The sequence below is a fragment of the uncultured Maribacter sp. genome, from assembly GCF_963977385.1.
GTDB lineage: Bacteria > Bacteroidota > Bacteroidia > Flavobacteriales > Flavobacteriaceae > Maribacter.
Map to the genome: position 1 here is coordinate 1 of NZ_CAXBOU010000019.1, position 57,671 is coordinate 57,671.

Below are 57,671 nucleotides of genomic sequence, written 5' to 3' on the forward strand. Positions count from 1 at the left end.
TAGTGGTCGTTCCGTCTCCATTGTCACCAACAGTTGTAATCTCGTTTCTTGGGTCATTGTCCGCATCGTCAGCATTAATTGTTACTTGGCCACCATCTACCAATGAAATTATTTTACCTGTTGGATCAATGGATAAATCTTGTGTGTCAGTATTTACCAAAGATGATAAGTCAATATCCGTAGCAGTTGGATTATTGGTAATATTTAAAATCTGTGTACTAGGATTATATGTTAAGTCCTGTATCTCATTTTGGTCATCCTTGTCTCCATCTGCAAGTTCACTAGCCGTAATGGCATCGCTCAATTCTAGATCTGTAGCAAACGTATTACTTAAATCTACACCGGTTGATCCCGGAGCAGGATTGGTCAATTCTAAAAGTGTTCCTGTAATTATTACATCAGATAATTCGTTCTCTGGATCAGGGTCGGCATCTGGTATTGCACTACCACCAACCTGTTGCCAAGTTGTTCCATCCCATGCATATAATTGTCCATTATCAGTATCAACATAAGTATCTCCAGAATTTACCCCATTTGTACTTGGAGCTCCTGAAGCTAATACCGCTAATTCGTTGGTTTCATCTTCATCTGTATCAGTAGAGTTAACCGTATAATTTCCGTTACCATCATCATCTACAGTTACTGCTCCTGTACCAGCTAGTACAGTTTCACTTAATGTTGATAAATCAGCCGTAGTAGACGCACCATTTTCAATATCAATTTGAAGTTGATTCGATCCATTTAAATTAGCCCCCGTTAAGTTCTGATTATCACTACTACTATTCGCTAAATCTGCAATAGCTTCCTCAACTGTAGTTTCATTAACTAAATCACCATCAACATCAATTGGGGTGGCTAAGTTAACTTCAGATGCATTCTGGTCATCTGTACCAACAAAGGACACAGGAGCGCTATCTCCATTATTAAATGTAAACGTACCATCTAAGTTATCGGAAAGTTGAGATTTAGAAATTGTTTGTGTGCTATTATCTTCACGTGTAAATGTTACTGTACCATCATTATTATCAGCTATACTAGTTATCGTTTCGTTGATATCAGAAATTGTACCGTCAGCCTCTGTCAGTGTCGCGATTCGATTACCAGCAACTAGATTGCTGATTACTAAGCCATTTGTATCAATCGTTACATCACTACCATCATTGTTGGTAAATGTATATGTTCCATCGGGATTTGCTGTGATATCCGATTTTGAAATGATCACACTTGCTCCGACCTCATTGACCAAAGTAACATTACCATCATTGTTATCCACTATCGAGGTAATGGTCTCTTGGATGGATATAGTTGTACCGTCCTCTTTTTCATAAAGACCGATTTCATTACCAGTGGTCGATGTACCCGTAATATCGGTAATCGTTTCGTTGATATTAGAAATGGTTCCATCAGCCTCTGTCAGTGTCGCGATTCGGTTACCTGCAACTAGATTGCTGATTACCAATCCGTTCGTGTCAATCGTTACATCACTACCATCATTGTTCGTGAACGTATATGTTCCATCAGGATTTGCTGTGATATCCGATTTTGAAATGGTAACACTTGCACCTGCCTCATTGATCAAAGTAACATTACCATCATTGTTATCTACTATTGAAGTAATCGTCTCTTGGATGGATATAGTTGTACCGTCCTCTTTTTCATAAAGACCGATTTCATTACCAGTGGTCGATGTACCCGTAATATCGGTAATCGTTTCGTTGATATTAGAAATGGTTCCATCAGCCTCTGTCAGTGTCGCGATTCGGTTACCTGCAACTAGATTGCTGATTACCAATCCGTTCGTGTCAATCGTTACATCACTACCATCATTGTTCGTGAACGTATATGTTCCATCAGGATTTGCTGTGATATCCGATTTTGAAATGGTCACACTTGCCCCCGTCTCATTGACCAAAGTAACATTACCGTCATTGTTATCTATGATTGATGTAATCGTTTCATTGATATCAGAAATTGTACCATCTGCCTCTGTCAGTGTCGCAATTCGGTTACCTACAACTAGATTGCTTATTACCAATCCGTTCGTGTCAATCGTTACATCACTACCATCATTGTTCGTGAACGTATATGTTCCATCAGGATTTGCTGTGATATCCGATTTTGAAATGGTCACACTTGCTCCGGCCTCATTGACCAAAGTAACATTACCATCATTGTTATCCACTATTGAAGTAATGGTCTCATTTATAGTAACCAGGTCTCCGTTTTCATTTTCATAAACACCTATAGCGTTTCCTGTGGCCGAAACCCCAGATAACGTAGTTTGAGTTTCTATAGGTAGGTTTACACTTGATGTTCCTCCATTTTCCAATGTTAAGACTAACTCACCGGTAGCTACATCAAAAGTAAAACCCTGTAATTGCTGACTATCGGTAGATGTCAACTCCCAAGTTGTTCCATTCCAATAGTAAATGATTCCAGTATTTGTATTGACATATAGATCACCTAAATCAGCACCGGCAGGCGTAATTGCTCCTGCTGCAGAAACATCAGTTCCTTGTAGAACCTCACAATTACATTGGTCTTCTAATGTTACTGTGGTTTGCGCTATAGAAATGCCTGACAACAGTAAAGCAAATAATACCATTAAGGATTTAATGGATTTACCTAGGGTTGTAGTAGTTTGACTCTTCATACTTTTAATATTCAATTCCACCTTCAAAAATTCTTTGGTCATATAGGTTGTTCAAAATGTGTTTTTCAGATAGTTCCGGTTATTTTTCAACAAGACGGATCACTGGCAATCACAATAAACAAATATTCATTATAAGTAGTGCACCTTAAAATAAATGTTGTGTAGAGAGATATTTACACCGTATACGTAGATAAACATGAGGTAAGGTTCTCTATTTTTTACATTGAAATGAATGTTGTTTGTCGACTATGTACTGTCATTTCGGTACTTTTGAGCGCTCTAACAGTTAATTATTTTTCCATAATTCAACTCCAAAATTTAATTTTAAAAATTTTAAAATTCTGTCACGCTTAGATAAAATTGAGATATTACCTACCCTCAAATACGGATAGATTAGTGAGGAAAATAGTCATAATTTTATTTATGAGAATTAAAAATTCAATACCCAAAAACAGAAATTAGTTTGACTTAATTCGGTAGGTAATTCGTCTGTTTGTAATTACGGTATAAGTAGTTATTACAACTTTTGGTGAAAATTCTGAGGTAGAATTTGCCCTTGTACCCGTGGTAGTCACTAAATCGCCTAAATTCGTACCTGGCGGTAAAGGAAAGGTGAATTTATATTTATTGGTATTATCAGTATTACCATCTTCATCTAAATATGAAGAAGTAGAACCATCTTGATCACTCGCACTCCCTTCTACAGCAGTACCTATATACACCTGACCCTCACCATAGTCTTGTGTTAGGCCTAACTTATTATCACCCAGTGTTGCAGTACCTTCGTTAATATCTGTGAAAAATACTTCAACAGTTGTTCCAGGTGCCGCCCAACCTGTGACAACTAGAGAATTTCCTGAGATATATGCTCCTCCTATAACAGGGAAATTCTCTAATCCGTTAGGGCCTGAATCTCCATCTGCCGTGTCATTCAAAGTAACACCATCATCAGCTAAATCTATACCCAACGCATCACCAGCTGTACCATTCGCATAAATGGAATTCTGACTAATTCGGTTGGATGTACCACCAATTATACTAATACCAGATCCTGCATTTGAATAAATCTTATTACTGATAATGTCTGAACCATCACCAGCTAATTTTATAGCCATTTGTTGAGGATTACCTGAACAATTGCCTCCATCTTGACCTGACGTAGTTAAAGAATTTTCTGATATAATAACACCTCCTGTAATAGCCTCACCATCAATAGCGGTTGATGCAGATGTATCGATTAAATTTTGGAGTATTTGTATACCTGTACCATCTATAAGTAATATAGCATCATCACATGCTTGATTCCCGTTATTGGCGAGATGGTTATTCTGTATTATTGATGAAGTACCCCCATCTATCAAAATAGCATAATCACTAGAATTTGCTATATAATTACCGTCTGCAATTAAATTTCCTCCTAAATTTTCAATACCAATATTGAGAGCATTTGTTGTTACCCCGGAAGCGTCTAAACCAATTATATTATTAGATACAGACAACGAACCTGCATCAACTCTAACACCTGAATTATTACTTGCAAAAATTGATAAGTTTTTTATAGCTACATTCTCTCCTGTTGTTTTAAATACGTCACCATTATCTCGATATACCTGAATTTCTGGTCTATTATAGTTTGGCAAGACTACATTTGAAACTCCAACGGTGCTTCCCCCAGACCCTAAAACACCTATATTAGTATCTCCTGTATAGGCCGTTTGCGTTCGTCCATCAATTACCGTATTACTACCGGTTATAATTGGCATAGGGTTAAAATTGGAGTATTCAATATCATAATAACCAGTAGAAAACTTGGCATCAGCAGTTCTACCCAATGGATCACTTGTATTAGGTATCATAAAAACTGAAATATCTTCACCAGCTACAGGGTCAAAAATCGAATTCGGTTCCACATCTAAAATTGCCTCACCTAAATTATTAGAATTAATTACAAATTGCGACAAAGAACCTTGACCGGTTTCATTCGTATTTACAATTGTACTAAAATTAAAACCAAAATTAATATCGACGATACCGTTACTTTCAACTGAAACTGTAGATACACTTTGTGCACCATTAATAATACCTAATGCTACATCTTGCGTAGCACTTGGGTTGACACCTCCTACTTCATCAATAACATCGAACAAATTTCCATCAGTATCACTAAAAATTCTAAAGGTTTGAATGGGATAACATGCCGAGCAATTTAACCCATTACTCCTGTTAGATCTAACCGTGGAACTTACAACCTTAACATTGAAGTCACCATCGGCCATACCCCCAAAAGAATAATTTCCTGTTATATTGGTGGTTTTTCTTTGTAAAAAATTACCTGATGAATCAAAGAGTTCTACAATTGCGCCAGAGATACCAATACCAGCAGAGGTAGCCTGACTTCTTCCAACTCCACCAGGGTAGTTCACATCTTCAAATACTCTACCTGCAATCAAATTAGATGGTACTTTTATAACAACAGCGGCAGAAATAACAAAATCTTGACCCACATTTACATTTGTTGTTACTTGACTATCACCTGGTGAGATAAATGAGGAAATATCGTAGGTATCTAAATCTACCCCATAAATATTGCTTGTATTATAAACAGGACCTACAGTATTATCATAAATTGTTGAATTGTATGCATTCGTACCCGTTTGACCACCATCACCTGTCAAACTGGAAGTAACATTGGCTTGATTGGTAATTGTTAATCTTTCAGGATTAGCACCACCAGAAGCTAAATCAGGATCACCTTCCCATGATAAAAATGTAGATTTAGCACCTGCACCAGCAATTGCATAAAAAGAATCTAGTGTAAAAGAATTACCATCGTTGCTTAACCCATCAAAACCCTGATACAAGTTAATATTTACAGCTGGTAACGAACGATCTTCATAAAAAACAATTAAGCTCCAACCACCTAAAACTGTTGCGGTACTACAATAACTACCAGTATTATCAATATCCAAACCACTAAAATCAAAATCATTAGTTGAAAGGTTTGGTATTGCTGCTACGATTGAAGTAACATCACTAACATAACCATAAAAATTTCTATTTGTTAAAGATGTCTGATATAAAAGATTTGCTGAAACACTTTGCCCCTCAAAGGTGACATTGGCATCTCTATTGGTATTTGAATGTGCCCAATACAAATATGCTCTTTCAACAATACCTGTATTAGGTATTGGAGATACTAATCTATTTGTTGATGAGGTTGTTATTGCACAGGGATCATTGCCATTGCCACTTGTTCTTAATGTTCCACCTGTAGTAGAATAGTCATAATAACCGTCAAATTCTTGAAATAATGTTAAAGGATCATTCGCTAAAATCTGAGAATTTATAGTACCGGTACCTGTGTCTGTATAATTAACAGTTGCATATTGTGCATTTGCTCCTGTAAATTCAATAGTGAAATCTTCGGCAAACTCTGGTATACCATCATTTGCTATTGGTACAGAAATCGTTTGAACATTATTTAATGCTCCAGTAAAAGTTAGGGTTCCTGATGTTGCTGTGTAATCACTTCCTGCTAGTGCAGTACCATTAACTGTTTGAAAATCTACTGTAAATGATACATTTACAAATCCAAACAAGAATACATTAGTACCATGGGCAGCTCTTGTTGATCTTACTGTAAAAACTGCATTACCTGTATCTTCATCAAAAGAAATATCGTCTATAATTATAATGGGCCCTTCAGGAAAACAATTAACGGTTGCTTCCCAACCTGCTCCTGTAGTATTTCCGTCTGACGTAAATCTAAATGTTAAACAACCCGAGGAATGTGAAGAATTTATAGCGGTAGGTATATTTGAGCTGTCATATTGACCAATTAAAGTTCCACTTGTATTGGTACCCTCATAGATATACAAAACATCTCCTGATACTACTTCAAAACTATTAAAATCGACGTTAATATATGTATTTGCAGTATCTGGACAAATTGTATAGACAACGTCTAAATTATTTGCGTAATCAGAAGGACCTCCTGGATCAAAAAATGTATCACTACATGTATTCATAGTAACGCCATTGGTCATAATAAGTGCATCATCATCATTTATTGTACCAGTTGCGGTATCAGTTATATCAACTGAAGGATTTGATGATGTAGTAAATTGAACTGTAAAGTTTTCAAAACCTTCTATAAGGCCATCATCAATTATTGGAACCGTAATAGTCTCCGTATCACCTGTATTCCCATTAAAATTTAAAACCCCGTTAGTTGATGTATAATCACTCCCCGCAATTGCACTACCATCCAAAGTTTGAAAGGTAACAGTAAATGGGCCAGCTGCATTTGTTCCTGTATGAGAAACAACAAAAGTAGTACTACCCCCGTCTTCAGCAATGGTAACATCGTTTATTTCAATAACAGGAATTGGAGCTGGAAAAACTGCAGTTATTTCAAAATTGTCTATATAAGCGTAATCATCACTTCGCCAATTAGTATTAGTTTTTGCAAACCTAACTGTTGTAGTTGCTGAAATATAAGCTGAAATATTCTGACTAAAAGCTCCTGAATTATTGTTTCCTGTAATCGTTCCAATACTAGCATAACTAGCTCCACCATTATTAGATATCTGTACATCCAAATCTCTATTACCGCCTAAACTAATGGCTCGCCAATCGAAAGATAGTGTAGCAGAAGAAGCTCCAGATAAATCAGCCGTTCTTCGGATATTTTCACCGTATAAATAATATAACTCTAATCGATCATTACTAATTCTAATATACTGATTATTAGGACCATTATCAGTATCTCCGGTTTCTATCCAATTAGTAGAGAAACTTTGAGAACCATTATTGTTTGAGTAAGATACACTACTAAATCTATCCAAGTAGGTCTCTTGACCATACACTGATGTATAAAACATGGATATAATAAGTAAATTAAATATGTATTTTAATTTCATATGTTTTAAGACAATGATTTTTGGATTATATCAAAATGATAAAAATCACATAAATCATTGGCTAAAATAAACATAGAGGTGGGTTAGCCCTAAAATTTGTTGTGAAGTAAGGTTATTACTAAGTGAATGAATAGATTATTGCTGTTAACCGTAAATTTATTTGATAATATACAATAGTATTTCATTTATTAATGTCTTAAAAAAATAGGTTTATTTAGTGAAAATCAACTTATTAAACATATCAATAATGGTATTTATCAATTATCTATAACGAAAAAAGCAACCAGTAATTTGGTTGCTTTTTTATTGAAATTTTATAGGAATTTACTCTAGAATTATAAACTCCGATCTTCTATTAACATCATGCTTCGCTGCACTACATTTTACACCATCTGAACATTCGTTCAAAAGTTTAGCTTCACCATAACCTTCACTAACTAGTCTATCAGTCGAAATACCATTTTTAATCATGTAATTAATAGTAGACTCAGCTCTTTTTTGTGATAACCAAAGATTATAGGCCGCTGGTCCCCTACTATCTGTATGAGAATTCACTTTTAATTTAAGACTAGAGTATTTTTCCATTGCAGCGATAACTTTTTCAATCTCAACTTCAGAATCCTTTCTAATACTATATTTATCGAAGTCAAAATAGATAGTACTTAGTTGAAGCAACTTGGCCAAATCGTCTCCAAAGCCAGCCGTAATTTGATCTCTCTCTAAATAAAAATCAATAATTTTTGGTTTGCCATCAGAAATACCAATGTACTCTTCAAAAGGAATATAGCCTTCCATTAAAGCTCTTACAAAATTACCTTTATTACAATCTAATTCTAAACTATATGTACCGTCAGAATCAGTAATTGTTGAGAAAAGTTCATCGTTATTTTCATTAATAACTTTAATAGTTGCCCCTACCAAAACTTCATTCGTAATTTTGTCTCTTACCGTTCCGGTAACTTTTTGAATACAATCAAAAGCCAAAGGTTTTGTCTCTATAAAGCTATAGATATCATCATACCCTAAGCCTTCTTCCCGGTTTGAAGCGACATAACCTGTTTTTAATTCTTCATTAAAAATGAACGTAAAATCATCACTATTACTGTTCACGGGTTTACCAACATTCAAGACCTTACCTGTAAAATCTTGCCTTTTTATTTTAGTAGCAAAAACATCTAGACCTCCTAAACCAGGATGCCCATCTGATGAAAAATAAAGAATTTCTTCACTTGTAATGTAAGGGAAAGTTTCGCGCGCTTCAGTATTTATATTAGGACCTAAATTTTGAGGCGGGCCAAATGTGCGATCTTGATTGATGGTTACCATAAACAAATCTGATTCACCAACAGAACCTGGCATATCTGATACAAAGTATAATATTTTCTCATCAGGACTTAAAGCAGGGTTAGCAACTGAATATGAATCGTTATTAAAAGGAAGTTCTTCAACTTCACCCCATAAACCCTCATCGGTCAATTTTGCTCGTAATATTTTTAGTCGAACAATACCCTTATCATCTTTTACTGTTCTCTTCTTTTCAGAATTATTTCGAGTAAAATATAAGGTTTGCCCATCTTTAGTAACAACAGAGGTCGACTCATGAAACCGAGTATTGACATTTTCATCTAATTTCTTTACGTTATTTAAAGAAGAACTATCTGCATTAACCTCATATAAATCTAAAAAATCTTTAGCGTTCCAAGTATGACGATATCTAGCAAAATTCCCAGTATCCCTATCTGAAGAAAATATTAATCCTTCTTTATAAAATGAAGGTGCAAAATCAGAATAAGGTGAGTTATACTCAAAAGCCCCCAGATTATACCTGCCAGAATTCTCTTCAATCTCAACCATAAAATTACGGTCCTGATTAAACGCAGTAGCGCGACCATCCCCTTTTGTAATTTCTTTAAACTTATCCATTATCGCACCAGAAGTATCATAATCTCCGAGCGTTTTCAGTGTTTGGGCATACTTGAAATAATCTTCAGCAGTTAATTCTTTAGAATATTCTGCTACCAACTTCTTATATGTATCAGCAGCATCTTTATAATCTGCGTTATAGTAATAGGAATTACCTAATTTTCTTAATAAATCTGCAGATACAAAGCCTTTATCTAATACCTTTTTATAAATATCAATTGCCGGACTAAAAGAATATGCTTCAAATTTTTCATTTCCTTTTTCAATTAGTCGTTCTTGAGCTTCAGTGAAGCCATGAAAGAAAAACAAGATTACTACAATAAACTTTACGCTATGTTTCATATATAAGTTTGCCATTTAGAAAAAACGAGGTGAAACCAATCTTTGAAAAGATTTAACCAATTCATATCTCAAGAGTACCTCAAATGATCCATCATTAAATTGTGTTCCTCCTAAATCTGTAGTTTCTCTATCATATGCCAAACCAATCATAAACTGATCAGAGATTTGAAAACCAACCATTGCACTAACGGCTGCATCCCATCGGTAAGCTGCACCGAAGGTAAACTGTTCATTGAACATAAAACTGGCAGACATGTCTACCTGTAAAGGTGCACCACCAACTACTTTTGTTAATAATGCTGGTTTAAATTTTAAATTACCATTCAAATCAAAGACATAACCCGTAATTAAATAGAAATTGATACGTTCTTTTGATAAAAATTGAACACTCCCAGCAGTCTGTTGAGAATTGTCAAAATGTTCTGTTTGTAAAAGATTTGGTGCAGAAAGACCAGCATAAAATCGATCAGAGTGATAATATAAACCAACACCCACATTAGGCGAAAATTTATTTTCAATATTATCTGAATTAACAGGTTCAGCATCAAAATTACGCAACTTGGTGAAATCTAGATTTAACAAATTCCCTCCAGCTTTCAATCCAAATGATAATTTACCTTCTGCAGATACGTCAATGGTATATGAAATGACGGCATCAAAATAGGTTTCTTGCACGACACCATTCCCAATTTCATCATTCACTATTGAAACACCATAGGCTAATTTGCTATTTCTTATCGGTGATTGAATGTTCAATGTTTGAGTTTTAGGGGCTCCATCTAAGCCTACCCATTGCGACCTGTATAGAGCACCAATACTTAATTGACCTCTAGAGCCAGCGTAAGCTGGGTTTACACTCATGGTGTTAAACATATACTGGGTGTATTGCGCATCTTGTTGTGCTACAGCACTTCCACAAACTAACAATAAACCGCCTAGTAGACTTAAAACCTTATTTCTAATATTCATATTTTACAAACTATTATCTACTAATATACAGATATTCACTATCAACATTCTTCTCACCCTCAAAAGTGGTGTAGTCAAATATATAGAAATATATTCCGGCAGGAAGATAATCGTCAACCCCTAAAGTTGACCTCCCCCTTGACCTACCGTCAAATACATTATTTTGATTATTATAATTTTCGCCTTCATAAACAGCAACTCCCCATCTGTTAAAGATTTTTAAAGAACTGCGTTGAATTTTGTCTACACCTCTTATAAATAAGAATTCATTTCTACCATCACCATTTGGTGTTACCATTTGATTCACTTCAATAGCTAACTCCTCTGGTGGTGTAGGATTATTATTAGTCACCGTTATATCAACTGAAGCAGTATCGCAATTACCCATGGTATCACATACCGTGTAATCAACACTGTCGGTCCCTTCGAACCCATCATTTGGTGTATAGGTAATCGTATCATCGGAAATATCGTCTGGAGTTCCACCATCGTTCACTTCTATTGTTCCGTTCGATGGGTCGGTAAATGTCAACGTACCATCCGTAGGGATTCCAAAATCATTATCCAATATGGCAATATCAATCGGCGTATCCATAGGTGTTGTTACAACATCATCAACAACATCCAATGCAACTGGCTCACCTACCGTAACGGTAATGGTTGCCGTATCGCAATTGCCCAATGTATCACATACCGTGTAATCAACACTGTCGGTCCCTTCGAACCCATCATTTGGTGTATAGGTAATCGTATCATCGGAAATATCGTCTGGCGTTCCACCATCGTTCACTTCTATTGTTCCGTTCGATGGGTCTGTCAAGGTCAACGTACCATCCGTAGGGATTCCAAAATCATTGTCCAATATGGCTATCTCGATAGGTATATCCATAGGTGTCGTTGCAACATCATCAACAACATCCAATGCAACTGGCTCCCCTACCGTAACGGTAATGGTTGCCGTATCGCAATTACCCATGGTATCACATACCGTGTAATCAACACTGTCGGTCCCTTCGAACCCATCATTTGGTGTATAGGTAATCGTATCATCGGAAATATCGTCTGGAGTTCCACCATCGTTCACTTCTATTGTTCCGTTCGATGGGTCGGTAAATGTCAACGTACCATCCGTAGGGATTCCAAAATCATTATCCAATATGGCAATATCAATAGGTATATCCATAGGTGTTGTTACAACATCATCAACAACATCTAATTCCTCAGTATTACCATTATCAGGATCCAAATAATCCGGTGTACCGTCATTGTCGGTATCGTCGTTGGTGGGATTACCATCATTGTTCGCATCCTCATCCGGTGTATCGATGCCGTCGCCGTCGTCATCAAGATCTCTATAGTTAACATCATCAGTACCATCCGTATCAGGAAGATAGTTTGCAGGATTGTCGATCTCATCGTTTACATCGAAACCATCATTGACTTCGGAACCTTCGTAACCATCGTCCAATCCGTCGTTATCTGTATCAATACCCGTATAGTTCTGATCAGGAATACCGTCATAATTAAAATCGTTGCCTTCGTTATTATCGGGAACCAGGTCGTTGTCGCTGTCATCATCAAGATAATCAACATTGTCCGTACCATCCGTATTCACAGGTGTAAGCCCCGTAGGATAAGCACTGTTCACACCATCGTTAGATGCATACGTAGCAGCATCATCTTCATTAGGCGCCACATAACCTGAAGTGGTCTGCGCCTCAACATTATCAGGAATACCATCGTTATCGCTGTCGATATCAAGATGGTTCGGCTTACCGTCATTATCAGAATCCAAAGCATCGGTCAATGGATCGTTGTCCCCATCTATATTCGGATCTTCTACAGTATCCAATATACCATCGTTATCATCATCAAGGTCTGTGCTGTCAGGTACACCGTCACCATCGGTATCGGGGACTGGGTTACTGTCAGGATCCAAATAATCCGGTGTACCGTCATTGTCGGTATCGTCGTTGGTGGGATTACCATCATTGTTCGCATCCTCATCCGGTGTATCGATGCCGTCGCCGTCGTCATCAAGATCTCTATAGTTAACATCATCAGTACCATCCGTATCAGGAAGATAGTTTGCAGGATTGTCGATCTCATCGTTTACATCGAAACCATCATTGACTTCGGAACCTTCGTAACCATCGTCCAATCCGTCGTTATCTGTATCAATACCCGTATAGTTCTGATCAGGAATACCGTCATAATTAAAATCGTTGCCCTCATTATTATCGGGAACCAAGTCGTTGTCGCTGTCATCATCAAGATAATCAACATTGTCAGTACCATCCGTATTCACAGGGTTTAAACCTTCAAAATTACCATTGTCATAAGCATTATCAAGACCATCATTATCATCATCAAGACCGGTTGGGCAAATATATCCGTCAGTTGTTTGGGCCTCTACATTGTCTGGAATACCGTCATTATCGGAATCAATATCCACCCTATCAGGATAGCCGTCCCGATCCGAATCTATATCCTTACTAAAAGTAATTGTTTGAGGATCAATAAAGTTATCTATACAGGAAAATTGAATTCCTGATTGCCTTGGGACATTAGTAGTGAAATTATCCTTAGTTGGAGTTTGTATTCCAAATCGAAAGACAAAGGTACTTATGTTCACAAACTCAACAGCCACATTAACGGATGGATGTGAATTGGATATACCATGGTATTCTTTCATTCCACCGTTAATCAACAGACCTCCGGATGTATAGTTAACACCAACATCAGTTGGATTGTCATAAGTATAACTCACTGGAGTGTCAAACCTATTGAATTCCTGATACTGTTTGTTGCCATCTACGTCGATAAAGTTGGCAATCAACTCATCAAGAACAACCATTTCATTATTTCCGGTTTTCACGATGGAAATACGCAAATCAACAAAGGGCCTTCTTATTTCATCTGATGTCGTAAATTGAATTTCAGGTTTGAAAAATTCGGGATCCTTAAAATTCTGATCCAATGAACTTATTCTACCATTTACTACCTTTTCGATAGTTACCAATGCATCAAGATTATCTGTAATATTTGAAAATCTATATACTGCACCTTCACCTAGGGCCTCACCTGATTCCAAAGTAGGTGAATTACTGAAATTCAATTTCGGTACAGTTTCACAATCAAAATCAGTACTTAGCACACTGGATTCAAGGCTATCTAGTATTCCATCGTTGTCAGAATCCAAATCCAAATAATCAGAAATAATATCACCATCGGTATCCACGGGAATAAGGCCTTGGCCACTTCCCGGAGCGGTCTCATAAGCGTCATCCAATCCATTTTTATCATTATCTGTTCCTGAAGGAGTTATAAAACTTCTCGAAGCTTGGGCTTCAATATTATCCAAAACCCCATCATTATCAGAATCCACATCCAAATAATCTGGAACTCCATCCCTATCTGTATCTGTAGGACTGGTCGTATGGTCATGATCACCATCTAAATTCTTGTCCTCCCTCGTATCAATAATTCCATCACCATCATCATCTATATCAACTGAATCTAAAATACCGTCACCATCACTATCTAAAGTATAAAAACTCGATAAATCGTATTCCAGATTATTAATAGAAGAAAATGACAAAGTTAAAAATAACGTTATCAAAAGAGCGTAACCTTTTAACGAAAAAAAATAACGTAAAGTCAAAGTAATTTTACCCATAAGTGTTAGTGTTTTACTAATCACCATGGCATTATAGTACTCGGTTCTTTATAAGAAAGTGGGGCAGTCTTAATAAAAACTATGCTAAGATATATTATAAATTATCCAACTCAAACTGTTTTTCGACCAACCCTCAAATTCATCTGACAATCGGTTCAAATCTTAGTCAAATAACCTTTAAATCATAAAAATCATATTGTAATTACGTTAAGAATGGACAAAAAGACTATTGTCCATAAAATTTAAATTCATAACACTTAAATAAAACACAATACACTGTTCAAAAAACAAAACAGTGATTTTGATTAATTAAACTTAAAGGATAAGAATTTAATTTATATTACTTTTGCACAAATATTCTACATGACTTTTAAGCAAGAAATAGAGCGAAGAAGAACCTTTGGCATAATTTCTCACCCCGATGCCGGTAAGACTACATTAACGGAAAAATTATTACTATTTGGAGGTGCCATTCAAGAAGCTGGAGCAGTTAAAAACAATAAGATTAAAAAATCGGCCACAAGTGATTTTATGGAGATTGAAAGACAAAGAGGGATCTCGGTAGCTACTTCTGTACTGGCTTTTATTTATAAGAATAAAAAAATAAATATTCTAGATACTCCTGGTCACAAAGATTTTGCAGAGGATACTTTTAGAACATTAACAGCGGTAGATAGTGTAATTGTAGTTATTGATGTTGCAAAAGGTGTCGAGGAACAGACTGTTAAATTAGTAGAAGTTTGTAGAATGCGAAAAATACCTATGTTGGTATTCATCAATAAAATGGATAGAGAAGGACAAGATGCATTTGACCTATTAGATGAATTAGAACAAAAATTAGGTCTTTCGGTAACTCCTCTAAGTTTCCCCATAGGTATGGGATATGACTTTAAAGGTATTTACAACATTTTTGAAAAAAATATTAATCTGTTTAGTGGAGACAGTAAGAAAAATATAGAACAAACTATTGCCTTTGATGATGTGACCAATCCTGAATTAGATAAAATAATTGGGACAAATGCAGCTACTGAATTAAGGGATAATCTAGAGTTAGTTTGGGGTGTTTACCCAAAATTCAATAAAGAATTATATTTAAAAGGAGACCAACAACCTGTATTTTTTGGGTCCGCATTAAATAATTTTGGAGTTAGAGAACTTTTAGATTGTTTTATCCAAATTGCCCCTACTCCACGCTCGAAGAATGCTGAAGAACGTTTAGTAGAAGCAAATGAAAAAGATATGACCGGATTTGTGTTTAAAATTCATGCTAACATGGATCCAAAACATCGTGATCGATTAGCATTTATAAAAGTAGTATCAGGTACATTTGAACGTAACAAACCTTACTTACATGTACGACAAGGAAAAAACTTAAAATTCTCAAGTCCGAATGCATTTTTCGCAGAAAAGAAAGAAATCGTTGATATTTCTTATCCTGGAGACATCGTAGGTCTACATGATACGGGAAACTTTAAAATTGGTGATACACTTACCGAGGGAGAAATTTTACATTACAAAGGCATACCAAGCTTCTCTCCAGAACATTTCAGGTATATTAATAATGCCGATCCAATGAAATCAAAGCAGCTGAACAAAGGCATTGACCAATTAATGGATGAAGGTGTTGCTCAATTATTTACTTTAGAATTGAACGGTAGAAAGGTGATTGGTACTGTAGGTGCTTTACAGTTTGAAGTTATACAATACAGACTTGAGCATGAATATGGAGCAAAATGCAGCTATGAAAATTTCAATGTACACAAAGCATGCTGGGTTGGTACCGAAAATAGAAAAACCGATGAATTCAAAGAATTTGAAAGGGTAAAACAAAAATTCTTAGCAAAAGATAAGAGGGGACAATTAGTATTTTTAGCAGATTCCCAATTTTCTTTACAAATGACGCAGCAAAAATACCCTTTAGTAAAATTTCATTTTACATCCGAATTTGAATAAAAAAAAAGACCAACTTTTAAAGTTGGTCTTTTTTTTTAAGCTTCTCCTGTTGGACCAAAATTCATTGGTATCGAAGGTTGTTCATAGTCTTTAATTGCACCATGTGCTTTCTCGAAACGTTGAACATTATCGTTCAGTGCTTTTAAAAATTTCTTAGCATGCTGGGGAGTCAAAATAATTCTACTCTTAACTTTTGCCTTTGGGGCACCGGGCATCATACTTATAAAATCAACTACAAACTCTGAAACTGAATGATTTATAATAGCTAGGTTAGAGTATATACCTTCCGCCATTTTTTCATCCAACTCAATATTAATTTGTTTTTGATTCGGATTTTTATTGTCACTCATATATTTATATTAAAAAAATAACCCCCAAATAAAATTTGAGGGTTATTGTATTAAAATCTTAAGGCCTCTTTTCTGGCCATTATCTCATCGTATTCTTCCTTAGACCCAACGATAATGCTATCGTAGTCTCTCATTCCAGTACCAGCCGGAATCTTATGTCCTACAATTACATTCTCTTTAAGACCTTCTAATGTATCAATTTTACCACTAACAGCAGCTTCATTCAATACTTTAGTTGTTTCTTGGAACGATGCTGCAGAAATAAATGATTTCGTCTGTAGCGATGCTCTTGTAATACCCTGTAAAATTGGGGTAGCAGTTGCCGATACAGCATCTCGCGCCTCTACCAAAGTCTTATCGCCACGTCTCAATAAAGAATTTTCATCCCTAAGTTCACGAGGAGTAACTATTTGACCTGGTTTAAGGTTATCTGAATCTCCAGATTCCATTACCACTTTCTTACCGAAGATATCATCATTTTCTTTAATGAAATCATCTTTATGTATCAGTTGATTTTCTAAGAAAATAGTATCTCCTGGATCTACTATTCTAACTTTTCTCATCATCTGTCTAACAACAACTTCAAAATGCTTATCGTTAATCTTCACACCTTGTAATCGATATACTTCTTGTACTTCGTTTACCAAATACTGTTGAACAGCAGATGGGCCCTTAATTTTAAGAATATCTTCAGGAGTAATAGAACCATCTGATAATGGCATTCCTGCACGAACGTAATCATTTTCCTGAACCAAAATCTGATTAGAAAGCTTAACTAAGTATTTCTTGACTTCGCCCAATTTAGATTCTATAATAATCTCACGATTACCTCTTTTAATTTTTCCAAAAGAAACAACACCATCAATTTCTGATACTACTGCTGGATTGGAAGGGTTACGTGCTTCAAAAAGTTCAGTTACTCTTGGAAGACCACCCGTAATATCACCTGCCTTAGCAGATTTACGAGGTATTTTCACAAGAATTTTACCTTCCTTAATCTTATCACCATCATCTACCATGATGTGTGATCCAACCGGAAGGTTATATGAACGTAATGTTTCACCTTTACTATCTTGAATCAAAAGAGTTGGTATTAACTTCTTATTTCTAGATTCAGAAATTACTTTTTCTTGGAAACCTGTTTGCTCATCGATCTCAACTTGATAAGTTATACCTTGCTCAATATTCTCATAAGCAATTTTACCAGGAAATTCAGAAACGATTACACCGTTATATGGATCCCAAGAACAAATTACATCTCCTTTAGTAACCTTAGCACCGTTCTCAACAAATAATTGTGAACCGTAAGGAATGTTACTAGTACTTAACGTAATTCCTGTTTTAGCATCAACAACCTTTATTTCACTTGTTCTTGAAATAACAATCTCTGCAGGCTTACCATCTGATCCTTCTCCTGAAACAGTTCTTAAATCTTCAATTTCGGCAACCCCTGAAAATTTAACCTCTAATTTATTATCTTCTGATATGTTACCCGCAATACCACCAACGTGGAAAGTTCTTAATGTAAGTTGTGTACCTGGCTCACCAATTGACTGAGCAGCAACTACACCAACAGCTTCACCTCTTTGTACCATTTTATTGGTAGAAAGGTTTCTTCCGTAACATTTTGCACAAATACCTTTATCAGCCTCACAAGTAAGAGCTGAACGAACTTCTACTTTCTCAATTGGAGAAGCTTCAATTTTCTTAACATCGGCTTCCATTATTTGTTGACCTGAAGTAAGAACTAATTCTTCTGTCATTGGGTTATAAACATCATGTAATGATACACGACCTAAAATTCTTTCCCCAAGACTTTCTACTATTTCTTCGTTCTTTTTAAGGGCCTGAACTTCAACACCTCTTAACGTTTCACAATCTTCTGTATTAATAATTACATCTTGTGATACATCAACCAATCTTCTAGTTAAGTAACCAGCATCTGCCGTTTTCAAAGCTGTATCCGCAAGTCCTTTACGAGCACCGTGTGTTGATATAAAGTACTCCAAAATGGATAAACCTTCCTTAAAATTAGAAAGGATAGGGTTTTCAATAATTTCCCCACCACCTGCTGTAGATTTTTTAGGCTTAGCCATCAAACCACGCATACCTGTTAACTGGCGAATTTGTTCCTTAGAACCCCTTGCACCAGAATCAAGCATCATATATACTGAGTTGAAACCTTGTTGATCTTCACGAATACGCTTCATTGCCAATTCGGTCAATTGCGCATTTGTAGATGTCCACACATCAATTACTTGATTGTAACGCTCATTATTAGTAATCAGACCCATATTATAGTTGGCCTTGATACCATCAACTTGTACGTTAGCTTCAGCAATCATTTCATGCTTCTCCTGTGGAATAATAATATCTCCTAAACTAAAGGATAATCCGCCCTTAAATGCGAAATCATATCCCATTGTCTTAATCTTATCCAAGAAATCGGCCGTTGTAGGAACATCGGTCACTCTCAAAATACCACCAATAATATCACGAAGTGATTTCTTGTTTAATACATCATTGATGTAACCTGCAGCTTCTGGAACTTCCATGTTAAACAACACTCTTCCAACTGTAGTTGGAATGATCTTGAAAACTAATTCTCCTTCTTCATTAAAATCTTTTGCTCTAACTTTTATACCAGCATTTAAATCAACCATTCCTTCATTGAAGGCTATTTCTACCTCCTCATATGAATAAAATGTAATTCCTTCACCTTTTACAACAAGCTCTGGTGTTGATTTTCTTTCTTTGGTCATATAATAAAGACCCAAAACCATATCCTGAGATGGTACAGTAATCGGTGAACCATTTGCTGGGTTCAGAATATTATGTGAAGCCAACATTAATAATTGACATTCCAAAATTGCTTCTGGTCCCAATGGAAGGTGAACCGCCATCTGATCACCATCAAAATCCGCATTAAATGCAGTACATACTAATGGGTGCAAACGTATTGCTTTACCTTCAATAAGTTTTGGCTGGAACGCTTGAATACCTAAACGGTGTAATGTAGGAGCCCTGTTCAACATTACAGGATGTCCCTTCAATACATTTTCCAAAATATCCCAAACTACAGGCTCTTTCTTATCTATTATTTTCTTAGCAGATTTTACTGTCTTAACAATACCTCTTTCAATCAACTTTCTGATTACAAATGGCTTGTACAGTTCAGCTGCCATATCTTTTGGAAGTCCACATTCGAACAACCTCATTTCTGGTCCAACAACAATTACAGAACGTGCTGAATAATCTACACGCTTACCTAATAAGTTTTGACGGAAACGACCTTGCTTACCTTTCAATGAATCAGAAAGGGATTTCAATGGTCTATTTGATTCTGTCTTAACTGCGGATGCTTTTCTTGTATTATCAAACAAAGAATCTACAGCCTCTTGAAGCATACGTTTTTCATTACGTAAAATTACTTCTGGTGCTTTTATTTCTACTAACCTCTTTAGACGGTTATTTCTAATGATTACCCTTCTGTAAAGATCATTTAAATCTGATGTTGCAAAACGACCACCATCCAACGGTACTAATGGACGTAATTCTGGTGGAATAACCGGAATTACTTTCATAATCATCCATTCTGGCTCATTTTCTCTATTTTCTTGAGATTCTCTTAGAGCTTCAACTACCTGTAAACGTTTTAAAGCTTCCGTTTTACGTTGCTTTGAAGTTTCAGTATTTGCTTTATGTCTTAATTCAAAAGAAAGTTCTTTTAGGTTGATTCTACCCAATAAATCAATTAGACATTCTGCACCCATTTTAGCAATAAACTTATTTGGGTCAGAATCTTCTAAATATTGATTTTCTGGTGGAATAGTCTCTAAAATATTCAAGTACTCTTCCTCAGTTAAGAAATCCATCTTTTGAATTTCTTCCCCTTCTGGACCTTTAGCTACACCTGGCTGAATTACTACGTAACGTTCGTAGTATATAATCATATCCAATTTCTTGGAAGGTAAACCTAATAGGTAACCTATTTTATTAGGTAAAGAACGGAAATACCATATGTGAGCTACTGGTACTACCAAGTTAATATGACCTACACGATCTCTTCTTACTTTTTTCTCAGTAACTTCTACACCACAACGGTCACAAACTATACCGCGGTAACGAATACGTTTATATTTACCACAAGCACATTCATAATCCTTAACAGGACCGAAAATACGCTCACAGAATAAACCATCACGTTCTGGTTTGTGAGTTCTATAATTAATTGTTTCAGGTTTTAAAACTTCACCTCTAGATTCTGCCAAAATTGACTCTGGCGAAGCTAATCCTATTGAAATTTTATCGAACCTTTTTATTGGGTTATTATCTTTTATTCTTGCCATAATAGCGTGCTGATAATGTTTTAATTTGTTTTACTTAATAGTTCTTCAATATAAATATTGAACTATTCCTCAAGTCTAATATCCAAACCTAATCCCTTAAGTTCGTGCATTAAAACGTTGAAAGATTCTGGTAAACCAGGCTCTGGCATTGTTTCACCTTTAACGATAGATTCATAGGTCTTAGCTCTTCCGATAACATCATCAGACTTAACCGTTAAAATCTCACGTAAAGTTGCAGAAGCACCGTATGCTTCAAGTGCCCAAACTTCCATTTCTCCAAAACGTTGACCTCCAAATTGAGCTTTACCACCCAATGGTTGTTGCGTTATTAAAGAATATGGTCCTATAGAACGTGCATGCATTTTATCATCTACCATGTGACCAAGTTTCAACATGTAAATCACACCTACCGTAGCAGGTTGATCAAAGCGTTGTCCTGTTCCACCATCGAATAAGTATGTATGTCCAAATCTTGGAATACCTGCTTCGTCAGTATAGGCGTTAATTTGGTCTAAAGTTGCACCATCAAAAATTGGTGTCGCAAACTTCTTACCTAATTTAAGACCTGCCCAACCTAATACAGTTTCATAAATCTGCCCGATGTTCATACGAGATGGTACACCCAATGGATTCAAAACAATATCAACAGGAGTTCCATCTTCTAAGAAAGGCATGTCTTCATGACGTACTATTCTAGAGACAATACCTTTGTTACCGTGTCTACCAGCCATTTTATCACCAACCTTAAGTTTACGCTTTTTAGCTACATAAACCTTAGCAAGTTTCATAATACCAGCAGGCAATTCATCTCCAACAGATATGGTAAACTTATCTCTTCTTAAGTTACCTTGTAAATCGTTAAGTTTAATTTTATAGTTGTGAAGTAAATCAGCAACCAACGTATTTGTTTCATTATCCGTAGTCCAACTTCCGCCTACCAAGTGAGCGAAATCATCAACAGAATTCAACATTTTCATGGTATACTTTTTACCCTTAGGTAAAACCTCTTCCCCTAAATCGTTAAGCACACCTTGTGAAGTTTTACCATTAACTATGGTAAATAATTTTTCAACAAGTACATCCTTCAATTCTTGGAACTTTACTTCATATTCCAGTTCCAGTTTAGAAAGCTCTTCTTTATCTTCAGAACGTTTTCTCTTATCTTTTACAGACCTCGAAAACAATTTCTTTTCAATAACAACACCTCTCAAAGAAGGTGATGCTTTTAAAGAGGCATCCTTAACATCTCCGGCTTTATCACCAAAGATTGCACGTAATAATTTTTCTTCAGGAGTAGGATCTGATTCACCTTTTGGTGTAATCTTACCGATAAGAATATCACCTGGCTTAACCTCGGCACCTATTCTAATCATACCATTTTCATCCAAGTCTTTTGTAGCCTCTTCAGAAACATTTGGTATATCATGAGTAAGCTCCTCAGCTCCTAATTTAGTATCTCTTACTTCTAATGAATATTCATCAACATGAATAGATGTGAAAATATCTTCACGAACAACTTTTTCAGAAATTACAATTGCATCCTCAAAGTTGTAACCCTTCCAAGGCATAAATGCCACAGTTAAGTTTCTACCTAAAGCTAATTCACCTTTCTCAGTTGCATAACCCTCACAAAGAACTTGTCCCTTTTTAACTCTATCACCTTTTTGAACAATAGGTTTTAGGTTAATATTGGTACCCTGGTTAGTTTTTCTAAACTTAACCAAGAAATAAGTTTTCTCATCTTCTTCAAAACTGATTAATCTTTCATTTTCAGTTCTATCATATTTAATAGTAACTTTCTGAGAATCTACATATTCAATAACTCCATCACCCTCTGCATTTATTAATACTCTAGAATCAGAAGCCACTTGACGCTCCAATCCTGTACCAACAATAGGTGATTGAGGTTTCAACAACGGTACCGCCTGGCGCATCATGTTAGATCCCATCAACGCTCTGTTCGCATCATCATGCTCCAAAAATGGAATTAAAGATGCGGAAATAGAGGCTATTTGATTTGGTGCTACATCCGTATATTGAATATCCGATGGATCTACTACTGGGAAATCTCCTTCTTCTCTTGCAATAATTTTATCAGCATCTATAGTACCATCTTCTTTCATAGGAATGTTTGCTTGCGCAATTTTCATTCCTTCTTCTTCTTCAGCACTTAGATATGTAAAATTGTTTATATCAACAACAGAATTAGTAACCTTTCTATATGGTGTTTCTAAGAATCCCATAGGGTTCACTTTCGCAAAAACAGAAAGTGAAGAAATTAATCCAATATTTGGACCCTCTGGAGTTTCAATAGGACATAAACGACCATAGTGTGTATAGTGAACATCACGTACTTCAAAACCAGCACGCTCTCTAGAAAGACCTCCTGGCCCTAGAGCAGACAATCTTCTTTTATGCGTTATCTCTGCCAATGGATTCGTTTGATCCATAAACTGAGATAATTGATTGGTTCCAAAGAAAGAATTAATAACTGAAGACAATGTCTTAGCATTAATTAAATCTATAGGTGTAAATACCTCATTATCACGAACATTCATACGTTCACGAATAGTTCTAGCCATACGAGCCAAACCTACACCGAACTGTGAAGATAATTGCTCACCTACAGTTCTAACACGACGGTTAGAAAGGTGGTCAATATCATCAATCTCCGCTTTTGAGTTAATTAACTCAATTAAATATTTTATAATTGTTATAATATCTTCTTTGGTCAAGACTTGCTTGTCCATTCCGATATCTAACTGTAATTTTTTGTTCATTCTGTAACGACCAACTTCACCTAAGTTGTAACGTTGATCAGAGAAGAATAATTTATCAATTATACCACGAGCCGTTTCCTCATCTGGCGGCTCAGCATTACGTAGTTGACGGTAGATGTGTTCAACTGCTTCTTTTTCAGAGTTAGTTGGATCCTTCTGTAACGTATTATGAATAATAGCATAGTCAGACTGCGCATTATTCTCTTTATGTAAAAGAACAGTTTTTACATCTGCATCAATAATTTCTGCAATGTGTTCTTTCTCAAGAATTGTATCACGATCAAGTACAATTTCATTACGTTCAATTGACACAACTTCACCAGTATCCTCATCGACAAAATCCTCATGCCATGTATTTAATACTCTAGCAGCCAATTTACGCCCTAATACTTTTTTAAGTCCGGCATTAGAAACCTTAACCTCTTCAGAAAGGTCAAATATCTCTAATATATCCTTATCACGCTCAAAACCAATAGCTCTGAACAATGTAGTAACCGGTAATTTTTTCTTTCTATCGATATAAGCATACATTACGCCATTAATATCGGTAGCAAATTCTATCCAAGAACCTTTAAAAGGAATTACCCTAGCAGAATATAATTTTGTTCCGTTTGCATGAAATGACTGACCAAAGAAAACCCCTGGAGATCTATGCAACTGAGAAACCACAACTCTTTCCGCACCATTGATTACAAAGGTTCCACTAGGAGTCATGTAAGGTATTGTACCCAAATACACATCTTGTACTATCGTCTCAAAATCCTCATGTTCCGGATCCGTACAATACAACTTTAAACGTGCTTTTAACGGTACGCTATATGTAAGACCACGCTCAATACATTCTTGAATCGAATATCTTGGCGGATCTATAAAATAATCTAAGAATTCCAATACAAACTGATTTCTAGTATCAGTTATTGGAAAATTTTCCATGAAGGTGTTATAAAGACCTTCATTACCTCTTTCATCTGATTTAGTCTCTAGTTGAAAAAAGTCTTGAAAAGATTTAATCTGAATATCCAAGAAATCCGGATAATCCGGTGTGTTTCTTGCGGAAGCAAAGCTTATTCTTTCAGTCTGATTTGTGAACATCTACGGACAGTGTTTTGATCGTGAGTACTAAATGGGTCGTATACCTCTAAATATACCTAATTCTATAAAAAGGCTTAGGTCTAACCGCAAAAAGCGAAAAGACCTAAACCAAAAATGATATGGTTGTTGCTATTATTTAAGCTCAACTTCTGCTCCAGCTTCTTCCAATGATTTTTTGATACCTTCTGCTTCATCTTTAGAAACAGCTTCTTTAACAGCTTTAGGTGCGCTATCAACAATATCCTTTGCATCTTTCAAACCTAAACCAGTTAATTCTTTAACCAATTTAACTACTGCTAATTTAGAAGCACCTGCTGCTTTCAAAATTACGTCAAATTCAGTTTTTTCTTCAGCTGCTTCAGCCGCTTCACCACCACCAGCAGCTACTGCTACTGCTGCCGCTGCAGGCTCAATACCGTACTCATCTTTTAATATACCAGCTAACTCGTTTACTTCTTTTACCGTAAGGTTAACTAATTGTTCTGCGAAATCTTTTAAATCTGCCATTTTCTTTCGTTTAATAAAATTTTTAAAATATACTTAGTTTATAGTGCGTACTTATCTTTCAGATAATGTTTTAAGGATTCCAGCAAGTTTACCACCACCAGATTTAAGTCCAGAAATAACATTCTTGGCAGGAGATTGTAATAATCCAATAATCTCACCAATCATTTCTTCTTTAGACTTAATGCTAACTAAAGCATCCAAATTCTCATCACCTATGTAAACTGCTTCTTCTACAAAAGCTCCTTTCAATAAAGGTTTTTTAGATTTTTTTCTAAAATTCTTTATCAACTTTGCAGGAGCATTGGCAACATCTGAAAACATTAAAGAGGTATTTCCCTTTAACACTCCAGGTAATTCGCCAAAATCTTTATCAGAAGCATCCATTGCTTTTGCAAGCAATGTATTCTTAACTACAGCCAGTCTAATATCAGCCTTAAAGCAAGCCCTTCTTAAATTAGAAGTTGTACCAGCATCTAAACCAGATATATCTGCTAAATAGATTGTTGTACTATCTGCTAACTGCGTAGTCAAATCTTTTATAACCGTTGCTTTCTCTTCTCTTGTCATACTTATAATTTTTAACTAGCAGTTTGTTAAACTGACTTTGGATCTAATTGCAAACTAGGGCTCATTGTGCTAGACATGAAAATACTTTTCATATAAACACCTTTTGCCGCAGTTGGCTTCATCTTATTCAAAGTATCTAACAACTCCTTAGCATTATCTGCTATTTTATCTGCAGAAAAAGAAGCTTTACCTATCGCAGCATGTACGATACCAGTTTTATCAACTTTAAAATCTATTTTACCTGCCTTTACTTCAGCTACAGCCTTAGCCACATCCATAGTTACAGTACCTGTTTTTGGATTGGGCATTAAACCTCTTGGACCTAATACACGACCTAAAGGACCTAATTTACCCATAACGCTTGGCATAGTGATGATAACATCAACATCCGTCCAACCATTTTTAATTTTTTCCAAATACTCATCTAACCCAACATAATCAGCACCAGCTTCCTGAGCCTCTGCTTCTTTATCTGGGGTTACCAATGCTAAAACCTTAACATCTTTACCAGTACCATGAGGTAGTGTTACTACACCACGAACCATTTGATTTGCTTTCCTTGGATCTACACCCAAACGAATAGCCAAATCTACAGACGCATCAAATTTTGTATTGGTTATCTCTTTTATTAAAGCAGAAGCTTCCGTTACAGAGTATAATTTATCTTTCTCTATTTTGGAGTGCGCTTCCTTTTGCTTCTTAGTTAACTTTGCCATTTAATTGCTTTTAAGATTTTAAAAAGGTTTTTTTCCTGCTACCTTCATACCCATAGAACGTGCAGTACCTGCTATCATACTCATAGCTGATTCTACTGTAAATGCGTTAAGGTCAACCATTTTATCTTCGGCAATTGCCTTGATTTGGTCCCAGGTAACACTACCTAATTTTACTCTGTTAGGTTCGCCAGATCCTTTTTTAATCTTAGCCGCTTCCAATAGCTGAATTGCCGCCGGTGGTGTTTTTACAACGAAGTCGAAAGACTTATCCTTGTAAACGGTGATAACAACTGGTAATACTTTACCTGGTTTATCCTGTGTACGAGCATTAAACTGCTTACAGAATTCCATTATGTTAACACCAGCAGCACCTAAGGCGGGTCCAACCGGTGGCGACGGATTCGCTGCACCTCCCCTAACTTGTAGTTTAACTACTTTACCTATTTCTTTTGCCATTGTTTAAAATTAAATTGAAAGTGTGTTTACGGAAGCAACACTACTTTAAAATATGTATGTAACACTTATTCTTATACTTTCTCAACTTGCATGTAACTAAGCTCTAAAGGTGTCTTTCTTCCAAAAATCTTCACCATTACCTCAAGCTTACGTTTTTCTTCATTAATTTTCTCAACAGTACCGTTAAAACCATTAAACGGACCATCAATCACCTTAACTGTTTCACCAAATACAAATGGAATTGCTATGCTATCAGTATTAACAGCAAGCTCATCAACCTTACCTAGCATTCTATTTACTTCGTTTTTCCTTAACGGAACTGGATCACCACCTTTAGTTTCTCCTAAAAAGCCAATAACATTAGTAATTGACCTGATGATATGAACCATCTCCCCTCCCAAGTTAGCCTTGATCATAATATAACCAGGAAAATAAACTCTTTCTTTGTTTATCTTCTTGCCATTTCTAATCTGAACTACTTTTTCAGTAGGCACAAGAACATCTTCTAAGTAGTCAGAAAAACCATGACGTTCTACTTCACTCTCAATGTATCCTTTGATTTTATTCTCTTGACCACTGACAGCCCTTACAACATACCATTTTTTATCTAATACTTCTGACATAGGACCTACTAGTTTAAAACGGTGTTGAAATATAACTTAATCACTTTACTAAAGACCGTATCTACACCCCAAGTCGCTAAAGCAAAAAGGATAGAAAACACAGCTACAATAACCATCAAATTTGATGATTCTGCACGTGAAGGAAGAGTAATACTATTCCTTAACTCTTCAACGGATTCTTTTATATATGTGAACATTTAAATTCTGTTTTACAATTTCAACAAAAAGGATATTTCTTCCAAATTCTATTGTGCACGGGAGGAGAGACTCGAACTCCCGACACCTGGTTTTGGAGACCAGTGCTCTACCAACTGAGCTACACCCGTATGAATAGTGATATAAAACCACTTATTCCTTTATTTGCATGTAAAGGTGTCCCGCTTGAGCAAGACACCCTTATACACAATACTCTTTATATTAATCTACTCTATAATCTTAGTTACTTGACCAGCACCTACTGTTCTACCACCTTCACGGATAGCAAAACGAAGACCTACGCTCAATGCGATTGGCTGAATCAATTCAACTGTAATTGTAAGGTTATCACCAGGCATAACCATTTCAACACCAGATGGAAGTGAAATATTACCTGTTACATCTGTAGTTCTTACATAGAACTGTGGACGATAGTTATTGTGAAATGGCGTATGACGACCACCTTCTTCTTTTTTCAATACATAAACTTCAGCTTCAAATTTAGCGTGCGGCTTAACAGAACCTGGCTTACAGATTACCATACCACGGCTAATTTGAGATTTTTCAATACCTCTCAATAAGATACCAACATTATCACCAGCTTCACCTCTATCCAATATCTTACGGAACATCTCAACCCCAGTAACTGTAGAGTTTAATTTTTCAGCACCCATACCAATGATCTCAACTGCATCACCAGTGTTTGCGATACCAGTCTCGATACGACCAGTAGCAACAGTACCACGACCAGTAATAGTAAATACATCTTCAACAGGCATCAAGAAAGGCTTTTCAACATCTCTTACAGGAAGTTCGATCCAGCTATCAACAGCCTCCATCAATTCCATTACTGTATCAACCCATTTTTGCTCACCGTTCAATGCACCTAATGCAGAACCTGCAATTACAGGACCATTATCACCATCATACTCATAAAAAGAAAGCAATTCTCTAACTTCCATCTCAACAAGCTCGATCAATTCCTCATCATCAACCATATCCACTTTATTCATGAATACAACCATTCTAGGAATACCAACCTGACGACCTAAAAGGATATGCTCACGAGTTTGTGGCATTGGACCATCTGTAGCAGCAACAACCAATATAGCACCATCCATTTGAGCAGCACCAGTAACCATGTTCTTTACGTAATCCGCGTGACCAGGACAGTCAACGTGTGCGTAGTGACGGTTAGCTGTAGAATACTCTACGTGTGAAGTGTTAATTGTAATACCTCTTTCTTTTTCCTCAGGAGCGTTATCGATAGAATCGAAACTTCTCATTTCAGAAAGACCCGCGTTAGCCAATACCGTAGTAATAGCAGCAGTCAATGTAGTTTTACCGTGATCCACGTGTCCAATAGTACCTATATTTAAGTGCGGTTTGGAACGATCGAAAGTTTCCTTTGCCATGTTTAATGAATTTTAATCTTAGTTTATATTAGTGTACAAATTTATACCTTAATTGAGCCAATGACGAGAATTGAACTCGTGACCTCTTCCTTACCAAGGAAACGCTCTACCCCTGAGCTACACCGGCGTAAAGTGTTGAACCTACCTAAAAGATAGATTCCTGCCTTCGCAGGATGACATTTCTGTCACAATTATAGAGCGGGAGACCGGGTTCGAACCGGCGACATTCAGCTTGGAAGGCTGACGCTCTACCAACTGAGCTACTCCCGCTTATAAAATTACAATATTTCAATCTTAAAATTCTTTAATAAAAGTTTAGTGGGGAGAGCAGGATTCGAACCTGCGAAGACGTAGTCAGCAGATTTACAGTCTGCCCTCGTTGGCCGCTTGAGTATCTCCCCTCAAACTAATATTTTAAAGAACTTAAGAGCCGATGGAGGGACTCGAACCCACGACCTGCTGATTACAAATCAGCTGCTCTAGCCAGCTGAGCTACATCGGCTTATTTCACAACTTTTCTGTCATAAAAAAGCCCGCTATTTCTAACGGACTGCAAATGTATAGTATTTTTTGTTTATTCAAAACAAATTTTTAAAAATTTTTATCAAGCTTGTAATCTTAATTTCTCCTTTTGCTTTATTAACCTTCTTTCCAGCGAACTACAAGCTAAATCTACCGCCTCTTCAAAGGATTTGCATTGTTTTTTAACAACAAATTTATCTTTTGGTACTGTTATTTTTATTTCTACTATTTTATTCGCCTTAGAACTTGTGTTTTCTACTTTCATATAAACATCAGAGCTAATAACCTTAGAATAAAAGGTTTCAACTTTATCGAGCCTGTTCTGCAGAAAATTTATCAATTCACTGTCTGCATTAAAATTTACCGATTGCGTATTTACTTTCATAGTCAGAAATTAACGGCTAAATAAATTAACCTGATTATACAATTATTCTTTATTTCCTCTTGGATGCGATTTTAAATGAACTTTCTTCAATTCAGCAATACTATTATGCGTATAAACTTGAGTTGAAGCTAAACTTGCATGCCCCAACAACTCTTTTACAGCATTTAAATCAGCTCCCTTATTCAAAAGATGCGTAGCAAAGGTATGTCTCAAGATATGTGGACTTGTCTTTACCTTTGAGGAAACTACTCTAAAATACTTGTTTATTAATCTATAAACAAGAGTTTCGTACATTTTATTGCCCGATTTCGCAAGAAATACAAGGCCAGGTTCTTTAATATCAACAAGCATCAATCGCTTTTTGAAATAAGCCTCAAATTTGCTTTTAGTTTCTAGCAACATTGGTATGTATCGTTCTTTATTTCGTTTTCCCAAAACTTTTATGGTCATGTTCTCGAAATCTACATCAGACATTTTAAGCGCCAATAACTCTGCCCTACGCACACCTGTCGTATATAAAACATGTATCAGCAACTCATCTCTAACACCCTCAAAATCATCTGCATACTCCATAACTGAAAGTACTTTATGCATTTCTAATTCCGAAAATGGTATCTCAATTTTTTTTGATGTTTTTAGCGCTTTATGCTTTACTAGTGGGTTTGTGTCTAGAACCTCTATTTTTTGAAGAAATTTGAAATAGGACTTTAATGAGGAAATTTTTCTATTTATAGAACGATTATTAATCTCTCTTTCAGACAAATCAACGATCCAAAAACGAATAAGACTATAATCTGCCGCATCAATATCACCAACATCATATTGCACCTTACAAAAATGACTGAATTCAAGAATATCTTTTTCATAAGCCTTTATCGTATGTTTAGAATAATTTTTTTCCAAAGATAAATACGAAATGAATTCAGTCACTAGCATACTCTAAAGGTATCAAAAGATTTAAATCACTTGGGTTCGAAACAAAAAAAATCCCGCAAATTGCGGGATTTATATTTCACTATAACAAAGCTTAAATTTCCTCTTGATCTCTTAGACCTTGAATATATTCTGCTTTTTGTATCTGTGCTCTTCGAACAACTGATGGTTTATTGAACTGTTGACGCTTACGTAACTGTCTCATTGTACCTGTCTTATCGAACTTACGTTTGAAACGTTTTAAAGCTCTATCGATGTTTTCTCCTTCTTTTACTGGTATTATTAACATGGGCTATAACCTCCTCTCTTTATGATTAAGGCTGCAAATATAATAACTATATTCATTTAGGCAACCTATTTTCTGATTTTTAAAAACTTTAGTTTCCTTATCTTAAACCTTAGCTGGTTTATATTCTTTTTTATCAATGACCATCTTAGCTATAATCTCTCTTAGAATCTCTGAGGTTCCTCCTCCTATCGGCCCCAATCTACTATCTCTAAAATTACGTGCCATTGGATAATCTTCTATATACCCATAACCACCTAAGAACTGTAAACACTCATAAGCTACCTCATCTGCCATTTTTGTAGATTTCAGTTTAGAGATTGTAGCTTCTTTCACCACATATTGCCCTTTATCTAAACGATAGGCAACCGAATAATTATACTCTTTACACATATCTATATCTCCATACAAATCTGCCACCCTATGTCTTAAAGCTTGAAATTTATTAATTGATTTCCCAAAAGCTTCTCTCTCTGACATGTAATTAAGAGCATATTCTAAAACATGTTCTGATCTAGCATGAGCGTTAATCCCCATTATTAATCGTTCTAAAGAGAAATGCTCCATGATATATGAGAAACCCATATTTTCATCGCCCATTAAGTTCTCTACAGGAATTTGCACATTATCAAAAGCCAGCTCTGCAGTATCGGATGCCCGCCAACCTAATTTATTTAATTTATTAGCGGTAACCCCTGTACTATGTCTATCAACCACGAAAATGCTGATTCCTTTATTCCCTAACTCAGGTGATGTCTTAGCTGCTACAATCATGTAATCTGCATATACACCATTTGTAATAAAGGTCTTAGAACCATTTAAAATATAAAAATCACCTTTCCTAACCGCAGTTGTTCGCATCGCTGCTACATCACTACCTCCGAAAGGCTCAGATACACAAAGACAACCCACTTTATCACCATCGACACTTGGTCGTAAATATTTTTCCTTAACAAATGAATCTGCTTCTTTATTGAGATGGGTCATTGCTAAATAGGCATGTGCCCAAATTGCAGCTGCAAAACCACCAGAATTAACTTTCTGAAGTTCTTCTAACAAAACTACGGTGTAAAATAAATCAAGACCTAAGCCCCCATCTTTTTCTGGAGTGGCTAGGCCAAAATAGCCCATATCTCCGAATTTCTTCCATATGAACCTTTCAATAGTACCTGTCTCTTCCCATTTGTCTATATGAGGAACAACTTCTTTTTGTAAAAAATCTTTTAGGCTCGCCCTAAATAATTGATGTTCTTCAGTGAAGTACATACTTTGCATAGCATTTTTTTTATAGTGACAAATATAAATTAATTCTGTCAATTCGTTCTGCGGGAAATTCTTCTATTTTTAATAATTCGCTCAATGAATTGATACTTCCGTTGAGATTACGATAATTTACTATGCGCTGAGCCACTACTTTTTGAATATATACTAATTTCGATAGTTCTTCTGCTGTAGCAGTATTAATATTAATCTTAACAATATTTGGCTTATTTATCACTTTATATCGTTTTAAAATACGGCTAGCAACTTCTTCATCTAAATAATAGACTTCAAACAGTTGATCATCCACCAAAAATCCACCCAATCTATCTCTGAACTTGATAATTCTTGCCGACAGCTTCTCCCCTATTCCATTAATTCGTTGTAATTCTTCAGCCGTTACTGCATTCAAATCTTGCCAAACTAATTTTTCAGTATTAGTATTTGTCTTCACTTCAACACTTCTCTTCCCATATTTAAAAGTAGCTTTTCTTGTCCATTCAGGAAATTTGAAAAAAGGGGAAATAATATTTAGTAATGAATCGGAAACGCTAGTAACTCTTTGAAATTCTTTTGCTGAATTCACGAATTTATCAGTCTCTCTAAAATTATGTAATCTGTCAATCTCATCAACTGACATACCTAATGTATACCCTTTAAAGTCTGATATATAATTAGGGTTAAAAGGATACATTTGGATGGTATCACTTTTCGATAAAGCGTTTTTCAGTGAATCAATCTTTACCTGAGTATCGCTATCTATAATTAATGGGTATTTTTCATTTAATTGATAAAAGTCGAGTATAAAATACCCTAATTGAAGAACTATAAGGAAAAGCAACAAAAAGAAAATCCCACTTCGTTCTTGTTTATTGAACTTGAAGTGGGATTTTAATTTTCTCAAAGTCAGTCTATTAATATACCTTTTTGATTGCAATTAAATATCTTTCTAAACTTTTCTTCACTTTTGGAAAAAGAATAAGCAAGCCGATCATGTTTGGAAAAACCAACGCTAAAATCATTGCATCAGAAAACTTAATTACCGCATCTAACGTTGCCGCTGCACCAATAACAACGAACATAAGAAACAATACTTTGTAAACGATATCTGCAACCTTACCTCTACCAAATAAATATTTCCAAGATTGAAGTCCATAATAAGACCAAGAAATCATCGTTGAAAAGGCAAATAATATAATCGCTATCGTAAGTACATATCTAAAACCCGGTATTACAGAGTCATAAGCCATAGACGTTAAATCTACACCACCGACATAAGCGCCAGTATCATTTAAAAGAACTGTACTTCCAACACCATTACCATAATCAAATGCACCAGCATCCATGTTAAAGAATATAATAACCAAAGCTGTCATAGTACAAATAACTACTGTATCAATAAAAGGTTCTAATAAAGCAACGATACCTTCACTTGCAGGATATCTTGTTTTAACAGCCGAGTGTGCAATTGCAGCAGAACCTGCACCTGCCTCGTTAGAGAATGCAGCTCTTTGAAAACCTACGATAATTACACCAACGATACCACCTATTGCAGCATCTGGAGAAAAAGCACCATCGTAAATCATCACGAAGGCATCTCCTATATATTTAATATTAGCAAAAATGATCACCAATGATGCCACAACATATATACCGGCCATGAATGGAACAATCTTTTCGGTTACACTTGCTATTTTTTTAATTCCTCCGATAATAACAATACCCACTAAAACAGCAAGTATTACTCCAATAATGACGCCAGTAGCACCACCTTCGAGATTAAACATTGATGTCAGCTGTACTGCAGCCTGGTTAGACTGAAATGCGTTACCACCACCAAAAGAAGCGCCTACACAAAGTACAGCAAAAGTTCCTGCAAGAATTTTACCTAAAACTTTCATGTTACTTTCGCTTAGTCCTTTTGACAAGTAGTACATTGGACCACCGTATACCGTACCATCAGGGCCTACATCTCTATATTTCACCCCTAACGTACATTCTACGAATTTTGTCGACATACCAATTAGACCGCAAACAATCATCCAAAATGTAGCACCAGGACCTCCTAATGCTATTGCAACAGCCACACCTGCAATATTACCTAAACCAACTGTTCCAGAAACTGCGGTCGCCAATGCCTGAAAATGACTAACCTCCCCTTCTTCACTCTCATCTCTTATCGTATCAGGTATATCACCATCTTCGGTCATATGCAGCTGTACTTTCTCTAAACCATACTTTTCTATTTCTTCATATTTACCTCGAACAACATTTATTGCCATTGGAAATCTAGTAATACCTGGAAATTTAAAATAAATAGTAAAAAAGGTAGCGCCAACAATTAACAATATTAATACGATTGGAATGTTGTAACCCGCAATTGTTATTGGAGTCAAAACTGTAGCTTCCCACCATGTTGCGAAAGGCATAAAAGCATCATTTACTATTTCATCTAAACCTTTTTCTTGAGCAATGGTTATAAACGGTATTAACAATGTTAATAGAGTTAGAAGTTTATACTTCATAAGTTTAAAATTTATTTTGATTTAGTTAGTTATTCTAGCAATATCCTAAAAATATTGGATGCAATCAAATATAAAAGCGATAAAAGATGATTATTCTAAATGGAACATTTGATTTAACTTTTTAATTTGCTCTGGTCTTCCCAAAACAATAACCTTACTTTTTGGATGAAGTTTTAAATCAGCCTCGGGGTTTATTATGTAGTTACCATCTGGAGCTATATATCCTATAATCGTACATCCTGTTTTATTACGTAAGTCTAAATCTCTAATGGAATTGAATTCATTTTTATTAGAAAATTCTTCAATTGCGACTTCCTCTAAGTTGGTCGTATTCTCCCCTTCCATTGAAAGTTTATCCATAAAAGTAATAAGGTCTGGCATAACTACTAATGAAGCCATGTGATCTCCGCCTATTTTATCTGGCATTATTACTTTATTGGCGCCGGCAAGAAATAATTTCTTTTGAGAATTCACCAATGAGGCCCTACTAATAATAAAAAGATTTTTTTTCATTTGGCGTGCCGATAAAACAACAAAAAGGTTTGCAGCATCATCCGGTAGCGTAGCAATTAAATATTGCGCTCTTTCTATACCAGCATCTAAAAGAACATCATCATCATTTGCATCACCTTCCACAAATAAAATATCCTCACTGTAACGTTCAATTATTTCCTTATCTTTTTCAATAACCACAAATGGCCTTTTATATGCCTTTAATTTTTCAGCTGCCTGCATACCATTTCTTCCAAATCCACAAACGACTACATGCTGATTCAATTTATCGATGATATTCTTCATTTTCTTCTTTTTTAGTAATTGTAATGAGTTTCTACTGATTAAATATTCTGTTATTACAGAAATTGCAAATCCAAATATAAAAACACTGGTGACAATGAGCACTATGGTGAAAATCTTGCCTTCTGGACCCATTGGGCGCACCTCTGAAAAGCCTACTGTAGTTACTGTAATTATGGTCATGTAAAATGCATCAACCCAAGAATAGTCCGCAACAAATCGATACCCGAGCACCCCAAATGCTAATGCCATAAGCATTAAGGCCAATGCCAGATAAATTTTAGACTTAAATAGTTGTATCATAGATTACAAATCAAAAACAGAATTTCGTTTGGTATAAATTAAATCTTTAATTCTAAGCCAAAAAGCTAAAAAAAGATAAAGCGCAAAGCCAAAACCAACCGTTACAAATGTTAGATAAATAAATGATGTGCGAACTACTCTAGCCCTTATACCTAAACGCTCAGCAATTCTACCACACACCTCAAAACCTCTTTTTTGAAAGTAAAGCAATAGTTTATAGAATACATTCATTGCGTATAAAATTAGCCTTTTATATTCATTAAAGATGCACCAACGGCACATTCTAAACATTTGTCTTTAATACAATATTCAGAATATAATTGAATATATGATTGGGACTCTTTCGCATCTTTAATAGGAATATTTAATTTCCTATAATTAGCGATAATACTATTCTCTTCTTTCTTAATAGCGCTCATCATTCTAAACAAAAGTTCATTATCTACATTACCCTTGTACCGTTGATAGCAGAATTTTAAAGGAATAATAGTATTGATCATCAGCAAATCTAAAAATGAGCTTGAGGTTTTCTTAATACTCTTTTTAGATGTTTTACCAAAGTTATAATGAGTCTCCCAATATTCACTTGTTCCTAAATTGAAAACTTCAGAAATGTCAGGGTACTCTTGTTCAATTATTAAATGAAATAAGTTATTATTCGTAGAATAAACAGCACTTAATTGTGCAAGCCTAATGGTAGGAAAATTGGGAGGTCTTAATCTAAAAAATTCAGGAGTTTTATATGGTTGATTAAGCTGATACTTATGTTTTAAAAAAGTATACTCTTTTCTTAATGATTTATGATAACTATCGGCTTCTTGATCATCTTCTAAAAATCTTGCTTGCCCCATTAGTAGACTCTCCAACTCTAAGGGTTTTGCATGAAGCTTTCTAATTATTGAGAAATCAATATTTTTTCCCAATTCAACAAAAACATCCTTATTAATTTTAGTACCAAACGTTTTTAATAGCATTATAAATAAAACCTGCTCCCAATCATTATTTGTCTCTTCAAGTAATTGATTTATAAAAACGGATTTTTCTTCTAACCTTTCTACAAATAATCGATCTAACCAATTCTTTCTCATGAACACATCGACCGTATCAAACTCATTTTCACAATTAATGAATTTATAATTCCTAGAATCAAAAAGTGTTTGATAGGATTCTAATAATTTTAAGGGGATATATTTCTTTAATGATAAGGTCGGTATTGTACTACCGTCTTTTCTAAATACGGAGACATCATCTTCCCAAACCACATGTAATATTACATTGTCGTAGTTAATATCTTCTTGATGATTATGTGCATACCAATCAGAAGATTTCACATGAATCTCTACATTACCAGCCCACAATTGACCATTCAATTGGACTTTGGCATTAAAAAAATCTGGACCACTTAAATGATTGTGAATACCTGTAGATTCAACATTTATTCTATCACCCGTAGAAGTTACCAAACCATTAATAGGATACTTTCTGTACATCCATACAAAATGAAGTAAATCTTCCCTCATTCTATAAAAGTAAAAAACCCGCTATAAAGCGGGTGTAATTTTTCCGTAAAAAAATAAAATTAAGCTGTTTCCCCTTCCCAATTCATAAAACCTCCCTGAAGATTAAATGCATTGTCAATGCCAACGCTTTTCATGATTGCACAAGCTTGTCCGCTTCTATTTCCTGACCTGCAGTAAACATAATAGTTTTTTGACTTGTCTAATTTTTCAAGCTCTTCAATGAATCCTTGACCTTTATAAATATCTAAATTGATAGAATTAGGAATTATTCCTTCTTCAATTTCTTCTTCTGTTCTTACGTCAAGAATTACGGCATTGGAATCCTTTTCCAATTGCTCTTCCCACTCTTGTTGTGATAAATCTGCCATAGTATAAATATTATCCGGTAAAAATAATCGATTTTTCCTTAATGATGCCTTGAACAAATTTTTAACAAAAATTTATTCTTTCAAAAGTAAAAACAAATCAAATAAAAATATACATTTGTATATACAAATATTGTACATACATGAATGTTGAAGAAATTATAAAAACGAATGTTGAAATGTCATTACATAAACGGACAATTATTCATTTGTCTTTAGTTATGAATAAGGTCGATGAAGAAGTGGCATTAAGTTTAAAACCTTTCGATATATCAATTCAACAGTTTAATGTGCTTAGTATTTTAAGAGGTCAAAAAGGTAAACCCGCAAATCTTTCAACTATTAATGAACGAATGGTTTCTAAAATGAGCAATACCACAAGACTAGTTGATAAATTACTTTTGAAAGGTTTTGTGAGTAGAAATATTTGTAAACAAAATAGAAGAAAAGTAGAAATCTTAATCACAAAAGAAGGATTAAATATTTTAAAGAGAATTGACGGTATACTTTTTGAAACGGAAAAGGCGATACTTAAAAATTTTAATGAATCTGAATTACACGAATTGAATACATTACTAAATAAATTTTAAGTAAAATCATACAATGAATACAGTACTAGACAAATTAAATTGGCGATATGCCACTAAAAAATTCGATACCTCTAAAAAAGTGAGTAAGGAAGATTTAGAAACGATTTTAGAGGCTGCTAGATTAACCCCATCTTCTTATGGGTTACAACCCTATCACATTTTTGCTATAGAGGATAATGATATAAAGGCAAAACTAAGAAAGGCTTCTTTTGACCAACCGCAAATTACAGATGCATCATATATAATAGTGCTTGCCAACAAACCTACATTTGATGGCAATATGGTTGATGATTATATTGCCAACATTATTGAAACTCGTGGTGTTTCAAATAAAGATGTTGAAGGTTTTTCTCAAATAATGAAATCTTCATTATTAGGCCTGCCAGATGCTCAAAAAAATAGTTGGACATCTAGTCAAGCTTATATAATCTTAGGAAACATCATGACTATTGCAGCTGAAATGAAAATTGATACTTGCCCAATGGAAGGTTTCGACAAGAACCAATACAATGAAATTTTAGGGTTAAATGATATCAATTTGAACGCTGCAGTTGTTTTAGCTATAGGCTATAGATCAGATGATGATGCAACTCAAAATTACCCAAAAGTCAGATATTCCAAAGAACAATTAATCACCCTTATTTAAATAAATACACAAACAATTTAAAATTAAAAAACATGAAAAAAACAATATTAAGTATCGCATTAGTAGCAGTTTTTGGTCTAACGGCAACAGCTTCTACTCCTATTGAAAATGAAAAGAAAGAAGTAAAGGTTAGCGAAAGTACCGTTACTTGGAAAGGCTATAAAGTTACTGGGGAGCATAATGGCTCAATTAAATTGAAATCTGGTTTCTTAGAAATGAAAGGCAAGAAATTAATAGGCGGCGAATTCGTAGTAGATATGACGACCTTATCTAATAATGATTTAGAATCTGGTCAAGGAAAAGAAAAATTGGAAGGTCACTTAAAATCTGCAGATTTCTTTGGTGTAGATGCTAATCCTACCTCTAAACTAGTTTTTACTTCTGTAAAACCTATGAATGAAAATTCATATACAGTTACTGGAGATTTAACTATCAAAGGAATTACAAAGCCAGTTACTTTAGTAGTTTCTATGTTCGAGAATAAAGCAACAGTTACTGTAAAAGTTGACAGAACAAAATTTGATATTAAATATGGTTCTGGTAGCTTTTTTGATAATCTTGGTGATAAAGCCATTTATGATGATTTTGATTTAGTTGTAGATTTAGCTCTATAATTGTTTTTGATTTAAGTATTACCTAAATTAAATTCAAACAATTTTAAATCCCTTTGGTATATAATCAAAGGGATTTTTATTTTTGATGAGTGAAAGTTTGAAAGTTTGAAATTCCTTTATATATTTGAAGCTCAATGAAAAATTTAATTGTAAATACTTGGTGGTGGAACAACTTACGAATAACAACGTGAGCATAGCATCATTGTAGTAAAACTATATAAAGGCTTGTCATCACGACAAGCCTTCCTTATTTTATAAAAGTACCTATGGCCTATCAATTTAAGACATATCATAAAAAAATTCTTTCCGACACGTTAACGCCGGTAAGTATTTATTTAAAAATTAGAGACCGTTTTCCCAATAGTATTTTATTAGAAGGCAGTGATTACCATGCTAATGATAACAGTTTCTCCTATATATGTTGTAATCCTATTGCATCAATTAAGGTTGAAAACGAAATTATCACCAAACAATTTCCTGACGGTTTAGTAGAAGAATCATCCATTACTTCAGATACTAATGTTGTTGATATCATTGAATCTTTTAGTAGAGCTTTTAAAGCGGATACTAATACCTTTAAATTTATAAACAACGGTCTTTTTGGGTATATGGCCTACGATGCCGTTCGCTATTTTGAAGATGTCAAATTAACCGTAAAGGACGATACTATTAAAATACCAGATATTTATTATGCGGTATACCAAAATATAATTGCTATAGATCATTTTAAAAATGAAGCCTATCTTTTTGCTCATTGTTATGATACTGAAAATAATATACCTGAAATAGAGCAACTCTTAAACATCAGAAGTTTTGCGACTTATAATTTCAACATCGAGGGTGAACGTAAATCAAATTTAGAAGATGAAGATTTTAGAGCACAAGTTGCTTTGGCCAAGAAACATTGCCAACGTGGTGATGTTTTTCAACTGGTACTAAGCCGTAGATTTTCTCAAGGATTCAAAGGTGACGAATTTAATGTGTATAGGGCATTACGTTCGGTAAATCCTTCTCCATACTTATTCTATTTTGATTATGGCGATTTTAAAATATTCGGAAGCTCTCCAGAAGCGCAACTAATTGTAAGTGATGGAAAAGCAGAAATACACCCAATTGCTGGCACATTCAAAAGAACTGGAAATGATGAACAAGATGCTGAACTTGCTAAGGAATTAAAAGCTGACGACAAAGAAAATAGTGAGCATGTAATGTTAGTTGATTTAGCTCGGAACGATTTAAGCCGAAATGGCAACGTTGTACAAGTTGAAAACTACAGAGAGGTTCAATTTTTCTCTCATGTAATTCATCTAGTTTCAAAAGTTACCGGAATGAAAAAGAGTGATATTCCAACCATGAAAGTGGTAGCCGATACTTTTCCGGCTGGCACCTTAAGTGGCGCACCAAAACATATGGCCATGCAGCTTATTGAAAAATACGAAAAAACAAGTCGTGGATACTATGGTGGCGCTATCGGGTTTATGGACTTTTCTGGCAATTTTAACCATGCCATTATGATTAGAACATTTCTTAGCAAAAATCATGAACTGCATTACCAAGCAGGAGCAGGTATCGTAGCAGCTTCCAACCCAGAAAACGAGCTACAAGAAACCTATCATAAATTAGGTGCTTTAACCAAAGCACTAGAAATAGCCGAAGACATTTAAGATGAAGAAAATACTAGTCATAGATAATTACGACAGTTTTACATACAATCTTGTTCACTACTTAGAAGAATTAGATTGTGAAGTTGTTGTAAAACGAAACGACCAACTTACGTTGGAGGAAATAGATGCTTTTGAAAAAATAGTGCTTTCCCCAGGCCCTGGTATTCCAGATGAAGCAGGTTTATTAAAGCAAATCATTAAAAAATATGCATCCACCAAAAGTATATTCGGTGTTTGCTTAGGTCAACAGGCAATTGCAGAAGTATTTGGCGGTACGCTTATTAATTTAGAAGAGGTTTATCACGGAATAGCGACTAAAATAAAAATCATTAAAGAGGATGTGATTTTTGAAGGTATGCCTGAAGAAATTGAAGTTGGCCGGTACCATTCTTGGGTGGTGAATCCTGATTTACCGGATGTTCTAGAAGTAACATCACTTGACGAAAACGGACAAATTATGTCTTTACGTCATAAAACATACGATGTTCGTGCGGTGCAGTTTCATCCAGAATCGGTATTGACTCCCCATGGAAAAAAAATGTTAGAAAATTGGTTAAACGCTAAAGCTTAGTAGAAAGTAACAAGGTTTCACCAAATACAATTAAAAGGATGAAAGAAACACTGAATAAACTTATAAATCACGAAATATTGTCCAAAGACGATGCGGAACGTATTTTGGTCAATATTGCAAAAGGGGATTATAATACAAGCCAAATAGCCGCTTTTTTAACGGTGTATATGATGAGAAGTATCACCATCGAAGAACTAGAAGGTTTTAGAGATGCATTGTTAAATTTATGTTTGGCAGTTGATTTATCAGCTTACAACCCAATTGATTTATGCGGAACTGGTGGTGATGGAAAAGATACATTTAACATATCTACTTTAGCCTCTTTTGTTACTGCAGGTGCGGGAGTAAAAGTTACTAAGCATGGTAATTACGGAGTATCCTCTAAATGTGGCAGTAGTAATGTGATGGAGTTTCTTGGAATTAAATTCAGTAATGATGCCGGCTTTCTAGAAAAGTGTATCGATGAGGCTGGTATTTGTGTTCTTCATGCTCCATTATTTCATCCAGCCATGAAAAATGTGGCTCCCATTCGCAAAGATTTAGGAGTGAAAACGTTCTTTAATATGCTAGGACCTATGGTGAACCCTGCGTTCCCAAAGAATCAAATGGTAGGCGTTTTCAACTTAGAACTAGCTCGCATGTATGGCTATTTATATCAGAAGACCGATAAAAATTTCACTGTTTTACATGCTTTAGATGGTTACGACGAAATATCCTTAACAGGAAATACAAAGACTATATCTAACAAAACTGAGAGCATGCTAAAACCATCAGATTTTGGTGTGAAACAAATACGGCAAGAAGATATTGTTGGTGGTGATTCTATTGATTCTTCTGCCCAAATTTTCTTAAACGTTTTACAAGGTAAAGGTACCGAACCTCAAAATAATGTGGTTTGTGCTAATGCCGGTATTGCAATTGCGACAGTGAACAACTTAACACCTCTAGAAGGTTTTGAAAAAGCCAAAGAATCTTTACTAAGTGGAAAAGGTTTGGCTGCATTGAAGAAAATACAAGAACTAAGTAGAAATTAAAACGTCATAACGCCAGGCGTTTTGCGACTAAGCAAATTATTATTCAAGTATTAGAAAAGAAAAGATTGCTTCGTACTTCGAAATGACATTAAAAAAAGAAATGAACATTCTAGATAAAATAGTAGCGGATAAACGCAAAGAAGTAGATTTAAAAAAATCGATAATTCCGGTATCACAATATGAAGTGTCAGCGCTATTTGAAAGAGAAACAACCTCTTTATCTCATGCATTGAAGCAAAGTAAAACGGGTATAATTTCTGAATTTAAACGTAGGTCTCCTTCTAAAGCAAGCATCAACCAAAATGCAAATGTTGGGCAAGTTGCAATAGGCTATGAAAAAGCCGGAGTATGTGGTATGAGCATACTTACAGATATCAAATATTTTGGCGGTTCTATTGAAGATTTAATTTTAGCTAGAGCATCGGTAAAACTACCATTACTTCGTAAGGAATTCATTATCAGTGAATATCAAATCATAGAGGCAAAAGCTTATGGCGCAGATGTTATATTATTAATTGCTGCCGTATTAACAAAACAAGAAATCAAAACCTTTTCCGAGCTTGCCAAAAGCTTAGGATTAGATGTGCTGCTAGAAGTGCATAATGAAGAAGAATTGAACAAATCAATTATGCCTAGCTTAGATATGTTAGGGGTTAATAATAGAAACCTTAAAACTTTTGAGGTTAGTTTAGAAACTAGCAAATCCTTATCAAAATTGATACCTGATGATTTTGTAAAAGTTTCAGAGAGTGGTATTAGCTCTATTGAAGCCATTAAAGATTTAAAAAAGTATGGTTATGAGGGATTTCTTATCGGAGAGAATTTCATGAAGACCGATAACCCAGGACAAAGTGCTATCGACTTTATCCAAAATTTAAAATAGAAATATGAAACTGAAGGTCTGCGGAATGAAACTAAATACGGCTGAAGTTGCACAATTGCGACCAGACTACCTTGGTTTTATTTTCTGGGAAAATTCGTCTAGATTCTTTGAGGGAGAAATTCCTGACCTTCCTCATAACATTAATAAAATAGGCGTTTTTGTTGATGCAGAGCCTAATTATATCATTGAAAAAGTTAAGAAACATCAGTTACAAGGGTTGCAATTACACGGCCATGAAAGTCCAGAATACTGTTCTAAAATAGCTGCTGAATTAAAAAAAATAAACCAAAAAGTAGATATCATTAAAGTCTTCTCTATCAAAGAAGAGTTCGATTTTAATGCTTTGATTCCTTACGAGAATGTATGTGACTATTACCTTTTTGATACCAAAGGAAAATTACCCGGCGGCAATGGTTATACTTTTGCCTGGTCTGTTTTAAAAAAATATACTTCTACCAAACCTTATTTTTTAAGTGGTGGTATTGGTTTGAATAACCTGGATAACATAAATGAGTTTATAAAATTACCTGAATCAAAATACTGCTACGCAATTGATGTTAACAGTAAATTTGAAACAGTACCAGGATTAAAAAAAATTGAAGAATTACAACTATTTAAAAAAGCACTATGAATTATAATGCCGATGAAAAAGGATATTATGGGGAATTTGGCGGTGCCTTTATTCCAGAAATGTTATATCCCAATGTTGAGGAACTGCGTGCCAATTATCTTAAAATTATGCATGAGGATTCTTTTCAAAAAGAATTTGACCAGCTATTAAAAGATTATGTTGGCAGACCATCTCCATTATATTTTGCCAAACGTCTTTCTGAAAAGTACGGTTGTAAAATATATCTTAAACGAGAAGACCTCAACCATACAGGGGCGCATAAGGTAAACAATACTATTGGTCAAATTCTAATGGCTCAAAGATTAGGTAAAACTAGAATTATTGCAGAAACAGGTGCTGGTCAACATGGTGTTGCTACCGCAACAGTTTGTGCTTTAATGGGACTAGAATGTATAGTTTATATGGGTGAGATTGATATTGCTCGCCAAGCCCCCAATGTAGCCCGAATGAAAATGTTGGGAGCAGAGGTTAGACCTGCAAAATCTGGAAGTAGAACTTTGAAAGATGCTACAAACGAAGCGATTAGAGATTGGATTAACAATCCTGTAGATACACACTACATAATAGGATCTGCGATTGGGCCACACCCCTACCCAGATATGGTTACACGTTTTCAGTCTGTTATATCCGAAGAAATAAAATGGCAACTAAAAGAAAAAGAAGGTCGTGAAAACCCTGATTATGTAGTAGCATGTATTGGCGGTGGCAGTAATGCTGCTGGAACATATTATCACTTTTTACATGAGCCTGAAGTTGGTATTATCGCTGTTGAAGCTGCGGGTAAAGGAATTAATTCCGGAGAAAGCGCAGCAACTTCAGCTCTTGGCAAAGTGGGTATAATTCATGGTTGCAAAACCATGTTGATGCAAACTACTGACGGTCAAATTACAGAACCCTACTCTATTTCTGCTGGTTTAGATTACCCAGGTGTAGGACCAATGCATTCTCATTTATACAAATCTGGTCGTGCAGAATTTTACTCCGCCACCGATGATGAAGCCATGGCAGCAGGGTTAGAACTTTCTCAACTCGAAGGTATAATACCGGCCATTGAGACCGGACATGCATTTGCGATTTTTGCCCACAAAAAATTTAAGAAAGATGATGTTGTTGTAATAAGCCTTTCTGGTCGTGGTGATAAAGATTTGAACACTTATATAGATTATTTTAAGCTAGCATAACAAGATGAGTAATAGAATAAATAATAGATTACAAGAAGATAAAAAACTTCTTTCCATATACTTCACTGCAGGTTACCCAGTACTAAATGATACCGTTCAAATCATACAAGATTTAGAAAAGAGTGGTGTTGACATGATTGAGATAGGCTTACCATTCAGTGACCCTTTAGCAGATGGCCCAACTATTCAAGAAAGTTCAACAACTGCACTGAAGAATGGTATGTCTACAGAAATACTCTTTAACCAATTGAAAGATATTCGTAAATCGGTATCTATCCCATTAATAATTATGGGATACTTCAACCCGATGCTTCAATATGGCGTTGAGGCATTTTGCAGAAAATGTCAAGAAATTGGTATCGACGGACTCATTATGCCAGATCTACCCTTAGATGTTTATCAAGCAGATTATGAAGCTATATTTAAAAAATACGGACTTGTAAATGTGTTTTTAATTACGCCACAAACAAGTGATGAACGTATTCTACAAATAGACGAAGCTTCTAACGGATTCATCTATATGGTAAGTTCAGCAAGTGTAACAGGTTCAAAATCAGGATTTGGAAAAGAACAAGAAAACTATTTCGAACGAATTGCATCACTGAATTTAAAGAATCCTCAGATTGTAGGTTTTGGTATCAAAGATGCAGAGACTTTTCAACAAGCCACAAAAACTGCAAAAGGAGCCATTATAGGCTCTGCTTTTATTAAGCATTTAACGGCTCACGGAATTTCCAAAATAGCCAACTTCATTAATCAAATACGTTAGTTTGAAAGAGTTCTTAAACAATTGGAAACTGATATTACTTTTATGCCTTACCTTGGGTATGGCACCTTTTTTTCCGGAGCCACATCTTTATGGAAAATTAAAATGGATAATTGGAGGTGCACAAGAAATGCAATTTATGGATTGGTTTGACGTACTATTACATGGCTTTCCATTTGTACTTCTGATTCGATTAATAATTATGAAATTCTTCAAACCAAATAGCATTACATAGAATTAATTCGTTAGATATTGTTATTTTAATTCTAGTTTAAACGTGTTTTAGAAGTTTGTAATTCGTCTTAAAAGAAATTAGTGCACTATATCTATTCTCTACAGAACAAAGGATTCTAAGTTTTTTTAAATTCTTTAAAATAAGATATAGCTATATTATACAACTTTTGCATTTATAATACTGCTTAATATTTCATAACAAACTGACCTTGTTTCAGTAACATCTATTATAATCATGTAACACTAGAAACCTTAACATATGTAGTGGTTCATTTCGAATTGAATTCCCTTCATTTTCATTACTTTTAAAGAATATATCTACGAAAGCATTCATGAAAAAATCACTTTCCTTCCTATTCCTTTTATCAATTTGTTTTAGTTACTCCCAAGATTCCGTTTTAATAAAATCTAAGGTAGCTAATTCTATAAGTGAGTTAAGAGACTTTGTTGCATTACCAAATGATGCATTGAATGCAGATGATATTGATTCTAATCTATACTGGCTTAGAAAAAAGTTTACCGAAAGAGGATTTAATAGTTCTATTTTAGACACTGAAGGTTTACCCCTATTTTTCGCCGCACTACCAGTAGACGATAGTAAGCCTACTATTTTATTTTATATGCATTTGGATGGACAATCTGTTGATCCTTCAAAATGGGACCAACCAGACCCTTACAAAGTAGTTTTGAAATCAAAAACAGATGATGGCTGGAAAACGGAAGCATTTTCTGATTTAACTGATGATATCAATTATGATTGGCGACTTTTCGGTAGATCAACTTCAGATGATAAAGGTCCTATCGTAATGTTCTTAAACGCTATTGATATCCTAAGAAAAGAAAATGTTGATATTCCTTACAATGTAAAAGTTATTTTAGATAGTGAAGAGGAAAGAAGTAGTGCTCCTTTACCAAAAGCAGTACGCACCTATAAAGATTTACTTAAAGCAGATTTTTTAATCATTAATGATGGGCCTGTACATGTTTCAGAAAAACCAACTATAGTTTATGGCTGTAGAGGAATTACTACGTTGTCATTGACCACTTACGGTCCTCTAAAACCTCAACATAGTGGTCATTATGGTAATTACGCACCAAACCCTGGGTTTCAATTAGCTCAATTATTAGCTACCATGAAAGATAGTGATGGTAAAGTACTGATAAAGGGGTATTATGACGGAATCACTTTAGATGAGGCTACTCTTGAAATATTAAAGAGCGTACCTGATAATGCGGAGGAAATCAATTCTAATTTAGCCATTTCCACTCCTGAAAAAGTAGGTAGTTTTTATCAAGAAGCGCTACAATACCCTTCTTTGAATATTAGAGGATTAGGTTCTGCTTGGATCGGTGATCAAGCAAGGACAATTGTTCCTGCTACGGCTACGGCAGAATTAGATTTGAGATTGGTACCTGAATCTGATGGCAACCGTCTAAAGACTTTAGTAAAAGACCATATTAAAAAACAAGGGTATCACGTCATGAATACCGTACCTACGAAAGAGGAACGTATGAAGTATAACCACATCGTTACCATTGTAGAAGGTTCAGTAACCGATGCTTTTCGCACAGATTTAAATAATCCGTTTGGTAATTCTATTGTAAAAACAATGGAGAATAAATTTGGTGAAAAACCGGTGCAAATTAGAATTATGGGGGGTACAGTTCCTATTTCACCATTTATAAACGAATTAAAAATACCAGCATTTATTGTTCCAATGGTAAATCCTGATAACAATCAACACAGTCCGAATGAGAACTTAAAAATTGGACAGATTGCCTATGGTATTCAACTTTTCTATGCTTTGTTGAGCACACCGAACTAGAACTTTTCATTATTATTCAATAAAACAAAAAAGGGACCAAATTGGTCCCTTTTTAAATTCTACTTTTAGAAGAATTATGCTGAATTTCTACTGGCATTAATATTACCATATAAAGAACGAGTTACAATTTTCTCATACAATTCTTTGAACTCGGTTCCTTCGCCTATTCTTTGTAGCGCATATTGCTGTATAACCAGTAATGGTAGAACAATGTTCTCACGTATCTTAATAGACTCTCTAGAGATTGCTTCTTTCTCCATTAAAATTTCCATTCCAGATAATTTCAACAACATTGCTTTTGATAATTTATACTCTGCATGTAGTATTTCCCAAAATGCTCCGTATTCTTCATTCTCTTTCATATAACTCGTCAATTCAAAATAACATTTAGAAAGACTCATCATACTATTCATCATTAAGGCCTGAAAGAAAGGTACTTCTTCATATAATTTCTTTGCTTCCTCAAATCTACCATCATCTTCCAACGTTTTTAAAGCGGTACCAATACCATAGTAACCTGGTACATTTTGCTTTAATTGACTCCAAGATCCTACGAATGAAATGGCACGTAAATCTGACAACTCTAATTTAGCTTTATTACCTCGCTTACCTGGTCTACTACCTATATTAGCTTTCGTATAATACTTTAGTGTACTCATATTCTCTAAATACGGCATAAACTTATCGTGATGTTTTAAATCATCATATTTCTTAAAGCTTAATTCAGACAACTCTCCAACTAACTTTCTATCCGATTCAGAAATGGAAATTTCCTTTCCTAAAATAGTATTTGACAACCCTGCAGTCAATAATTGTTCACTATTATATATGAATTGTTCTTTTGTACCATAAGTACTAGTAATCGTTTGACCCTGAATAGTAAGTTGAATTTCGTTATTCGCAACTTCTTTGGTCTGTGCTGCATAAAAACGATGTGTTTTACCACCACCTCTCGCTGGCGGTCCTCCCCTACCATCAAAGAAAATAGCCGCAATGTCATTTTCACCACATACGGCAGAAAGCTCTTCTTTTGTTTTTAAGATAGACCAATTCGCTTTTAAATAACCTCCATCTTTGGTTCCGTCAGAGAAACCTAACATTATAGTCTGCTTGTTGTTTCTATTTTCTAAATGATTTCTGTATTCTACCAAGTCGAACAAAAATCGCATTGTATCTTGAGCGCTGTCCATACCCTTCATGGTTTCAAATAAAGGAACTATATCAAACGTTATTTTCTTATCTGCCCAACCACACCATCTAAAAAGGGCATAAACAAATAAGATGGAGAAAATATCTTCAGAATTACTAATGATATACCTATTACAACCTTCCTCTCCGTTCTTGTCCTGAATAGTCTGCAACTGAAGAATATTCTTAATTGTATCCTTTACAATTTCTTCTTCATAGTCATTCGGATCCAATTGTAAATTTTCGTGAAGTAAAATACCAATCAGCTTTTCTTCAGAAAGTTCACTAAGGTCTTCCTTAATAAATTCTTTCTTTTTTAATACTTCTACAATAACCTTGGTATGCATACTATGGTCTTGACGAATATCTATTGTGGCAAAATGCACTTTAAAAATTTTCACTTTGTCGATAAAGCGATCTAAATCACTCAAATAAAGACTCTGATATTTTTCTATTAAGATTCGTCTAATTTCCTCTAAAGGAACAATTAAATCCTCGTATCCAATATCTTTTAAACTATCGAACATTGCGCTATATAAATTAGAGCGTAATTTTTGCAACGGCTCTTGAACATCCTTAAACGTAAGTTTATGTAAAAGGCTCTTTAACTCGTTATAATAACATTTCATTAATGTTAAACGAAGCTCGTTCATTACATCTCTTGTTATATCTGCTGTAACAAACGGATTACCATCACGATCACCACCTGGCCAAAATCCTAATTTAACGATATCGTGATTCTCAAAAGTTTTAGAACCAACACTACCTTTTATATACGCATACATGTCACCAATAGCATCATAATATACATGTCTTAGTGTATATATAATATTCTTCGCTTCATCCAATGGTGTTGGTTTCTTAGCATTTATTAACGAGGTAAGCCCCAATTGTTGCAACCCTACATCTATCTCATCAATTTTATCTTCTAAAATCAATGTTCTTAGGTTGGTGATAATATCTAAAACAGCAGGAGTATAAAACTGTGTTGGGTGTGCTGTTAGTACTATTCTAGCACTAAAGGTGCTTAGCTTATCCCAAATAGTATCCCATGAATTATTTTTTTCAACCAACTGAAAATAATCTTTCAACGACAATGAACTAGAATGCTTTTGTAGTTTTGGGAATGCAGCATCTTCAACACTATCATATAGTACTACTTGTCGCTCAACATATTGTATGATGCGAAACATAAAATCTATCTGCTCTTTTTCTGATTTTATTTCCACAAAATTCTCGAAAAAGTTCTCTAGAATTTCCTTCGGATTAAGACCGTTACTTAAACCTTTTTCTGATTGGTTCAGCAATAACGGAATTAACATACCTACATTCTCAATATTCTTGTAAGGTAAATTAAGGAATAGACTGTTATAGACGTTAAATTTATTTTGGACAGATTTTTTAAATTCCGCCAACCTTTCTTGTTGTTGCATATTTCAAAAACTTTAAGCCATACCATTATGGCAAACTTGCTAAATTTCGAATATAAATATCGCTATTCCAAGAGAATCTATAGAATCATTTGCACGAAATATCATTTTACTAGAGGGATACCACAAAATAGTGCGTATTGACAACAAATATTCCAAAATACAGACAAAGCTATCTACATTTACAATATAATAAAGTAAATAAAATTTTCATTTTCATATAGTGTTCTCGTAAAAGAGTCTTGTTCTAAAACAGGACTCTTTTTAGTTTTAAGAAGTTTTAGAAACAATATGATTAGAAAAATTCTCTATACTGTAGCACCCTAAAATCTAACGTGTTGAATTTTGGATTTTCACGCTTCATCATCTTATAACTTTCAAGACTACCTACGGCCCTATTTGCAGCTCCAGAAGGTGCTATAAGAGAAATAGTCTTTATGTTTTTCTTTGTAGCAGGATGTATAAATTCATGAACTCTAGGTGCAGTATCTGAAACATTCACCAAAGAGACGCTATGCTCTTTCAAGTGTTTTCTGAAAAAATATTCAGGTCCGTTTTTACTATTTCCTCCAGTAAAAAGAAGTGTCTTTACTTTCGGGAACTGCTTTAAGTAATCTAGCACATTTCGTAAAGTGATATTATGCATTCCTATATCAGAAGCATCTATTTTCTCACGCTCAGCAGATGCTACAATATCACAAATACCAATATGTCTTTGTTTTAAAAATGCTTTTCGTTCTTCAATGGCTTCATCGGTAGTATCAAATTTTAGGTTCAGGTTAAATATTTTATCTAGAATTAGCCACAATTGACCGTCTTTACTACCATAACAAAAATTTACATCACCTTGCTTTAAATCACCTGTAGTAAATCGAGGTGGCGGCAAAGTACCTACGATTAGTTTTTCAGTGTTATCGTCAATAAATGGTTCATAGGGGTGGGTGTGAAAAAATACTTTTTTCATTATAGGTTTATTCTCTTTGTTCTTTATAACGACAATTCATTTCTAAATTACTAACTTTAAGTGAAAGCAAAGAAAACGAGTTATGGGTAAAGGAGACAAAAAGTCGAAAAAAGGAAAAATATCAAACAATTCTTATGGAGCAAGAAGACCTCGAAAAATCAAAAAGAGACCTACGATTGAGGAGAAAATAAAAATCAGCAAAAAAAAATAAGGCTTACTCGTCTATTCTAAAGTTGAGATCTATTTGGTTTTCTTCATCTATAGTAATCTCATAGGTATAAAAACCTATTGGTAAAGAATCTGAAGCAACCTCAGTAGGAAAATAATTTAAACTTGTTGAATCTGTAAGTATGGTAAGAGTAGCGTTTGCATAAGCCGTTTCAAACTCCATATATTCAGAAAATTTACCAGCTTCGATATTTTCGTATATGGTATCATTTTGTGCAATACGAACTTCGCTGAAAAATTGACTTGTACTGTTCTGAATACGAATATTCACCATATTAACATTATCATCTCTATCAGTACAAGAGAAGAATAAACCTATGCAAAAAATAGAAAGTACTAAAACCCGTTTCATATGCGCTATTTAAGTATACCTAATAACGTAGAAGCGTTCATTATATTTTATCTAATAAATACGGGTTCATTTTGTTTTATGGTATGCTCTTGACTGAATTCGTAATCATCCAAATTAAAACATTTAATATCTTCTAACGTATTCGCATTAGAATCTATAATATAACGCACCATCGAGCCCCTTGCCTTTTTCGCGAAAAAACTAATGATTTTTAATTTATCATTCTTCCAGTCTTTAAATATGGGAGTAATTATATCTGCCTTTATATTTTTTGGCTGTAATGCACTGTAATATTCATTACTTGCCAAATTCACAAGTAACTCCCCTTCATCCATTTCATCATTCAAATATTCGGTAAGTCTATTACCCCAATATTCGTAGAGGTTTTTCTTTCGCCCCACTTTCAATGAAGTACCCATTTCTAGTCGATAAGGCTGCATTAAATCTAGTGGTTTTAATATGCCATACTGACCAGATAATATTCGAAGTATTTTCTGTAGACGTTCTATTTTATCTTCAGATAAAGTATATGCATCTAAACCTTGATACACATCGCCATTGAAAGCATATATCGCCTGCCTAGAGTTTTCAGGTGTAAACGGAGTTTCAAAATCTTGATTTCGTTGCCAATTCAACTGAGCCAAATTATCTGAAATAGACATCAATTCAGACAAAGCTTTAGGCTTTTTCTTAGCCAAAAGCTTATTCAGCTTTTCAGCGTCCTCTATAAACTCTGGAGTTGTATATAAAGTCGTTGGAAGTTCACTTTCGTAATCCAACGATTTAGCCGGTGAAATAACAATTTTCATAATGCAAATTTTAAGTAGACCCAAAAATAAAAAGGAATTACAGGAAGACCTACAAAAGATAAAAAAGAGTTTAAATAGTACTATCGAAGAATCCTATTCCGTACTGCTTTTACTGTAATTACGCCACTTTTCTATTGCACTCGTCATATCTTCTGGCACTTCTGAGTCAAAACTCATTTTTTCACCTGTTACAGGGTGAATAAAGCCTAAAGTCTTAGCATGTAATGCTTGTCTTGGCAATAATTTAAAAGTATTGTCGACAAATTGCTTGTACTTGGTAAATGTAGTTCCCTTTAAAATTTTATCGCCACCATATCGTTCGTCATTGAACAATGTGTGACCTATATACTTCATGTGTACACGAATTTGATGTGTTCTACCTGTTTCCAATTTACAAGAAACCAAGGTTACATACCCTAATCGCTCTAATACTTTAAAATGAGTAACCGCTTCTTTGCCATCTTCCCCTTCAGGGAAAACATGCATTTGCAATCGATTCTTAGGATTTCGACCTACATTACCGACAACAGTACCTTCATCTTCTTCAATATTCCCCCAAACTAAAGCTATGTATTCACGTTCAGAAGTCTTGTCAAAAAATTGTTTTGCCAAATGAGTCATGGCAGCTTCAGTTTTGGCCACTACTAATAACCCAGAAGTATCCTTATCTATTCGATGAACCAAACCTGGTCTTTCATTGCTATTTGCCGGTAAATTATCTGTATGAAAAATTAATGCATTAATCAAAGTACCTGAATAATTACCGTGACCTGGGTGCACTACCATACCCGCAGGCTTATTGACTATCAATAAAACATCGTCCTCATAAACAATATCTAAAGGAATATCTTCAGGAACTAAAAGAAATTCATGTGGTGGGTGCTCGAATAACACTTTTACTTCATCACCTGCTTTAACCTTATAGTTAGATTTTACGATCTCATCATTAACCCAAACATGACCTTCTTTAGCTGATTGTTGAATTTTATTTCTAGTAGCATTTTCAATGAAGTTCATCAAAAACTTATCTACTCTTAACGGCACTTGTCCTTTAGAGGCTACAAAGCGGTAATGTTCAAAAAGTTCACCATCTTCATTCTCCGGTTGCTCTATATTCTCCATTTATTGTTCTGATTCAGCTTTTATAATGGCACGTTCAGTAATAGAACCATTACCACAAATCAATTCTATTTTTGATGTTTTAGGCAGTTTATCTCCAGGCTTAATATACTTTCCTTTAAATTTTAATTGATACACCATGTCTTTACCTAATTCATCTACATAAGTTACACGTTGTACATCTAACCCTACTGCCTTCAACATTGAAGAAGCATTCCGTTTCGTTACTTGAATAATTTTAGGCACAGTAACCTTTTTATATCCTGATGGGTTAACGGTTAAATATATTTTTCTATTGGTCTTTACTTTGGCACCCGCCGAAGGATTTTGTTCGATAATTGAAAACCTAGGATAATCTGGATTATAGTTTGCAGAATCTAAGACCTCATATCTTAGCCCAGCTTCTTCTATTGATTTTCGCATATCCATGACAGATTTTTTAGAAAAGTCTGGCACTTCAACAAATTCACCATGATTTGTGGTACTGCTAAGATATCTCAATACAAGAAATACAGTAACCACCAATACCAATAACGCAAGACCTAATTGAATAAAAAATGTCTTACTTTTTAAAAAATTGAAAAAATTCCTCATACTTATTATTTGACCCGACAAATATAGTAAATGCCCTCATACCATTTAGCTGCTTCGGTTTATAGTTACTTGAATACCAAAAACAAAAATGTTTGTATGAATGCTCATAGTTTTCTTTTTTATTTTACATCAATACTTCATCTTTGCCCTAACTTTTATATAGACCATACGTATGAAAAAAAATATAGCAATTATAATGGGCGGTTATTCTAGCGAATATAAAATTTCGCTTAAGAGTGGTAATGTGGTCTATAACTACCTTAATAAAGATAAATTCAACCTATTTAGAATACATATTTTTAAAAATAAATGGGTTTATGTTGATGATACCGATAACGAAACCCAGATTGACCGTAATGATTTTTCTATCCCCATAAATAAAGGCTCAATAAAGTTTGATTGTGTATTTAACGCTATTCATGGTTCACCTGGTGAAGATGGACTCATGCAAGCTTATTTTGAGTTATTAGGAATACCACATACATCTTGTGGCTTTTACCAAGCAGCGCTTACTTTCAACAAAAGAGATTTACTAAGTGTACTGAAACCCTATGGCATTAAATCAGCACCTTCATATTATTTGAATAGGGGCGATGAAATAAATGAGACTGATATTATTAATACAGTAAAACTACCTTGTTTTGTGAAAGCAAATAAATCTGGTAGTAGTTATGGTATTACTAAAGTGTATAAAAAGGAAGAATTAAAAAGTGCCATAGAAACAGCCTATAAAGAAGATGATGAAATAATCATAGAAGGCTTTCTTGAGGGTACTGAAGTTTCTGTAGGTGTTTTAAAACTAAAAGGCAAAACTACAGTATTCCCCATTACTGAAATTGTTACTGAAAATGATTTCTTTGATTATGAGGCTAAATACGAAGGCAAATCACAAGAAATTACACCTGCAAGAATTAATAAAGTTAAGCTAGAAAAAGTAACGGCCGTAGCTGAAAAAATATATGATATTCTAAAGATGACCGGTTTTTCTAGAAGTGAATTCATATTTATTGGAGACGAACCTTTCTTACTAGAAATGAATACGACACCCGGCTTAACTACAGCAAGTATATTACCGCAACAAGCTAAAGCAGCTGGTATTGAACTAGGTATGCTATTTGAACACGCCATAACAGAGGCATTGTCTTAAAATACCTATATTTAAAAAGTAAAACCTATCTATGAGACGCGCAATTTTCCCTGGCTCCTTCGACCCTTTAACCTTAGGCCATCACGATATAATCATGAGAGGTATAACTCTATTTGACGAGATAATCATTGCTATAGGAAAGAACGCTGACAAGAAATATATGTTCAGTTTAGAAAAGCGTATGCAATTTATTGAAGAGGCATTTAAAGACGAACCTTCAATTAAAGTGAAAACATACCAAGGGTTAACAGTAGATTTTTGTAAGAAAGAGGATGCAAATTTTATTTTGAGAGGTCTTAGAAATCCTGGAGATTTTGAATTTGAGAAAGCAATTGCACATACAAACAGAAAATTATCAGAAATAGAAACCGTGTTTTTATTGACCTCGTCAGGCAAATCATATATAAGCTCATCTATTGTGAGAGACGTAATTCGAAACAATGGGGACTACACAGGCTTAGTACCCGATTCTGTAAGAAAATAAATTTTCAAGGGAATTTCACAACACAATATTCCTTTTCTACAACAACTTTTGATAAAATCACAACAATGACCTTCATATAGTTAGAGTATTCTTATAGATTCGTAAGAAATTTCTCTCTAACCATGTTGAAATCAATAAATAATACATCTTTACCTTTAAATTGGATTGGGCAAATACCATCATCCATAGCTATAATTGATTCAAATTTTAATATTATAAATGCTTCACCTAGGTGGCTCGCAAATTTTCGATTGGATTTACAAGATATTGAAGGAAAAAATATTGGTAATCTATTCCCGGATATATCAGAAAAGATTAATACAAATTTAGC

General features: G+C 34.8%; 48 protein-coding genes and 5 tRNA genes (1 of these 53 running past the window's edge). 17 read left to right on the forward strand and 36 right to left on the reverse strand.

The features are described from left to right. The 5 genes from AAC084_RS17415 to AAC084_RS17435 form a co-directional block, all read right to left on the reverse strand. Window positions 1–2,695: hypothetical protein (locus AAC084_RS17415; protein ID WP_339841520.1), on the reverse strand; the 2,695-nt coding region annotated here is incomplete at its 3' end. A gap of 416 nt (window positions 2,696–3,111) precedes the next feature. Next, entirely contained in the window at window positions 3,112–7,575 is a 4,464-nt protein-coding gene (locus AAC084_RS17420) for a Calx-beta domain-containing protein (RefSeq protein ID WP_339841521.1), read from the reverse strand. A 324-nt stretch (window positions 7,576–7,899) separates the two neighbouring features. Next, a complete protein-coding gene (locus AAC084_RS17425; protein ID WP_339841522.1) occupies window positions 7,900–9,840 on the reverse strand; it encodes an OmpA family protein in 1,941 nt (646 codons plus the stop codon). A gap of 15 nt (window positions 9,841–9,855) precedes the next feature. After that, a complete protein-coding gene (locus AAC084_RS17430; protein WP_339841523.1) occupies window positions 9,856–10,809 on the reverse strand; it encodes a type IX secretion system membrane protein PorP/SprF in 954 nt (317 codons plus the stop codon). A 13-nt stretch (window positions 10,810–10,822) separates the two neighbouring features. Next, window positions 10,823–14,488, reverse strand: a complete 3,666-nt coding sequence (locus AAC084_RS17435; protein WP_339841525.1) for a gliding motility-associated C-terminal domain-containing protein — start codon at window positions 14,486–14,488, stop codon at window positions 10,823–10,825. Between the two features lie 363 nt (window positions 14,489–14,851). Between AAC084_RS17435 and AAC084_RS17440 the strand changes: the two genes are divergently transcribed. After that, entirely contained in the window at window positions 14,852–16,441 is a 1,590-nt protein-coding gene (locus AAC084_RS17440; RefSeq protein WP_339841527.1) for a peptide chain release factor 3, read from the forward strand. A gap of 35 nt (window positions 16,442–16,476) precedes the next feature. On the opposite strand, the gene AAC084_RS17445 is transcribed toward AAC084_RS17440, so the two are convergent. The 25 genes from AAC084_RS17445 to AAC084_RS17565 form a co-directional block, all read right to left on the reverse strand. Then, on the reverse strand, window positions 16,477–16,791 hold the full coding sequence (locus tag AAC084_RS17445; RefSeq protein WP_091627306.1) for a DUF3467 domain-containing protein: 315 nt from the start codon (window positions 16,789–16,791) through the stop codon (window positions 16,477–16,479). Between the two features lie 50 nt (window positions 16,792–16,841). Further along, window positions 16,842–21,140 carry a DNA-directed RNA polymerase subunit beta' gene (rpoC, locus tag AAC084_RS17450; RefSeq protein WP_339841528.1) on the reverse strand — a complete coding sequence of 1,433 codons (4,299 nt, stop codon included), beginning with the start codon at window positions 21,138–21,140 and terminating at the stop codon, window positions 16,842–16,844. A gap of 62 nt (window positions 21,141–21,202) precedes the next feature. Further along, window positions 21,203–25,012, reverse strand: coding sequence for a DNA-directed RNA polymerase subunit beta (rpoB, locus tag AAC084_RS17455; RefSeq protein WP_339841529.1), 3,810 nt, complete (start codon window positions 25,010–25,012; stop codon window positions 21,203–21,205). Window positions 25,013–25,144: 132 nt separating this feature from the next. Next, the gene (rplL, locus tag AAC084_RS17460) at window positions 25,145–25,519 is read right to left on the reverse strand and encodes a 50S ribosomal protein L7/L12 (RefSeq protein WP_339841531.1); all 375 of its coding nucleotides are present in this window, start codon (window positions 25,517–25,519) and stop codon (window positions 25,145–25,147) included. Between the two features lie 51 nt (window positions 25,520–25,570). After that, window positions 25,571–26,086, reverse strand: a complete 516-nt coding sequence (gene rplJ, locus AAC084_RS17465; protein ID WP_339841532.1) for a 50S ribosomal protein L10 — start codon at window positions 26,084–26,086, stop codon at window positions 25,571–25,573. Between the two features lie 26 nt (window positions 26,087–26,112). Continuing rightward, a complete protein-coding gene (rplA, locus tag AAC084_RS17470) occupies window positions 26,113–26,802 on the reverse strand; it encodes a 50S ribosomal protein L1 (RefSeq protein ID WP_339841534.1) in 690 nt (229 codons plus the stop codon). A gap of 18 nt (window positions 26,803–26,820) precedes the next feature. Next, window positions 26,821–27,258: a 50S ribosomal protein L11 gene (gene rplK / locus AAC084_RS17475; protein ID WP_339841535.1), complete on the reverse strand. Its 438-nt coding sequence runs from the start codon at window positions 27,256–27,258 to the stop codon at window positions 26,821–26,823. Between the two features lie 71 nt (window positions 27,259–27,329). After that, the gene (gene nusG / locus AAC084_RS17480) at window positions 27,330–27,881 is read right to left on the reverse strand and encodes a transcription termination/antitermination protein NusG (RefSeq protein WP_339841536.1); all 552 of its coding nucleotides are present in this window, start codon (window positions 27,879–27,881) and stop codon (window positions 27,330–27,332) included. Window positions 27,882–27,889: 8 nt separating this feature from the next. Beyond that, the gene (gene secE, locus AAC084_RS17485; RefSeq protein ID WP_339841537.1) at window positions 27,890–28,078 is read right to left on the reverse strand and encodes a preprotein translocase subunit SecE; all 189 of its coding nucleotides are present in this window, start codon (window positions 28,076–28,078) and stop codon (window positions 27,890–27,892) included. 56 nt (window positions 28,079–28,134) lie between these two features. Further along, window positions 28,135–28,207, reverse strand: a tRNA-Trp gene (locus tag AAC084_RS17490). Between the two features lie 96 nt (window positions 28,208–28,303). After that, the gene (gene tuf / locus AAC084_RS17495) at window positions 28,304–29,491 is read right to left on the reverse strand and encodes an elongation factor Tu (protein ID WP_339841538.1); all 1,188 of its coding nucleotides are present in this window, start codon (window positions 29,489–29,491) and stop codon (window positions 28,304–28,306) included. Window positions 29,492–29,546: 55 nt separating this feature from the next. Beyond that, window positions 29,547–29,618, reverse strand: a tRNA-Thr gene (locus AAC084_RS17500). 70 nt (window positions 29,619–29,688) lie between these two features. Then, window positions 29,689–29,761: transfer RNA gene (locus tag AAC084_RS17505), tRNA-Gly, on the reverse strand. A 49-nt stretch (window positions 29,762–29,810) separates the two neighbouring features. Then, a tRNA-Tyr gene (locus AAC084_RS17510) sits at window positions 29,811–29,892 on the reverse strand. Between the two features lie 27 nt (window positions 29,893–29,919). After that, window positions 29,920–29,993: transfer RNA gene (locus AAC084_RS17515), tRNA-Thr, on the reverse strand. A 102-nt stretch (window positions 29,994–30,095) separates the two neighbouring features. Then, entirely contained in the window at window positions 30,096–30,398 is a 303-nt protein-coding gene (gene raiA, locus AAC084_RS17520) for a ribosome-associated translation inhibitor RaiA (protein WP_339841539.1), read from the reverse strand. A gap of 42 nt (window positions 30,399–30,440) precedes the next feature. Then, window positions 30,441–31,334, reverse strand: a complete 894-nt coding sequence (locus AAC084_RS17525) for a tyrosine-type recombinase/integrase (RefSeq protein ID WP_339841540.1) — start codon at window positions 31,332–31,334, stop codon at window positions 30,441–30,443. A gap of 91 nt (window positions 31,335–31,425) precedes the next feature. Beyond that, entirely contained in the window at window positions 31,426–31,620 is a 195-nt protein-coding gene (gene rpsU, locus AAC084_RS17530; RefSeq protein WP_027067859.1) for a 30S ribosomal protein S21, read from the reverse strand. A 102-nt stretch (window positions 31,621–31,722) separates the two neighbouring features. Further along, a complete protein-coding gene (locus AAC084_RS17535) occupies window positions 31,723–32,892 on the reverse strand; it encodes an acyl-CoA dehydrogenase family protein (RefSeq protein WP_339841541.1) in 1,170 nt (389 codons plus the stop codon). Window positions 32,893–32,902: 10 nt separating this feature from the next. After that, window positions 32,903–33,781 (reverse strand): helix-hairpin-helix domain-containing protein, encoded by an 879-nt coding sequence (locus AAC084_RS17540; protein ID WP_339841542.1) that lies wholly within the window; start codon window positions 33,779–33,781, stop codon window positions 32,903–32,905. A 10-nt stretch (window positions 33,782–33,791) separates the two neighbouring features. Further along, on the reverse strand, window positions 33,792–35,402 hold the full coding sequence (locus tag AAC084_RS17545) for an alanine/glycine:cation symporter family protein (RefSeq protein ID WP_339841543.1): 1,611 nt from the start codon (window positions 35,400–35,402) through the stop codon (window positions 33,792–33,794). Between the two features lie 90 nt (window positions 35,403–35,492). Then, entirely contained in the window at window positions 35,493–36,500 is a 1,008-nt protein-coding gene (locus AAC084_RS17550; RefSeq protein ID WP_339841544.1) for an NAD-binding protein, read from the reverse strand. A gap of 3 nt (window positions 36,501–36,503) precedes the next feature. Beyond that, a complete protein-coding gene (locus tag AAC084_RS17555; RefSeq protein WP_027067864.1) occupies window positions 36,504–36,731 on the reverse strand; it encodes a PspC domain-containing protein in 228 nt (75 codons plus the stop codon). An 11-nt stretch (window positions 36,732–36,742) separates the two neighbouring features. Further along, window positions 36,743–38,020 (reverse strand): DUF2851 family protein, encoded by a 1,278-nt coding sequence (locus AAC084_RS17560; protein ID WP_339841545.1) that lies wholly within the window; start codon window positions 38,018–38,020, stop codon window positions 36,743–36,745. 59 nt (window positions 38,021–38,079) lie between these two features. Next, window positions 38,080–38,388: a rhodanese-like domain-containing protein gene (locus AAC084_RS17565; RefSeq protein ID WP_339841546.1), complete on the reverse strand. Its 309-nt coding sequence runs from the start codon at window positions 38,386–38,388 to the stop codon at window positions 38,080–38,082. 140 nt (window positions 38,389–38,528) lie between these two features. Between AAC084_RS17565 and AAC084_RS17570 the strand changes: the two genes are divergently transcribed. The 12 genes from AAC084_RS17570 to AAC084_RS17625 all read left to right on the forward strand — a co-directional run bounded on the left by AAC084_RS17570 (window position 38,529) and on the right by AAC084_RS17625 (window position 49,025). Next, entirely contained in the window at window positions 38,529–38,975 is a 447-nt protein-coding gene (locus AAC084_RS17570; RefSeq protein WP_339841547.1) for a MarR family transcriptional regulator, read from the forward strand. A 13-nt stretch (window positions 38,976–38,988) separates the two neighbouring features. Then, window positions 38,989–39,621: an NAD(P)H-dependent oxidoreductase gene (locus AAC084_RS17575; protein ID WP_339841549.1), complete on the forward strand. Its 633-nt coding sequence runs from the start codon at window positions 38,989–38,991 to the stop codon at window positions 39,619–39,621. Window positions 39,622–39,653: 32 nt separating this feature from the next. Further along, complete coding sequence (locus AAC084_RS17580; RefSeq protein ID WP_339841551.1) at window positions 39,654–40,235, forward strand: YceI family protein; 582 nt, start codon at window positions 39,654–39,656, stop codon at window positions 40,233–40,235. Window positions 40,236–40,501: 266 nt separating this feature from the next. After that, window positions 40,502–41,899, forward strand: coding sequence for an anthranilate synthase component I family protein (locus tag AAC084_RS17585; RefSeq protein ID WP_339841552.1), 1,398 nt, complete (start codon window positions 40,502–40,504; stop codon window positions 41,897–41,899). A gap of 1 nt (window position 41,900) precedes the next feature. Continuing rightward, window positions 41,901–42,470, forward strand: a complete 570-nt coding sequence (locus AAC084_RS17590) for an aminodeoxychorismate/anthranilate synthase component II (protein WP_339841553.1) — start codon at window positions 41,901–41,903, stop codon at window positions 42,468–42,470. 38 nt (window positions 42,471–42,508) lie between these two features. Then, the gene (gene trpD / locus AAC084_RS17595; RefSeq protein ID WP_339841554.1) at window positions 42,509–43,504 is read left to right on the forward strand and encodes an anthranilate phosphoribosyltransferase; all 996 of its coding nucleotides are present in this window, start codon (window positions 42,509–42,511) and stop codon (window positions 43,502–43,504) included. A 100-nt stretch (window positions 43,505–43,604) separates the two neighbouring features. Continuing rightward, complete coding sequence (gene trpC / locus AAC084_RS17600; protein WP_339841555.1) at window positions 43,605–44,387, forward strand: indole-3-glycerol phosphate synthase TrpC; 783 nt, start codon at window positions 43,605–43,607, stop codon at window positions 44,385–44,387. Between the two features lie 4 nt (window positions 44,388–44,391). Beyond that, window positions 44,392–45,018, forward strand: a complete 627-nt coding sequence (locus AAC084_RS17605) for a phosphoribosylanthranilate isomerase (protein ID WP_339841556.1) — start codon at window positions 44,392–44,394, stop codon at window positions 45,016–45,018. Further along, window positions 45,015–46,199, forward strand: coding sequence for a tryptophan synthase subunit beta (gene trpB, locus AAC084_RS17610; RefSeq protein WP_339841557.1), 1,185 nt, complete (start codon window positions 45,015–45,017; stop codon window positions 46,197–46,199). The genes AAC084_RS17605 and trpB overlap by 4 nt, the downstream gene beginning before the upstream one ends. A 4-nt stretch (window positions 46,200–46,203) precedes the next feature. Beyond that, window positions 46,204–46,968, forward strand: coding sequence for a tryptophan synthase subunit alpha (gene trpA / locus AAC084_RS17615; RefSeq protein WP_339841558.1), 765 nt, complete (start codon window positions 46,204–46,206; stop codon window positions 46,966–46,968). A 1-nt stretch (window position 46,969) separates the two neighbouring features. Further along, a complete protein-coding gene (locus AAC084_RS17620; protein WP_339841559.1) occupies window positions 46,970–47,200 on the forward strand; it encodes a hypothetical protein in 231 nt (76 codons plus the stop codon). Window positions 47,201–47,531: 331 nt separating this feature from the next. Further along, window positions 47,532–49,025, forward strand: coding sequence for a M20/M25/M40 family metallo-hydrolase (locus AAC084_RS17625; RefSeq protein WP_339841560.1), 1,494 nt, complete (start codon window positions 47,532–47,534; stop codon window positions 49,023–49,025). Window positions 49,026–49,099: 74 nt separating this feature from the next. On the opposite strand, the gene AAC084_RS17630 is transcribed toward AAC084_RS17625, so the two are convergent. Beyond that, a complete protein-coding gene (locus tag AAC084_RS17630) occupies window positions 49,100–51,646 on the reverse strand; it encodes a phosphoenolpyruvate carboxylase (RefSeq protein WP_339841561.1) in 2,547 nt (848 codons plus the stop codon). 292 nt (window positions 51,647–51,938) lie between these two features. Further along, the gene (locus tag AAC084_RS17635; protein WP_339841562.1) at window positions 51,939–52,607 is read right to left on the reverse strand and encodes a uracil-DNA glycosylase family protein; all 669 of its coding nucleotides are present in this window, start codon (window positions 52,605–52,607) and stop codon (window positions 51,939–51,941) included. A gap of 82 nt (window positions 52,608–52,689) precedes the next feature. On the opposite strand from AAC084_RS17635, the gene AAC084_RS17640 reads away from it, so the two are divergent. Then, window positions 52,690–52,818 carry a 30S ribosomal protein THX gene (locus AAC084_RS17640; protein ID WP_073247302.1) on the forward strand — a complete coding sequence of 43 codons (129 nt, stop codon included), beginning with the start codon at window positions 52,690–52,692 and terminating at the stop codon, window positions 52,816–52,818. Window positions 52,819–52,821: 3 nt separating this feature from the next. Here the strand turns inward: AAC084_RS17640 and AAC084_RS17645 are convergent, their stop codons facing one another. The 4 genes from AAC084_RS17645 to AAC084_RS17660 form a co-directional block, all read right to left on the reverse strand. Continuing rightward, window positions 52,822–53,187 (reverse strand): hypothetical protein, encoded by a 366-nt coding sequence (locus AAC084_RS17645; protein ID WP_339841563.1) that lies wholly within the window; start codon window positions 53,185–53,187, stop codon window positions 52,822–52,824. 47 nt (window positions 53,188–53,234) lie between these two features. Further along, a complete protein-coding gene (yaaA, locus tag AAC084_RS17650; RefSeq protein WP_339841564.1) occupies window positions 53,235–53,996 on the reverse strand; it encodes a peroxide stress protein YaaA in 762 nt (253 codons plus the stop codon). 93 nt (window positions 53,997–54,089) lie between these two features. Continuing rightward, a complete protein-coding gene (locus AAC084_RS17655) occupies window positions 54,090–55,118 on the reverse strand; it encodes an RluA family pseudouridine synthase (protein ID WP_339841565.1) in 1,029 nt (342 codons plus the stop codon). Beyond that, window positions 55,119–55,709 (reverse strand): PASTA domain-containing protein, encoded by a 591-nt coding sequence (locus AAC084_RS17660; RefSeq protein ID WP_339841566.1) that lies wholly within the window; start codon window positions 55,707–55,709, stop codon window positions 55,119–55,121. It lies immediately after the preceding gene. 172 nt (window positions 55,710–55,881) lie between these two features. Between AAC084_RS17660 and AAC084_RS17665 the strand changes: the two genes are divergently transcribed. The 3 genes from AAC084_RS17665 to AAC084_RS17675 form a co-directional block, all read left to right on the forward strand. Beyond that, a complete protein-coding gene (locus AAC084_RS17665; RefSeq protein WP_339841567.1) occupies window positions 55,882–56,856 on the forward strand; it encodes a D-alanine--D-alanine ligase in 975 nt (324 codons plus the stop codon). A 31-nt stretch (window positions 56,857–56,887) separates the two neighbouring features. Continuing rightward, window positions 56,888–57,340 (forward strand): pantetheine-phosphate adenylyltransferase, encoded by a 453-nt coding sequence (gene coaD, locus AAC084_RS17670; protein WP_339841568.1) that lies wholly within the window; start codon window positions 56,888–56,890, stop codon window positions 57,338–57,340. Window positions 57,341–57,462: 122 nt separating this feature from the next. Beyond that, window positions 57,463–57,671, forward strand: partial view of a PAS domain S-box protein gene (locus AAC084_RS17675; RefSeq protein WP_339841569.1) — the 5' portion only. It continues 1,636 nt past the right edge of the window; 209 of the gene's 1,845 nt are visible here — the first part of the coding sequence; its start codon is at window positions 57,463–57,465; its stop codon lies beyond the right edge, outside the window.

What these genes read in the sequence shown, in the direction of transcription:
- AAC084_RS17625 (WP_339841560.1), top strand. Translation starts at nt 47,532, where the DNA reads ATGAAAAAATCACTTTCCTTCCTATTCCTTTTATCAATTTGTTTTAGT.
- rplA (WP_339841534.1), bottom strand. Translation starts at nt 26,802, where the DNA reads ATGGCAAAGTTAACTAAGAAGCAAAAGGAAGCGCACTCCAAAATAGAG.
- rpsU (WP_027067859.1), bottom strand. Translation starts at nt 31,620, where the DNA reads ATGTTAATAATACCAGTAAAAGAAGGAGAAAACATCGATAGAGCTTTA.
- rpoC (WP_339841528.1), bottom strand. Translation starts at nt 21,140, where the DNA reads ATGGCAAGAATAAAAGATAATAACCCAATAAAAAGGTTCGATAAAATT.
- AAC084_RS17430 (WP_339841523.1), bottom strand. Translation starts at nt 10,809, where the DNA reads ATGAATATTAGAAATAAGGTTTTAAGTCTACTAGGCGGTTTATTGTTA.
- AAC084_RS17445 (WP_091627306.1), bottom strand. Translation starts at nt 16,791, where the DNA reads ATGAGTGACAATAAAAATCCGAATCAAAAACAAATTAATATTGAGTTG.
- trpB (WP_339841557.1), top strand. Translation starts at nt 45,015, where the DNA reads ATGAATTATAATGCCGATGAAAAAGGATATTATGGGGAATTTGGCGGT.
- AAC084_RS17435 (WP_339841525.1), bottom strand. Translation starts at nt 14,488, where the DNA reads ATGGGTAAAATTACTTTGACTTTACGTTATTTTTTTTCGTTAAAAGGT.
- AAC084_RS17605 (WP_339841556.1), top strand. Translation starts at nt 44,392, where the DNA reads ATGAAACTGAAGGTCTGCGGAATGAAACTAAATACGGCTGAAGTTGCA.
- AAC084_RS17425 (WP_339841522.1), bottom strand. Translation starts at nt 9,840, where the DNA reads ATGAAACATAGCGTAAAGTTTATTGTAGTAATCTTGTTTTTCTTTCAT.
- AAC084_RS17630 (WP_339841561.1), bottom strand. Translation starts at nt 51,646, where the DNA reads ATGCAACAACAAGAAAGGTTGGCGGAATTTAAAAAATCTGTCCAAAAT.
- AAC084_RS17535 (WP_339841541.1), bottom strand. Translation starts at nt 32,892, where the DNA reads ATGCAAAGTATGTACTTCACTGAAGAACATCAATTATTTAGGGCGAGC.
- AAC084_RS17545 (WP_339841543.1), bottom strand. Translation starts at nt 35,402, where the DNA reads ATGAAGTATAAACTTCTAACTCTATTAACATTGTTAATACCGTTTATA.
- tuf (WP_339841538.1), bottom strand. Translation starts at nt 29,491, where the DNA reads ATGGCAAAGGAAACTTTCGATCGTTCCAAACCGCACTTAAATATAGGT.
- AAC084_RS17555 (WP_027067864.1), bottom strand. Translation starts at nt 36,731, where the DNA reads ATGAATGTATTCTATAAACTATTGCTTTACTTTCAAAAAAGAGGTTTT.
- AAC084_RS17665 (WP_339841567.1), top strand. Translation starts at nt 55,882, where the DNA reads ATGAAAAAAAATATAGCAATTATAATGGGCGGTTATTCTAGCGAATAT.
- AAC084_RS17560 (WP_339841545.1), bottom strand. Translation starts at nt 38,020, where the DNA reads ATGAGGGAAGATTTACTTCATTTTGTATGGATGTACAGAAAGTATCCT.
- trpD (WP_339841554.1), top strand. Translation starts at nt 42,509, where the DNA reads ATGAAAGAAACACTGAATAAACTTATAAATCACGAAATATTGTCCAAA.
- AAC084_RS17550 (WP_339841544.1), bottom strand. Translation starts at nt 36,500, where the DNA reads ATGATACAACTATTTAAGTCTAAAATTTATCTGGCATTGGCCTTAATG.
- rplJ (WP_339841532.1), bottom strand. Translation starts at nt 26,086, where the DNA reads ATGACAAGAGAAGAGAAAGCAACGGTTATAAAAGATTTGACTACGCAG.
- AAC084_RS17660 (WP_339841566.1), bottom strand. Translation starts at nt 55,709, where the DNA reads ATGAGGAATTTTTTCAATTTTTTAAAAAGTAAGACATTTTTTATTCAA.
- AAC084_RS17570 (WP_339841547.1), top strand. Translation starts at nt 38,529, where the DNA reads ATGAATGTTGAAGAAATTATAAAAACGAATGTTGAAATGTCATTACAT.
- rplK (WP_339841535.1), bottom strand. Translation starts at nt 27,258, where the DNA reads ATGGCAAAAGAAATAGGTAAAGTAGTTAAACTACAAGTTAGGGGAGGT.
- AAC084_RS17655 (WP_339841565.1), bottom strand. Translation starts at nt 55,118, where the DNA reads ATGGAGAATATAGAGCAACCGGAGAATGAAGATGGTGAACTTTTTGAA.
- AAC084_RS17420 (WP_339841521.1), bottom strand. Translation starts at nt 7,575, where the DNA reads ATGAAATTAAAATACATATTTAATTTACTTATTATATCCATGTTTTAT.
- coaD (WP_339841568.1), top strand. Translation starts at nt 56,888, where the DNA reads ATGAGACGCGCAATTTTCCCTGGCTCCTTCGACCCTTTAACCTTAGGC.
- rplL (WP_339841531.1), bottom strand. Translation starts at nt 25,519, where the DNA reads ATGGCAGATTTAAAAGATTTCGCAGAACAATTAGTTAACCTTACGGTA.
- AAC084_RS17640 (WP_073247302.1), top strand. Translation starts at nt 52,690, where the DNA reads ATGGGTAAAGGAGACAAAAAGTCGAAAAAAGGAAAAATATCAAACAAT.
- raiA (WP_339841539.1), bottom strand. Translation starts at nt 30,398, where the DNA reads ATGAAAGTAAATACGCAATCGGTAAATTTTAATGCAGACAGTGAATTG.
- AAC084_RS17565 (WP_339841546.1), bottom strand. Translation starts at nt 38,388, where the DNA reads ATGGCAGATTTATCACAACAAGAGTGGGAAGAGCAATTGGAAAAGGAT.
- AAC084_RS17525 (WP_339841540.1), bottom strand. Translation starts at nt 31,334, where the DNA reads ATGCTAGTGACTGAATTCATTTCGTATTTATCTTTGGAAAAAAATTAT.
- AAC084_RS17635 (WP_339841562.1), bottom strand. Translation starts at nt 52,607, where the DNA reads ATGAAAAAAGTATTTTTTCACACCCACCCCTATGAACCATTTATTGAC.
- AAC084_RS17575 (WP_339841549.1), top strand. Translation starts at nt 38,989, where the DNA reads ATGAATACAGTACTAGACAAATTAAATTGGCGATATGCCACTAAAAAA.
- trpA (WP_339841558.1), top strand. Translation starts at nt 46,204, where the DNA reads ATGAGTAATAGAATAAATAATAGATTACAAGAAGATAAAAAACTTCTT.
- nusG (WP_339841536.1), bottom strand. Translation starts at nt 27,881, where the DNA reads ATGTCAGAAGTATTAGATAAAAAATGGTATGTTGTAAGGGCTGTCAGT.
- yaaA (WP_339841564.1), bottom strand. Translation starts at nt 53,996, where the DNA reads ATGAAAATTGTTATTTCACCGGCTAAATCGTTGGATTACGAAAGTGAA.
- trpC (WP_339841555.1), top strand. Translation starts at nt 43,605, where the DNA reads ATGAACATTCTAGATAAAATAGTAGCGGATAAACGCAAAGAAGTAGAT.
- rpoB (WP_339841529.1), bottom strand. Translation starts at nt 25,012, where the DNA reads ATGTTCACAAATCAGACTGAAAGAATAAGCTTTGCTTCCGCAAGAAAC.
- AAC084_RS17440 (WP_339841527.1), top strand. Translation starts at nt 14,852, where the DNA reads ATGACTTTTAAGCAAGAAATAGAGCGAAGAAGAACCTTTGGCATAATT.
- AAC084_RS17585 (WP_339841552.1), top strand. Translation starts at nt 40,502, where the DNA reads ATGGCCTATCAATTTAAGACATATCATAAAAAAATTCTTTCCGACACG.
- AAC084_RS17645 (WP_339841563.1), bottom strand. Translation starts at nt 53,187, where the DNA reads ATGAAACGGGTTTTAGTACTTTCTATTTTTTGCATAGGTTTATTCTTC.
- AAC084_RS17580 (WP_339841551.1), top strand. Translation starts at nt 39,654, where the DNA reads ATGAAAAAAACAATATTAAGTATCGCATTAGTAGCAGTTTTTGGTCTA.
- secE (WP_339841537.1), bottom strand. Translation starts at nt 28,078, where the DNA reads ATGTTCACATATATAAAAGAATCCGTTGAAGAGTTAAGGAATAGTATT.
- AAC084_RS17590 (WP_339841553.1), top strand. Translation starts at nt 41,901, where the DNA reads ATGAAGAAAATACTAGTCATAGATAATTACGACAGTTTTACATACAAT.